This is a genomic window from Cellulomonas olei (genome assembly GCF_039548315.1).
Classification (GTDB): Bacteria; Actinomycetota; Actinomycetes; order Actinomycetales; family Cellulomonadaceae; genus Cellulomonas.
The window spans coordinates 1-53701 of record NZ_JBCLVN010000033.1 but is presented as its reverse complement, the minus strand read 5'-3'; the positions used below and the strand labels follow the sequence as shown (position 1 = coordinate 53701).

The 53701-nt window shown below is 75.8% G+C and carries 48 protein-coding genes and 1 tRNA gene; 26 read left to right on the top strand and 23 right to left on the bottom strand.

The annotated features are described in order from the left end of the window. Positions 1–294 precede the first annotated feature (294 nt). Both msrB and AAHH18_RS11455 read left to right on the top strand, forming a co-directional pair. Complete coding sequence (gene msrB / locus AAHH18_RS11460; RefSeq protein ID WP_343301714.1) at positions 295–711, top strand: peptide-methionine (R)-S-oxide reductase MsrB; 417 nt, start codon at positions 295–297, stop codon at positions 709–711. A 66-nt stretch (positions 712–777) separates the two neighbouring features. After that, positions 778–1731, top strand: a complete 954-nt coding sequence (locus AAHH18_RS11455; RefSeq protein WP_343301713.1) for an NERD domain-containing protein — start codon at positions 778–780, stop codon at positions 1729–1731. Positions 1732–1773: 42 nt separating this feature from the next. On the opposite strand, the gene AAHH18_RS11450 is transcribed toward AAHH18_RS11455, so the two are convergent. From AAHH18_RS11450 to AAHH18_RS11420, 7 genes are all read right to left on the bottom strand, one after another. Beyond that, positions 1774–2238, bottom strand: coding sequence for a MarR family winged helix-turn-helix transcriptional regulator (locus AAHH18_RS11450; protein WP_343301712.1), 465 nt, complete (start codon positions 2236–2238; stop codon positions 1774–1776). A gap of 94 nt (positions 2239–2332) precedes the next feature. Further along, positions 2333–4069: an MFS transporter gene (locus tag AAHH18_RS11445; RefSeq protein WP_343301711.1), complete on the bottom strand. Its 1737-nt coding sequence runs from the start codon at positions 4067–4069 to the stop codon at positions 2333–2335. 123 nt (positions 4070–4192) lie between these two features. After that, entirely contained in the window at positions 4193–4699 is a 507-nt protein-coding gene (locus AAHH18_RS11440) for a MarR family winged helix-turn-helix transcriptional regulator (RefSeq protein ID WP_343301710.1), read from the bottom strand. A 344-nt stretch (positions 4700–5043) separates the two neighbouring features. Next, on the bottom strand, positions 5044–6879 hold the full coding sequence (locus tag AAHH18_RS11435) for a gamma-glutamyltransferase family protein (RefSeq protein ID WP_343301719.1): 1836 nt from the start codon (positions 6877–6879) through the stop codon (positions 5044–5046). A 367-nt stretch (positions 6880–7246) separates the two neighbouring features. After that, a complete protein-coding gene (locus AAHH18_RS11430; RefSeq protein ID WP_283319429.1) occupies positions 7247–7765 on the bottom strand; it encodes a hypothetical protein in 519 nt (172 codons plus the stop codon). A gap of 79 nt (positions 7766–7844) precedes the next feature. Then, a complete protein-coding gene (locus AAHH18_RS11425) occupies positions 7845–9365 on the bottom strand; it encodes an amino acid permease (protein WP_343301709.1) in 1521 nt (506 codons plus the stop codon). Between the two features lie 104 nt (positions 9366–9469). Next, a complete protein-coding gene (locus AAHH18_RS11420; RefSeq protein ID WP_283319431.1) occupies positions 9470–9934 on the bottom strand; it encodes a tRNA (cytidine(34)-2'-O)-methyltransferase in 465 nt (154 codons plus the stop codon). A 77-nt stretch (positions 9935–10011) separates the two neighbouring features. Here AAHH18_RS11420 and mgrA point away from each other — a divergent pair, with 77 nt between their 5' ends. From mgrA to AAHH18_RS11405, 3 genes are read left to right on the top strand one after another with little or no spacing between them, the layout of a single operon-like run. Further along, positions 10012–11052 (top strand): L-glyceraldehyde 3-phosphate reductase, encoded by a 1041-nt coding sequence (gene mgrA, locus AAHH18_RS11415; RefSeq protein WP_343301708.1) that lies wholly within the window; start codon positions 10012–10014, stop codon positions 11050–11052. After that, the gene (locus AAHH18_RS11410; RefSeq protein WP_343301707.1) at positions 11049–11945 is read left to right on the top strand and encodes an alpha/beta fold hydrolase; all 897 of its coding nucleotides are present in this window, start codon (positions 11049–11051) and stop codon (positions 11943–11945) included. Before mgrA ends, AAHH18_RS11410 begins: the two co-directional genes overlap by 4 nt. A 59-nt stretch (positions 11946–12004) precedes the next feature. Then, positions 12005–12481 carry an acetyltransferase gene (locus tag AAHH18_RS11405; RefSeq protein ID WP_343301706.1) on the top strand — a complete coding sequence of 159 codons (477 nt, stop codon included), beginning with the start codon at positions 12005–12007 and terminating at the stop codon, positions 12479–12481. A 117-nt stretch (positions 12482–12598) separates the two neighbouring features. Here the strand turns inward: AAHH18_RS11405 and recQ are convergent, their stop codons facing one another. After that, positions 12599–14737, bottom strand: coding sequence for a DNA helicase RecQ (gene recQ / locus AAHH18_RS11400; RefSeq protein ID WP_459349124.1), 2139 nt, complete (start codon positions 14735–14737; stop codon positions 12599–12601). Positions 14738–14799: 62 nt separating this feature from the next. Between recQ and AAHH18_RS11395 the strand changes: the two genes are divergently transcribed. The 3 genes from AAHH18_RS11395 (at position 14800) to AAHH18_RS11385 (ending at position 17708) form a co-directional block, all read left to right on the top strand. Next, positions 14800–15585, top strand: a complete 786-nt coding sequence (locus tag AAHH18_RS11395) for an IclR family transcriptional regulator (protein WP_343301705.1) — start codon at positions 14800–14802, stop codon at positions 15583–15585. Positions 15586–15865: 280 nt separating this feature from the next. Next, the gene (gene eda / locus AAHH18_RS11390) at positions 15866–16501 is read left to right on the top strand and encodes a bifunctional 4-hydroxy-2-oxoglutarate aldolase/2-dehydro-3-deoxy-phosphogluconate aldolase (RefSeq protein WP_343301704.1); all 636 of its coding nucleotides are present in this window, start codon (positions 15866–15868) and stop codon (positions 16499–16501) included. Between the two features lie 106 nt (positions 16502–16607). Then, positions 16608–17708, top strand: a complete 1101-nt coding sequence (locus AAHH18_RS11385) for a sugar kinase (protein WP_343301703.1) — start codon at positions 16608–16610, stop codon at positions 17706–17708. A gap of 77 nt (positions 17709–17785) precedes the next feature. Here AAHH18_RS11385 and glpK read toward each other — a convergent pair whose 3' ends face one another. The 3 genes from glpK to AAHH18_RS11370 form a co-directional block, all read right to left on the bottom strand. After that, positions 17786–19306 carry a glycerol kinase GlpK gene (gene glpK / locus AAHH18_RS11380; RefSeq protein ID WP_283319438.1) on the bottom strand — a complete coding sequence of 507 codons (1521 nt, stop codon included), beginning with the start codon at positions 19304–19306 and terminating at the stop codon, positions 17786–17788. A gap of 182 nt (positions 19307–19488) precedes the next feature. Continuing rightward, entirely contained in the window at positions 19489–20235 is a 747-nt protein-coding gene (locus AAHH18_RS11375; protein WP_459349123.1) for an MIP/aquaporin family protein, read from the bottom strand. Positions 20236–20335: 100 nt separating this feature from the next. After that, on the bottom strand, positions 20336–22153 hold the full coding sequence (locus AAHH18_RS11370; RefSeq protein ID WP_283319439.1) for a glycerol-3-phosphate dehydrogenase/oxidase: 1818 nt from the start codon (positions 22151–22153) through the stop codon (positions 20336–20338). 169 nt (positions 22154–22322) lie between these two features. On the opposite strand from AAHH18_RS11370, the gene AAHH18_RS11365 reads away from it, so the two are divergent. Next, positions 22323–23273 carry a sugar-binding transcriptional regulator gene (locus AAHH18_RS11365; protein ID WP_283319440.1) on the top strand — a complete coding sequence of 317 codons (951 nt, stop codon included), beginning with the start codon at positions 22323–22325 and terminating at the stop codon, positions 23271–23273. An 85-nt stretch (positions 23274–23358) separates the two neighbouring features. Further along, positions 23359–23916: an amino-acid N-acetyltransferase gene (locus tag AAHH18_RS11360; protein ID WP_283319441.1), complete on the top strand. Its 558-nt coding sequence runs from the start codon at positions 23359–23361 to the stop codon at positions 23914–23916. Here the strand turns inward: AAHH18_RS11360 and AAHH18_RS11355 are convergent. Then, positions 23898–24866, bottom strand: a complete 969-nt coding sequence (locus tag AAHH18_RS11355) for an HhH-GPD family protein (RefSeq protein WP_459349122.1) — start codon at positions 24864–24866, stop codon at positions 23898–23900. The two genes, AAHH18_RS11360 and AAHH18_RS11355, sit on opposite strands and share 19 nt — an antisense overlap. Positions 24867–24983: 117 nt before the next feature. Here AAHH18_RS11355 and AAHH18_RS11350 point away from each other — a divergent pair, with 117 nt between their 5' ends. Further along, positions 24984–25580: a hypothetical protein gene (locus AAHH18_RS11350; protein WP_343301702.1), complete on the top strand. Its 597-nt coding sequence runs from the start codon at positions 24984–24986 to the stop codon at positions 25578–25580. Positions 25581–25589: 9 nt separating this feature from the next. On the opposite strand, the gene disA is transcribed toward AAHH18_RS11350, so the two are convergent. After that, positions 25590–26666, bottom strand: a complete 1077-nt coding sequence (gene disA, locus AAHH18_RS11345) for a DNA integrity scanning diadenylate cyclase DisA (protein ID WP_283319443.1) — start codon at positions 26664–26666, stop codon at positions 25590–25592. A gap of 115 nt (positions 26667–26781) precedes the next feature. On the opposite strand from disA, the gene radA reads away from it, so the two are divergent. Together radA and AAHH18_RS11335 are read left to right on the top strand one after the other, a co-directional pair. Continuing rightward, positions 26782–28224: a DNA repair protein RadA gene (gene radA, locus AAHH18_RS11340; RefSeq protein ID WP_343301701.1), complete on the top strand. Its 1443-nt coding sequence runs from the start codon at positions 26782–26784 to the stop codon at positions 28222–28224. Between the two features lie 124 nt (positions 28225–28348). Further along, on the top strand, positions 28349–29356 hold the full coding sequence (locus AAHH18_RS11335) for a hypothetical protein (RefSeq protein WP_343301700.1): 1008 nt from the start codon (positions 28349–28351) through the stop codon (positions 29354–29356). 19 nt (positions 29357–29375) lie between these two features. Here the strand turns inward: AAHH18_RS11335 and AAHH18_RS11330 are convergent, their stop codons facing one another. The 3 genes from AAHH18_RS11330 to AAHH18_RS11320 form a co-directional block, all read right to left on the bottom strand. Further along, a complete protein-coding gene (locus tag AAHH18_RS11330; RefSeq protein WP_343301699.1) occupies positions 29376–30962 on the bottom strand; it encodes a sensor histidine kinase in 1587 nt (528 codons plus the stop codon). Then, positions 30959–31693 carry a response regulator transcription factor gene (locus AAHH18_RS11325; protein WP_283319448.1) on the bottom strand — a complete coding sequence of 245 codons (735 nt, stop codon included), beginning with the start codon at positions 31691–31693 and terminating at the stop codon, positions 30959–30961. Before AAHH18_RS11325 ends, AAHH18_RS11330 begins: the two co-directional genes overlap by 4 nt. A 73-nt stretch (positions 31694–31766) precedes the next feature. After that, positions 31767–32147 (bottom strand): VOC family protein, encoded by a 381-nt coding sequence (locus AAHH18_RS11320; protein WP_343301698.1) that lies wholly within the window; start codon positions 32145–32147, stop codon positions 31767–31769. 183 nt (positions 32148–32330) lie between these two features. Here AAHH18_RS11320 and AAHH18_RS11315 point away from each other — a divergent pair, with 183 nt between their 5' ends. Continuing rightward, positions 32331–33332 (top strand): phosphatase PAP2 family protein, encoded by a 1002-nt coding sequence (locus AAHH18_RS11315; RefSeq protein ID WP_343301697.1) that lies wholly within the window; start codon positions 32331–32333, stop codon positions 33330–33332. Positions 33333–33489: 157 nt separating this feature from the next. Continuing rightward, the gene (topA, locus tag AAHH18_RS11310; RefSeq protein WP_343301696.1) at positions 33490–36255 is read left to right on the top strand and encodes a type I DNA topoisomerase; all 2766 of its coding nucleotides are present in this window, start codon (positions 33490–33492) and stop codon (positions 36253–36255) included. A 19-nt stretch (positions 36256–36274) separates the two neighbouring features. Here topA and bsh read toward each other — a convergent pair whose 3' ends face one another. The 3 genes from bsh to AAHH18_RS11295 all read right to left on the bottom strand — a co-directional run bounded on the left by bsh (position 36275) and on the right by AAHH18_RS11295 (position 39926). Continuing rightward, on the bottom strand, positions 36275–37222 hold the full coding sequence (gene bsh / locus AAHH18_RS11305) for a choloylglycine hydrolase (RefSeq protein WP_343301695.1): 948 nt from the start codon (positions 37220–37222) through the stop codon (positions 36275–36277). A gap of 116 nt (positions 37223–37338) precedes the next feature. Next, positions 37339–38655, bottom strand: coding sequence for an alpha-amylase family protein (locus AAHH18_RS11300; protein WP_343301694.1), 1317 nt, complete (start codon positions 38653–38655; stop codon positions 37339–37341). Positions 38656–38804: 149 nt separating this feature from the next. After that, positions 38805–39926, bottom strand: coding sequence for a glycerol dehydrogenase (locus AAHH18_RS11295; protein WP_343301716.1), 1122 nt, complete (start codon positions 39924–39926; stop codon positions 38805–38807). A gap of 181 nt (positions 39927–40107) precedes the next feature. Here AAHH18_RS11295 and AAHH18_RS11290 point away from each other — a divergent pair, with 181 nt between their 5' ends. The 11 genes from AAHH18_RS11290 to AAHH18_RS11240 all read left to right on the top strand — a co-directional run bounded on the left by AAHH18_RS11290 (position 40108) and on the right by AAHH18_RS11240 (position 49605). Next, positions 40108–41112 (top strand): Gfo/Idh/MocA family protein, encoded by a 1005-nt coding sequence (locus tag AAHH18_RS11290; protein WP_343301693.1) that lies wholly within the window; start codon positions 40108–40110, stop codon positions 41110–41112. A 151-nt stretch (positions 41113–41263) separates the two neighbouring features. Then, positions 41264–41914 carry a dTMP kinase gene (tmk, locus tag AAHH18_RS11285; protein WP_343301715.1) on the top strand — a complete coding sequence of 217 codons (651 nt, stop codon included), beginning with the start codon at positions 41264–41266 and terminating at the stop codon, positions 41912–41914. Continuing rightward, positions 41911–43047: a DNA polymerase III subunit delta' gene (locus AAHH18_RS11280; protein WP_343301692.1), complete on the top strand. Its 1137-nt coding sequence runs from the start codon at positions 41911–41913 to the stop codon at positions 43045–43047. Before tmk ends, AAHH18_RS11280 begins: the two co-directional genes overlap by 4 nt. Positions 43048–43137: 90 nt before the next feature. Next, entirely contained in the window at positions 43138–44703 is a 1566-nt protein-coding gene (locus AAHH18_RS11275) for an alpha/beta hydrolase (RefSeq protein ID WP_343301691.1), read from the top strand. Positions 44704–44781: 78 nt separating this feature from the next. Then, a tRNA-Thr gene (locus tag AAHH18_RS11270) sits at positions 44782–44854 on the top strand. A gap of 275 nt (positions 44855–45129) precedes the next feature. After that, entirely contained in the window at positions 45130–45489 is a 360-nt protein-coding gene (locus AAHH18_RS11265) for a LapA family protein (protein WP_343301690.1), read from the top strand. Continuing rightward, complete coding sequence (locus tag AAHH18_RS11260) at positions 45486–45920, top strand: hypothetical protein (RefSeq protein WP_343301689.1); 435 nt, start codon at positions 45486–45488, stop codon at positions 45918–45920. The genes AAHH18_RS11265 and AAHH18_RS11260 overlap by 4 nt, the downstream gene beginning before the upstream one ends. Before the next feature lie 306 nt (positions 45921–46226). Further along, positions 46227–46610 (top strand): DUF898 family protein, encoded by a 384-nt coding sequence (locus tag AAHH18_RS11255; protein ID WP_283319454.1) that lies wholly within the window; start codon positions 46227–46229, stop codon positions 46608–46610. Positions 46611–46651: 41 nt separating this feature from the next. After that, complete coding sequence (locus AAHH18_RS11250; RefSeq protein ID WP_343301688.1) at positions 46652–48079, top strand: outer membrane protein assembly factor BamB family protein; 1428 nt, start codon at positions 46652–46654, stop codon at positions 48077–48079. A 143-nt stretch (positions 48080–48222) separates the two neighbouring features. Next, positions 48223–48666: a hypothetical protein gene (locus tag AAHH18_RS11245; protein ID WP_343301687.1), complete on the top strand. Its 444-nt coding sequence runs from the start codon at positions 48223–48225 to the stop codon at positions 48664–48666. A 93-nt stretch (positions 48667–48759) separates the two neighbouring features. Further along, positions 48760–49605: a sulfurtransferase gene (locus AAHH18_RS11240; RefSeq protein ID WP_343301686.1), complete on the top strand. Its 846-nt coding sequence runs from the start codon at positions 48760–48762 to the stop codon at positions 49603–49605. Between the two features lie 10 nt (positions 49606–49615). On the opposite strand, the gene AAHH18_RS11235 is transcribed toward AAHH18_RS11240, so the two are convergent. From AAHH18_RS11235 to nrdI, 4 genes are all read right to left on the bottom strand, one after another. Further along, a complete protein-coding gene (locus AAHH18_RS11235; protein ID WP_343301685.1) occupies positions 49616–50743 on the bottom strand; it encodes a hypothetical protein in 1128 nt (375 codons plus the stop codon). A 126-nt stretch (positions 50744–50869) separates the two neighbouring features. Next, positions 50870–51580, bottom strand: coding sequence for a DUF5701 family protein (locus AAHH18_RS11230; RefSeq protein WP_343301684.1), 711 nt, complete (start codon positions 51578–51580; stop codon positions 50870–50872). A 111-nt stretch (positions 51581–51691) separates the two neighbouring features. Further along, positions 51692–52834, bottom strand: a complete 1143-nt coding sequence (locus tag AAHH18_RS11225; RefSeq protein ID WP_343301683.1) for a DNA polymerase domain-containing protein — start codon at positions 52832–52834, stop codon at positions 51692–51694. A 160-nt stretch (positions 52835–52994) separates the two neighbouring features. After that, positions 52995–53429, bottom strand: a complete 435-nt coding sequence (gene nrdI, locus AAHH18_RS11220) for a class Ib ribonucleoside-diphosphate reductase assembly flavoprotein NrdI (protein WP_283321977.1) — start codon at positions 53427–53429, stop codon at positions 52995–52997. Positions 53430–53701: the final 272 nt, after the last annotated feature.

Here is a 53701-nt window from a genome sequence, read left to right as displayed (position 1 = left end):
GGCGAGGGCTCGGGCGGCGGACGGCGGCGCAGCCGCGGCGGACGCAGCCGCGGGCCCCGCGCCGGGGCGTAGCGGACCCCGGGGCCGTCCGCGCGAGCGGGGCCGCCGGGTGGCGGTTCCGGCCCGTGGCGGTCGGCGTCGTGGGTGACGCCGCCGCCCGGTGGCGGCGACGCCGCGGACGCGTCAGTCTCGTGCGGAGCACCCGGGAACACGGCACCTCGTGACCGTGTTCTGCAGCCGCGGGTGCGCAGCGGCCGACCCGGCAGCGCGGCCCGCGGGCGAGAGGAGGTCCCCATGACGGAGCAGAAGACCTACGAGGTCCAGAAGGACGAGGCGCAGTGGCGCGTCGAGCTCGACCCGGCGGAGTTCCAGGTGCTGCGGCTGGCCGGCACCGAGCGGCCGTGGACGGGTGCGCTGCTCGACGAGGAGCGCCAGGGCGTCTACCGGTGTCGTGCGTGCGGCAACGAGCTGTTCCGGTCGGACACCAAGTTCGACTCGCACTGCGGGTGGCCGAGCTTCTTCTCGCCGCTCGCGGGTGACCGCGTCGAGCTGATCGAGGACCGCAGCCTCGGGATGGTGCGCACCGAGGTGCGCTGCGCCCGCTGCGGGTCGCACCTGGGGCACGTCTTCGACGACGCGCCGCAGACCCCGACGGGCGACCGCTACTGCATGAACTCGGTCAGCCTGACGTTCGAGCCCACGGTCGGCTGACCGCCGTCCGGGGGAGTGCGCCGACCGACGCTTCAGGGCCTGCGCCCGCGTGCCGATACCGGTGACGTGGAGCAGGCCCTGATCGTCCGACGGTGGCGTCGCTACGGCGCCGACCGGTTGTACGTGACGGCCGACACCGGCGCCCCCCTGGGCAGCGTCGACCTCACCACCGGGCAGGTCGAGTCCGCCCGCTCGGCCGGGTCCGCCCTCGGCGGCGCCGGCCTGGACGGCGCCGGCCTGGAGGACGTGGGGCTCGAGGACGTGGTGCGCGGGGCCGCGCAGGCGTACCTGCGTGCCGACCTGCCGGAGCTCGTCGTGCCCGCCTCCGCGGTCCTGCCGTCGCCGCCCGCGCCCCCGGTGGCGCCGCGTCCCCACGGACGTCGCGCCGCGGGCGAGCCGTCCGCCGCGGCGGGCGCGGCGTCCCGCGGGGCGTCCGCGGGGTCCGTGCCGGCTGCCGCGTCCGACACCCCGGCGGGCGGCCGGCACCGCGCCGCCGACCTCGTGCGGCCGCACCCCGCCGGTGACGAGCAGACCGCCGGTGAGCCGCTCGCGGAGCGGCTGGACCGGCTCGTCCTCGCCGGGTGGCACGTGCTGCCGGCGGTCCCCGTGGGGCGCCAGGGCTCCGTGGTCCCGTACCTGCTGGTCGGGCCCGCCGGGGCGTTCGCCGTCGCGGAGCGCCCGGCCGGCGCGCCGGGGGGCGAGCAGCTCGTGCTGGACGGCCGGCACCTGTCGGCCGACGGGCACGGGGTCCCCGACCTGCGCGACATCCGGCTGACGGCGGCGCGCGCGGGCTCGCTGCTGCGCGCGGCCGTGGGGTCGCCCGTGGGCGTGCGCGGCGTGCTCGTGGTGCACGGACCGGTGACGGTGCGGAGCCCTGCGGCCGTCGACGCCCTCGTGGTCGGGCGGGACGAGGTGCCCGACGTGCTCGAGGACCTCCCGGTGCGCTGGACCCGGGGGCGCGTGGACGCGGTCGCGGCCGTCGCCCGGCGCCGCAGCACGTGGGCGCTCACCTGGGCGTGACGCCCCGACCGGCCCGTGGCGCCGGCGCGTCGACGGCGTGCCTCAGGGAGCCGGCGGCGTGCGCGGGGTCGTCGAGAGGTCCTCGTTGAGCCGGTGGAGCTGGTCGGCGAGCTGCCCGCGCTCGGTGGCGGTCCAGCCGTCCAGCACCTGGCCGAGGTAGCGGCGGCGCGCGACCCGTGCCGCGTCGACCCGGCGCGCGCCCTCCGGCGTGACGCGGATCAGCTGACCACGGGAGTCCTCGGGGTCCGGCCGGCGCTCGATCAGACCGAGCTGCTCGATCCTGCCGAGCTGGCGCGACATCGTGCCGCGGCCGACGCCGATGTGCTCCGCGAGCTCGCTCGCGCGCACGTCCGGCTCCCGCTCGATGCGGGCCAGCAGCGGGTAGGCGGACGGCTCGAGGTCCGGGTGCACCTCGCGCGCCAGCCGCTCCGCGGACGCCCGCGCGCGCCGCAGCAGCAGCCCGAGCTCGGCCTCGAGGCGCACGACGGGGTCGGTCGGGGTGTCCACCCCGCCATTGTGGCGGACGGGCGGGCGGGACGACGCGAGGCGCCCGGCCGGGTCGGCCGGGCGCCGTGCGGTGCCGTGCGGTGCGGTGCGGTGGTCAGGCGCGCGGGGCCGTCGCCGTCCCTGCGCCTGCCTGGACGGTGTCGCCCTGCGCGTCCTCCCGCTCGATCTCCTGCTCGGCCTCCGCCTGGCGGCCGACGGCCTGCTGCGCGCCGGGGGTGCCCGCCTCGGCGACCGCCGCCTCACCGGTCTGGTCCTGGTCGAGCAGCTGCTCGACGCCGGAGCGGCGCCCGAGCGGCACCTCCTTGAGGAACAGCACCGCGACCAGGGCCACCAGGCCCAGCGGCGCGGCGATGAGGAACAGGTCCGCGATGCCCTCGCCGTACGCGGACTCGACGACCGTGCGGACCGGGCCGGGCAGGGTCGACACGTCCGGCACCGCGCCGGTGCCACCGCCGAGCGCGCTCACGTCGATCCCGAGGGCAGCGAGCCCGTCGGTGATGAGCGTGACGACCCGGCTGCCGAGCACCGCACCGAGCGCCGAGACGCCGATCGCGCCGCCCAGGCTGCGGAAGAACGCGACGGTCGCGGTGCCGGAGCCGACCTCGGACACGTCGAGCGTGTTCTGCACGGCCAGCACCAGGTTCTGCATCAGCATGCCCAGCCCCGCGCCCATGACGAACATGTACAGCCCGACCAGCACGAAGCTCGTGTCGTAGCGGATCGTGCCCATGAGGGCGAGGCCGACGGTCAGCGTGATCGCGCCGGCGACCATGAAGCCCTTGTAGCGACCGTACTTGGTGATGAGCCGCCCGGTGATGGTCGAGGACGTGAACAGGCCGAGGATCATCGGGACGGTGAGCAGGCCGGACTCCGTCGGCGTCTTGCCGCGCGCGACCTGCATGTACTGGCTGAGGAACACCGAGGTGCCGAACATCGCCACGCCCACCGCGACGGACGCGATGACGGAGAGCACCAGCGTCCGGTTGCGGAACAGGTGCATCGGGATGATCGGGTCGGCGACCTTCGTCTCGACGACGCAGGCCACGGCCAGGACGGCGAGCGAGCCGAGCACCATGACGGCCGTCTGCCAGGACATCCAGTCGTAGCTGTTCCCGGCGAACGTGACCCACAGCAGCAGCGTGGCGATGCCCACGGAGATCAGCGCGGCGCCCCAGTAGTCGATGCGCACGACCTTGCGGGCGAGCTGCGGCAGGTGCAGCGTGCGCTGCAGCACGACGATCGCGGCGATCGCGAACGGCAGGCCGACGAAGAAGTTCCAGCGCCACGAGATCGCGTCGGTGATGACGCCGCCGAGCAGCGGGCCGCCGACCATGCCGACGCCCATGATGCCGCCCATCAGGCCCATGTACCGGCCGCGCTCGCGGGGGCTGAGGATGTCCGCCAGCAGCACGGTGGCCAGCGCCGTGAGGCCGCCGGCGCCGATGCCCTGCAGGGCGCGCATCCCGATGAGGGTGCCGACGTTCTGGGAGAACCCGGCGGCCGCGGAGGACAGCACCGAGATGGCGAGCGCGAGCTGGATCAGCAGCTTGCGGTTGACGAGGTCGGCGAGCTTGCCCCAGATCGGCGTGGTGATCGTCGTGGTCAGCAGGGTCGCGGTGACGACCCACGTGTACGAGGACTGCGAGCCGTGCAGGCTCGTGACGATCTTCGGCAGGCTGCTCGACACGACGCTCGTGGCCAGGATGGACACGAACATGCCGAGCAGGATGCCGGAGAGCGCCTCCATGACCTGCCGGTGGTTCATCGCGGGTGCGGACCCGGCGCTGCTCACGACGGGGGTCGGGCTCTCGGCCCGGGTGGTGCTGGTCATCGGTGCCTTCGCTTTCGCCAGTGGTGCGGTGCCCGGCGTCGTCGGCGGACGGTGTGCGTGGTGGTGCGGAGCGTCCGGGGGGGACGCGGGTTCGGGTGCCCGGCGCGGACGCCGGGGCCGGGATCAGGTGGCCGCGGCGACCGGCTCGACCGCGGGCGCGGTGTCGCCGGTGGTCGAGGGGAGCGGGCCCAGGCCGGCGATCGTGTCCGCGATGCGCTCGATCTGCGCGGTGGCGGACAGCAGGTCGTCGAGCGCCCAGTCGCTGAACACCGCCGCGGCGCGGGCGTCGAGCTCCCGCTTGGTGCGGGCCGTGAACTCCTGTCCGAGCGCCGTGAGCCGGACGGTGCGCACCCGGCGGTCGGTGCCCGGGGTGTCGGGGGTGCTGCGCTCGGCGTAGCCCGCGTCGACGAGCGTCGTGATCTGCCGGCTCGCCACCGAGATGTCGACGTGCAGGTGCTGCGCCACGTCGCCGGTGCCCATCTCGCCGCGCTTGTCGAGCAGCCACAGCAGGCTGAGCGCCGCGCGCGGGCAGTCGAGGTCGCGCGCCAGCTCCGTCGCCGTCTCGCGCTGGACGCGCTGGAGCCGGGCGACGGCGTCGATCAGCGCGCGGTACGCGGGCGTGGCGGGCACGGGGGCTCCTCAAGATCCTTGGTTGCAGCAGGCAACCTATCACAACGGTTGCGTCGGGCAACTTCTTCCCACAGGACGCACCCTCACTCACCCCGCCCCGCTCGCCGCCCCGCCCCGCTCCCACTCACCCCCGCCCCCACCTCCCCCTTCCCCGTCGGAGGCTCCGAACGTGCTCGGAGAGGCCGGCGCGCCATCGTGGTGGTCCGCGGGCACCTCCGATGGCGCGCGGGCACCTCCCTCGCCGTTGGGAGGCTCCGACGGCGATCGGAGCGCGCCTCGGAGGGGCCGACGGGGGAGGCGGGCGTGCGGCCCGGGCGGAGGTGGAGGCGGTGGGGGCGTCGCCGTCAGCGGCCGGCGGCGTACCCCTGCATCCCGCGCGGGTTCGCCGCCGCGTGCAGCAGCCCGTCCGGCCGCACGCCCGCGGCGCTGACCCGTCCCAGCGACCACGGTCCTGCGTCGTGCACGGCGTGGCCCCGGCGGGCGAGCGCCCCCAGCACGTCCGGGCCGAGCCGCGACTCCGCCTCGACCCCGCGCCGGACGCTCGTGCGGGGGTGGAACGACGAGGGCACGTGCGTGGAGTGCCACCCCGGGGCGTCGATCGCCGCCTGCAGGTCGAGCCCGCCCAGCAGGTGGTGCAGCAGGAACGGCAGCGTCCACTGGTCCTGCTGGTCGCCGCCGGGCGTCCCGAACGCGAACCCGCCGCCGTCCCGCAGCACCAGCCCGGGGCTCAGCGTCGTGCGCGGGCGGCGGCCGGGCGCGAGGGACGACGGCAGACCCGGCTCGAGCCAGAACATCTGCGCCCGCGTCGGCAGCCCGAACCCCAGGCCCGGCACGACCGGGCTGCTCTGCAACCAGCCGCCGGACGGCGTCGCGGACACCAGGTTGCCCCAGCGGTCCACGACATCGACGTGGCACGTGTCGCCGCGCGTCACGCCCGCCGGGCTCACGTCCGGTGCGGGTCCGACGTCCAGCGCGGGGCCCACGGCAGCCCCGCCGCCCGGCCCGGGCCCGCGGGTCGGCTCCCCGGTGCCCGCCGCCGCGCCACCGGTCGCGTCCTCGTAGCGTCCCGGCCACACCCCGGCGGCGGGCGTGCCGAACACGCGGGCCAGCCGCGGTTCCCGGCCCTGCGGCGACCCCGGACGCAGGCCGTCCGCCGCGTCGGCGCCGACCAGCCGGGCACGCTCCGCCGCGTAGCCGGCGGACAGCAGCGCGTCGAGCGGCACGTCACCCTCCGCCGGATCGCCGTACCAGGCCTCCCGGTCCGCGAACGCGAGCGTCGTGACCTCCAGGGCCGTGTGCACCAGGTCGGCGGAACCGAGGTCGGCGTCCTCGACGCCGAGCGCCTCGAGCATCCGCAGCTGCTGCAGCAGCACCGGGCCCTGGCCCCACGCGGCCGTCTTGTGCACCTCGACGCCCGCGAACGGCACGGCGACCGTCGGCTCCTCCGTGGCCCGCCAGCCCGCGAGGTCGTCGGCCGTCAGCAGCCCGGCGTGCGCCTCGCCGGACGAGTCCAGCACGGGCTCCCGCACGAACGCCGCCACCGCCTCGGCCACGAACCCCTCGTAGAACGCCCGCCGCGCCGCCTCGATCTGCGCGAGCCGGTCCGCGCCGGCGGCCTCCGCCTCCGCGAGCACCCGCGTGTACGTCGCGGCGAGGTCCGGGTTGCGGAACCGGGCCCCCGGCTCCGGCGGGCGCCCGCCCGGCAGGTACACCGCCGCGGACGTCGGCCAGTGCTCCGCGAACAGCCGCTCCACGGTCCCGATGGTCCGGACGGCCGCGGGCACCAGCGGGTAGCCGTCGCGGGCGTACCCGATCGCCGGGCCGAGCACGTCCGCCAGCGGCAGCGTCCCGTAGCGCGCCAGCAGGTCGAGCCACGCGCCGAACGCCCCCGGGACCACGGCGGCCAGGTGCCCCGTGCCCGGCACGACGTCGAGCCCCAGGTCCGTGTACGCCCCGATCGTCGCGGCCGCCGGGGCCGTGCCCTGCCCGCACACCACGAACGTGTGCCCGTCCGACGCCCGGTGCCCGATGATCGGCGCGTCGCCGCCGGGGCCGTTCAGGTGCGGCTCGACCACCTGCAGCGTGAAGCCCGCCGCCGCGGCCGCGTCGAACGCGTTGCCCCCGGCCTCCAGCACCGCCATCCCGACCGCGCTGGCCAGCCAGTGCGTCGAGGCCACCATGCCGTGCGTGCCGACGAGCTCCGGGCGGGTGGTGAACACGGGCGGCTCCTCGGCGATCGGTCGTACGCCCCGCCACCGTACGCCGCCCGATCCCCCCTCGACTCCGTCGGAGGCTCCGAACGGCGAGGGAGGTGTCCACGTGCCGTCGGAGGTGCCCGGGGACCACCACGACGGCGCGCGGACCTCTCCGTGACCCGTCGGAGCCTCCGACGGATCACTGAGGTGCGGACGGGCATCGGAGACCTGCACGCGCCGTCGGAGGTGTCCGGGGACCACCACGACGGCGCGCGGACCTCTCCGAGCACTGGCGGAGGCTCCGACGGGAGCGTGGATGTGCGGAGCGCGGGCCCGCGGACCCGGGCGCGGGTCAGCCGCCGAGGACGGTGGCGGACCAGGCGCCGGTGCGGTCCGCGACGCCCGGGGTCATCCGGACGCCGACGGCGTCGGGCACCGCCAGAGGCGCGGAGGTCTCGTCCGGGCCGCACGGGACGTCGGGGAACTCCACGCTGCGCTCCGAGCTCGCGCCGTCCTCGTCCGTCATGACGTGGACCGTGAAGTCGAGCGTGCCGTCGCCCAGGCACGCGAGGTGCACCCGCTCGACGCGCACCGGCTGGACGAAGCTCACCGTGACGCCGGCGTCGGCCGGCTGCTCAGCCGGGTCCTGGGGGCTGATGCCGCCGGATCCCGCGCCCAGGACGGCGTCCGGGTCGACGTCGGCCGGCGGGCCGTCGTGCGACGCCAGCCACGCCGAGACCTCCTCCTGGGTCGCGCCGGGCACGGGATCGTCGGTGCACGCGGTCAGGACGAGGCAGGCAGCGGCACCGGCCACGGCTGCGCAGACCCGGATCGGGCCGGAGGTGCGGGCGGGGGCGGTGCTGAGCGGCATCCACCGACCGTAGCGGCCGGAGACCGCCCGGCGGGGCCGTTCCGGAGGTCCGGTCGACCGCCGCGGGAACCGGGCCGGGTCAGTGCCCCGCGGAGGGTGCCGGCACGTCGCCGGTCTCCGGGGTCTCGCCGCGCCCGACGCGGGAGTGGCGGTACGAGTACGCCGCGTACACCACCATGCCGAGCGCCAGCCAGGCGGCGAACCGCAGCCACGTCAGCGTCGTCAGGTTCGTCATGAGCCAGAGGCACGCCACGCCGGAGACGATCGGCAGCACCGGCGACCACGGCACCCGGAACCCGCGCTGCAGGTCCGGGCGGGTGCGCCGCAGGATCGGGATGCCGAAGCTCACCAGCACGAACGCCGAGAGCGTGCCGATGTTGATCATCTCCTCCAGCAGCTCCACGCGGGACAGCCCGGCGATGGCGGCGACCACGATGCCGGTGCCGATCTGCAGCCGGACGGGCGTGCGGTAGCGGGGCGACGTCCGGGAGATGCCGCGGGGGAGCAGGCCGTCGCGGCTCATCGCGAAGACGATCCGGGTGAGGCCGAGCAGCAGCACCATGATCACCGAGGTCAGCCCGACGAGGATCCCGATGGAGATGACCTTGCCCGCCCAGTCGGCGCCGACCAGCACGAAGGCGGTCGTCAGCGAGGGGGAGTCGGAGGCGGCGAGGTCGGTGTACGGGACCATGCCGGTGACGACGATCGTGACCAGCACATACAGCACGGTGACGATCGCGAGGCCGCCGAGCACACCGCGCGGGACGGCTCGCTGCGGGTTCTTCGTCTCCTCGGCGGTGGTCGCGACGACGTCGAACCCGATGAACGCGAAGAACACGAGCGCGGCGCCGGACAGGATGCCGACGACGCCGTACGTCGAGGGCTCGAGGCCGGACAGGAACGCGAACAGCGACTGGTGCAGGCCGGAGCTCGACTCGGCGGGCTGCGACGGCGGCACGAACGGCGTGTAGTTGTCGGCGCGCACGTAGAAGAACCCGGCGACGATGACGAACAGCGTGATGCCGACCTTGATGATCGTGAACACGCTGTTGACCCGGGTGCTGAGCTTCGTCCCGACGGCGAGCAGCGTCGTGAACACGCCCACCACCAGCACCGGCCCCCACTCCAGGGACACCGGCCCGAGGTGCAGCGTCGTCGGCAGGTCCACGCCGAACAGCGCGAACGCGTCCGCCAGGTACACGCCCCAGAACTTCGCGATGACGGCCGCCGCGAGCAGCATCTCGAGGATGAGGTCCCAGCCGATGATCCACGCGACCAGCTCGCCGGCCGTCGCGTAGGAGAACGTGTAGGCGGACCCGGCCACCGGCAGCGTCGAGGCGAACTCGGCGTAGCACATGATCGCCATCGCGCAGACGACGGAGGCGATGAGGAACGAGACGATGACGCTCGGGCCGGCGTAGTTCGCGGCGGCGGTCGCGCCGACGGAGAAGATGCCCGCGCCGACGGCGACGGCCACGCCCAGGACGGCCAGGTCCCAGGCGGTGAGGTCGCGGCGGAGCGAGCGCTCCGGGTCGTCGACCCCGGCGAGCGAGTCCTCGACGGACTTGCGGCGCAGCACGCTGCGGTGGGTGGTGGACACCGGGGAGCTCCCTCGGTCGACGGCTCTGTGCCGCGCGAGCATGGCGGAGCCGACGCGCGGGCGCACGCGGAAGTCCGGCATGTGGGACCGGAGAGCGCGCGGTGTCAGAAACCGCCGGGGAACCCGAGCTGGCGCCACGCCTCGTACAGGGCGGTGGACGCCGCGTTGGTGAGGTTGAGAGAGCGGCGCCCGGGCAGCATCGGGATCCGCAGTCGGTCGGTGACGGCCGGGTGCTCGAGGGCCTCGGGCGGCAGCCCGGTCGGCTCCGGGCCGAACAGCAGGGCGTCTCCGTCCCGGAACGCCACGTCGGTGTACCGGGTGGTGGTGTGCGTGGTGAAGGCGAAGACGCGGCCCGGGGCGACGGCCGCCAGCGCCGCGTCGAGGTCCGGGTGCACCACCACGTGCGCGAGGTCGTGGTAGTCGAGCCCGGCCCGCTTCAGCCGCGGCTCGTCCATCACGAAGCCCAGCGGCTCCACCAGGTGGAGGGTCGCGCCCGTGGCGGCGGCCAGCCGGATGGCGTTGCCGGTGTTGCCGGGGATGCGGGGCTCGAAGAACACGACGTGCAGCACCGGCCGATCCTCTCACCGGCGGGCGCTAGCGTGAGGTGCGGGTCCGCGGACCCGCACGCCACCACGAGAGGACGCCGATGCCCACCCTGCCGCCGTACCGTGCCGCCGACAACCGGTACGAGAGCATCCCGTACCGGCGGACCGGCCGCAGCGGGCTCGACCTGCCCGCGCTGTCCCTCGGCCTGTGGCACAACTTCGGGGACGTCAACCCGCTCGAGACGCAGCGAGCGGTGCTGCGGCGTGCGTTCGACCTCGGCATCACGCACTTCGACCTCGCGAACAACTACGGGCCGCCGTACGGCTCCGCCGAGGCCAACTTCGGCCGGCACCTCGCGCAGGACCTGCGGCCGTACCGCGACGAGCTGGTCATCTCGTCGAAGGCCGGCTACGACATGTGGCCCGGGCCGTACGGCGACGGGGGCTCGCGCAAGTACCTGCTGGCGTCGCTCGACCAGTCGCTGCAGCGCACGGGGCTGGACTACGTCGACATCTTCTACTCCCACCGCCCGGACCCGTCCGTGCCGCTGGAGGAGACGATGGGCGCGCTGCACACCGCCGTGACCAGCGGGCGGGCGCTGTACGCCGGGATCTCCAACTACTCGCCGTCGCGCACCCGGGAGGCCGCGCGGATCCTCGCGGACCTGGGGACGCCGCTGCTCATCCACCAGCCGAGCTACTCGATGTTCAACCGGCACGTCGAGCGGGTCGCCGAGGGCGAGACCGAGACCCTGCTCGACGTGGTCGGGGACCTCGGTGTCGGCATGATCGTGTTCTCCCCGCTGCAGCAGGGGCTGCTCACCGGCCGCTACCTGTCCGGCGAGGTGCCCGCCGGGTCACGCGCCGCGACCAGCCGGTTCCTGTCGGCGGACTCGATCTCCGGCGCCTACCTCGAGCGGGCCCGGGCGCTCGACGAGATCGCCCGCGGGCGGGGCCAGTCGCTCGCGCAGCTCGCCCTCACGTGGGTGCTGCGTGACCCGCGCGTCACGTCCGCGCTGATCGGCGCGTCCTCGGTCGCCCAGCTCGAGGACAACGTGGCCGCGCTCACCGCGCCGCCGCTCACCGACGAGGAGATCGCCGCGATCGAGCCGCACGCCGTGGACGGGACGGCGCGCCGGTGACCGCCGGTGCCGGCCGGGTGCCGGTGGTGCTGCTGCACGGGCTCACCGACTCCTCCGCCTGCTGGCCGACGGTCCGGCACCGGTACGACCGGGACGGCCGCGTGGTCGTCGCGCTGGACGCGCGCGGGCACGGCGGCGTGCCGCTGCCCGACGAGCCGTTCACGATCGCGGCGCTCGCGCAGGACGCGGCCCGGGCGCTGCGCGCGCTCGGCACCGGCCCTGCGCTCGTCGTCGGGCACTCGATGGGGGGCGTCACCGCGGAGGAGCTCGCGCTGACCGCGCCCGAGCTCGTCGCCGCGCTCGTCCTCGAGGACCCGGCGTGGCACGACGGCGGGGTCATCGGGGCTGTCGACGACGCGGACGTGGTGGGGCTCGCCGGCGACGGCGCGGGCACGGCCGGCGCGTCGGGGGCCGCGGGCACGGCCGGCACGCGCGGGACCGCCGCCGACGGGTCGCGCGGCAAGCCGGCGTGGCTCGGCGCGTCGATCGCGGCGCTCGCGGGCCGCACGGTGGAGCAGGTCGCCGCGCGCGGTCGGATCGAGAACCCGACGTGGCCGCCGGAGGAGGTCCGCGGCTGGGCGGAGGCCAAGACGGGCCTCGACCCCCGCCTCGCGGACGTCCCGCACGACTGGGCCGCGCGCGAGTGGGTGGAGGCGCTCGCGGATGTGCGCGTGCCGGTCACGCTGCTCACGGCGGAGCCCGGCCGGGGCGTCGTCAGCCCGCGCCAGGCGGAGCGCGCCGCCGAGGTGCTCGGACGCGCGCCCGAGGGCCTGCTCACGCACGTGCCGGTCCCCGGTGCCGGTCACAGCATCCGCCGGGAGGCCCCGGAGGCCTACCTCGCCGCGCTCGACGCCGCCGTGGCGGCGGCGGACGCCCGGGCGGCGCGGGGCTGAGCGTTCCCCGGCCCGGCGGCCGCGGGTCGCCGGGCCGACCGCGGGGGACCATGGTGCCCGTGACCCCGCGCGTCGACCCGCCCGTCCCCGCCGTGACCGTCCGGCCCTCGAGCGGGGCGCCGGAGCACCCGCAGCTCGTGGCGATCTGGCGCGCGGCGGTCGACGCGACGCACGACTTCCTGTCCGCCGCCGACCGCGACGAGATCGAGGCCGCGCTGCCGACCGCGTACCTGCCGGCCGTCGTCCTGGCGGTCGCGGAGCGCGGCGGCCGGCCCGTGGGGTTCGCCGGCGTGCGCGACGGCAGGCTGGAGATGCTGTTCGTCGCTCCGGAGGCCCACGGCCTCGGGATCGGGTCGGCGCTGCTCGCCCACGCGGTCCGCGAGCACGGCGTGACCGAGGTGGACGTCAACGAGCAGAACGTCGGCGCCGCGGCCTTCTACGCCCGGCGCGGGTTCGAGGTGGTCGGCCGCAGCGCGACCGACGAGGCGGGCCGGCCCTACCCCCTGCTGCACCTGCGGCGACGCGGAGCCCGCTGACCCGCGAGGGGCTGCCCGGGTCGGGGGTGCCACGACCGTGACGCGGCCGCGGCCGCGTCACGGGCCTGGCGGCCCGTGGGCGGCGTGCGGGACGCCCGGTCCGCCGACGCGGACTGCCTAGTCCGCCGAGGCCGCGCCGCCCAGCGGCAGCACCTCGCCGTCGTCCGCGGGCGTCGCCTCGCCGTCCACCGGCTCGCGGGCCGGCGCGTCCTCGCCCCGCAGCGTCGCGAGCACGCCGGGCCCGTACCGCTCGAGCTTCGCGGCCCCGACGCCCGAGATGCCGCCGAGCGCGGTGAGGTCGCCCGGCGCGACGACGGCGATCTCGCGCAGCGTCGCGTCGTGGAACACCACGTACGCGGGGACGCCCTGCTCCTTCGCGGCGGCGGCGCGCCACGCCCGGAGCCGCTCGAACACGGCGGCCGGGCCGGCACCGAGCTCCGCCACGGGGGCGGCGGGTGCGCGACGGCTGCCGCCGGACCGTGCGGAGCGGCCGGCGGGCCGGGCGTCGTGGCGCAGGGGGACGGCGCGGTCGCCGCGCAGCACGGCGGCGCTCTCCTCCGTGAGGCGCAGGGTGCCGTACCCGTCGGCGTCCACCCCGAGCAGCCCCTGCGCGAGCAGCTGCCGCACCACGCCCCGCCACTGCGCGTCGCTCAGGTCCGTCCCGACGCCGAACGTGGACAGCGCGGTGTGCCCGAGCTGCTCGACCCGCGGCGTGCGCTTGCCGAGCAGGATGTCGACCAGGTGGCCCGCGCCGTAGTGCTGGTTGCGCTCGCGCTCCAGGCGGACGACGGTCGACAGCAGCTTCTGCGCGGGCACGGTGCCGTCCCAGGTCTGCGGCGGCGCGAGGCACGTGTCGCAGTTCCCGCACGGCTCGGTCTCCTGGCCGAAGTAGGCGAGGAGCTGCACCCGCCGGCACGTCACCGTCTCGCACAGCGCCAGCATCGCGTCGAGGTGCGCCGAAAGCCGGCGCCGGTGCTGGGCGTCGCCCTCGGAGGTGTCGATCATGCGCCTCTGCTGCACGACGTCCTGCAGGCCGTACGCGAGCCACGCGGTGGACGGGAGGCCGTCGCGGCCGGCGCGGCCGGTCTCCTGGTAGTAGCCCTCGACGGACTTCGGGAGGTCCAGGTGCGCCACGAACCGCACGTCCGGCTTGTCGATGCCCATCCCGAACGCGATGGTCGCCACCATCACGAGGCCGTCCTCGCGGAGGAACCGCGCCTGGTTGCGCGCCCGGACCTGGCGGTCGAGACCCGCGTGGTACGGCAGGGCCGTGACGCCCTGGGCGCTGAGCATCTCCGCGGTCTGCTCCACGGACGACCGCGACAGGCAGTACACGATCCCGGAGTCGCCGGCGTGCTCGGCCCGGATCAGGTCGAGCAGCTGCTGGCGCGGGCTGGCCTTGGGGACGATCCGGTACTGGATGTTGGGCCGGTCGAACGACGCGACGAACTGCCGTGCGCCCGTCAGGTCGAGCCGCTCGGCGATCTCCGTCCGGGTGGCGGCCGTCGCCGTCGCGGTGAGCGCCACCCGCGGGACGGCCGGCCAGCGCTCGTGCAGCACGGACAGCCCGAGGTAGTCGGGCCGGAAGTCGTGGCCCCACTGGGACACGCAGTGCGCCTCGTCGATGGCGAACAGGCTGATCGCGCACCGGTCCAGCAGCGCGAGCGTCTCGGGGACGCGCAGCCGCTCGGGGGCGAGGTAGAGCAGGTCGAGCTCCCCGTCGAGCAGCGCCCGCTCGACCGCGCGGCGCTGCGCCGGGTCCTGCGTGGAGTTGAGGAACCCGGCGCGCACACCGACGGCGGACAGCGCGTCCACCTGGTCCTGCATGAGGGCGATGAGCGGGGAGACGACGACGCCCGTGCCGGACCGCACCAGCGCGGGGACCTGGTAGCACAGCGACTTGCCGCCGCCGGTGGGCATGAGCACGAGCGCGTCGCCGCCGGCGACGACTGTGTCGATGATCTCCGCCTGCTCGCCGCGGAACGCGTCGTAGCCCCAGACCTGCTGCAGCACCTCGAGGGGCGTCCGGCCGGTGGTGCTGTCGTGCGCCGGGTGCGGTACCTCGTGCGGCTCGCCGGGGACACCGAGACGGTCCCCGGGCGCCGGGGCGCGTCCATCCGCCCGCACGTGCTCGCCCTCCCCGGCTCGCCGGTCACGCCCGACGGGCGGCTCGTACGGGGGCTCCTCGGCCGGGTCGTACGGCGGCTCGTCGGGGAGCGGCCACTCGTCGTCCCATGCCTGCGTCACGCCGTCCACCCTAGCCGCGGGCTCCGACGCGACCGGCGTCGTCCACAGGCCCGTCGCCGTAGGGTGGGCGCGTGCGGGAGGAGACGGCCGGCGCGGGCAGCGCGCCGCTGGAGAGCGTCGACCGGGCCCTGCGCACCCTGGACGCCGTCGCCGCCGCGGGCCCCGGGGGCTCGACCCTCGCCGACCTCTCCACGGCCCTGGGGGTGCACAAGACGACGGTGCACCGCTCGCTCGCCGCGCTCCGCCACCGGGACTACGTCGCGCAGGACCCCGCCAGCGGGCGGTACGCGCTCGGGCCGGCCGCGGTCCGGCTCGCCGACCGGTACTTCGCCGAGGACGACCTGCCCGCGCGCCTGCACGGCGCGCTGGTCGCCCTGTGCGCCGCGACCGAGGAGCTCGTGCACCTGGGCGTGCTGAGCGGTGTGCAGGTGGTCTACCTCGACAAGGTCGAGCCGGAGCGCGCGGTGCGGGTGTGGTCCGCCGTCGGCCGCCGCAACTGGGCGGTCACGACAGCGCTCGGGCGGGCGATGCTCGCGTTCCGGGACACGTCGCGGGCCACGCTCGACGGCTACGTCCGGGCGGTCGAGCCCGCCGGCCGCGTGGACGCCGGCCACGTCGCGGAGGAGCTGGACCGGGCCCGGGAGCGCGGCTACGCCGTCGAGCTGCAGGAGAACGAGCCCGGCATCGCGTGCCTCGCCGTGCCGCTCCTGCGCGGGACCCGGCCGGCGGCCGCACTCAGCATCACCGCGCCCGCCGAGCGCATGACCCCGCAGCGGATGACGGAGCTCCACGCGAGCATCCGCGAGGTCGTCCCCCCGCTGCTGCCGGCCGGCCTGGCGCTCCCCGCCCCGCACTGACCCCGCCCGGTCCGCTCGCCCCCTGGTCCCGCCCGGTCCGCGCGTCCCCTGATCCCGCCCGGTCCGCGCGCCCCGCCCGCGCGCCCCCTCCCCCCGCGCGCCCGGTCCGCGCGCCCGTGCCCGACGAGATCGCCGCTGGCGATGCTCCCGGCCCCCGCGTCGCCGCAGGCCCCCTCCTCGCGGCCTCCCGCGCGCCGGGCGTTGTCCGGGCGCGCGCCACGTGGCATCCTTTCGTTCCATGGAGCGCAACTACCGTTGCGCACAGCGAAACGAGGTCCGCGTGAACGACATCCTGTCCCAGCTCGCCGCGCACCGGATCGTGCCGGTCGTCGTGCTCGACGACGCGCGCGACGCGATCCCGCTCGCCGACGCGCTCGTCGGCGGTGGCCTGCCCGTCGCCGAGGTCACGTTCCGCACCGCCGCGGCCGCCGACGCGATCCGGGCGATGGCCGACCGGGGCGACGTGCTGGTCGGCGCGGGGACGGTCGTGACGGTGGCCCAGGTCGACCAGGCCGTCGCGGCCGGCGCGCGCTACCTCGTGTCGCCGGGGACGTCCCGGGCGGTCGTCGAGCGGGCGCAGGAGCACGGCGTCCCGGTGCTGCCGGGCGCCGTCACCGCGTCCGAGGTGCAGGCCGCGCTCGCGCTCGAGCTGGACACCGTGAAGTTCTTCCCGGCCGGGACGTCGGGGGGCAGCGCGGCGATCGCCGCCCTGGCGGCACCGTTCGGCGGCGTCCGGTTCGTGCCGACCGGCGGCGTGGGTCCCGGGAACCTGGACGAGTACCTCGCGCTGCCCTGCGTCGCGGCGGTGGGCGGCTCCTGGATGGTGCCCCGCGACCGCGTGCGGGGCGGCGACCTCGACGGCGTCCGGTCCCTCGTCGCGGACGCCGTCGCGCTCGCCACCCGGCTCCGCCCCTGAGGCGCCGGCGCCGACGGCTCGCCGCGCGGCCCGGCCGACGCCCCGGAGCCCTCGCCCCCCGTACCCCGACCCCCTGCACGTTCGCACGCCCCCGGAGGACCCGACCATGACCCTGCAGATCCGCCCCGCCGCCGACGTCCGCTACGACGCCGTCTCGCTCGGCGAGGTGATGCTGCGCCTCGACCCCGGCGAGGGCCGCATCCGCACGGCCCGGCAGTTCCGCGTGTGGGAGGGCGGCGGGGAGTACAACGTCACCCGCGGCCTGCGCCGTGCGTTCGGCCTGCGCGGCGCGGTCGTCACGGCGCTGGCCGACAACGAGGTCGGGCGCCTGGTGGAGGACTGCATCCTCCAGGGCGGTGTCGACACGTCGTTCATCCGGTGGGTGCCGTACGACGGCATCGGCCGCGACGTGCGCAACGGCCTGAACTTCACCGAGCGGGGCTTCGGCGTCCGCGGCGCGGTGGGGGTGAGCGACCGCGGCCGCACCGCCGCGAGCCTGCTCGCCCCGGGCGACGTCGACTGGGACCACCTGTTCGGCGAGCTCGGCGTCCGCTGGCTGCACACCGGCGGCATCTACGCGGCCCTGTCCGGGACCGCGGCCGAGACCGTGCTGGCTGCGGTGACGGCCGCCAAGCGGCACGGGACGGTCGTCTCGTACGACCTCAACTACCGGCCGAGCCTGTGGCGGGCGGTCGGCGGGCAGGCCCGCGCCCAGGAGGTGAACCGGGAGATCGCCCGGCACGTCGACGTGATGATCGGCAACGAGGAGGACTTCACCGCGGCGCTCGGGTTCGAGGTCGAGGGCGTCGACGAGAACATCTCCGCGATCGACGTCGGCTCGTTCGCGGCGATGATCGAGCGGGTGGCCGCCGAGTTCGGCAACTTCCAGGTCATCGCGACCACGCTGCGCACGGTCCGCACGGCGACGGTCAACGACTGGGGCGCGCTCGCGTGGTCGCCGGAGTCGGGCCTGGTGCAGGCCACGCACCGGCCGGGCCTGGAGATCCTCGACCGGGTGGGCGGCGGCGACTCGTTCGCGTCGGGGCTGATCTACGGCCTGCTGGCGGGCGAGCCGCTGCAGACCGCCGTCGAGTACGGCGCGGCGCACGGCGCGCTGGCCATGACGACCCCCGGCGACACGACGATGGCGTCGAAGGCGGAGGTGCTCAAGCTGGCCGCCGGCGGCGGGGCGCGCGTCGACCGCTGACGCCGCGGCGCGCACGGACCGGCCCCGCCTCCCGCTCGCGCGGGGGACGGGGCCGGTCGTGACGTGCAGGGGCGGCGTCAGCGCACGTCGTCGTCGACCCAGTCGAGGGTCTTCGTGACGGCCTTCTTCCACAGCCGGTACTGCCGGTCGCGCTCGTCGGCCTCGAGGTTCGGGGTCCAGCGGCGGTCCTCGGCCCAGTTGTCGATGACGTCCTGCTCGCCCTCCCAGAACCCGACGGCGATGCCCGCGGCGTACGCGGCGCCGAGCGCCGTGGTCTCCGCGACCTTCGGCCGCACGACGGGCACGTCGAGGATGTCCGCCTGGAACTGCATGAGCAGGTTGTTGGCGGTCATGCCGCCGTCCACCTTGAGCTCGGTGAGCGCGACGCCGGAGTCCGCGTTCATCGCGTCCAGCACCTCGCGGGTCTGGAACGCCGTGGCCTCGAGGGCCGCCCGCGCGATGTGGTTGCGGTTGACGTACCGCGTCAGGCCGACGAGGGCGCCGCGGGCGTCGGAGCGCCAGTACGGGGCGAACAGGCCGGAGAACGCGGGCACGAAGTACGCGCCGCCGTTGTCCTCGACCTTGCTGGCCAGGTACTCGATGTCCGGGGCGTCGGTGAACATGCCGAGGTTGTCGCGCAGCCACTGCACGAGCGAGCCGGTCACCGCGATCGAACCCTCGAGCGCGTAGACCTGCGGCTGGTCGCCGATCTTGTAGGCGACGGTGGTGAGCAGGCCGTTCTTGGACGGGACGGGCTCGGTGCCGGTGTTCAGCAGCATGAAGTTGCCGGTGCCGTACGTGTTCTTGGCGGTGCCGACCTCGAAGCACGCCTGGCCGAACGTCGCCGCCTGCTGGTCGCCGAGGATGCCGGCGATCGGCACGCCCGGCACGAGGCCGCCCTGGCGCCCGTGGCCGTACACCTCGGAGGAGGACCGGATCTCCGGGAGCATGGACAGCGGCACGCCCATCTCGGCCGCGATCTCCTCGTTCCAGGTGAGCGAGTCGACGTTCATGAGCATGGTGCGCGAGGCGTTGGTGACGTCGGTGACGTGGACGCCGCCGTCGACGCCGCCCGTCATGTTCCACAGCACCCACGCGTCGGTGTTGCCGAACGCGAGCTCGCCGCGCTCCGCCTTCTCGCGCGCGCCCTCGACGTTGTCGAGGATCCAGCGGATCTTCGGGCCGGAGAAGTACGTCGCCAGCGGCAGGCCGACGCGGTCCTTGTAGCGGTCGGCGCCGCCGCCCAGGGCCGCCAGGTCGTCGCAGATCTTCTGGGTGCGGGTGTCCTGCCAGACGATCGCGTTGTACACCGGCTGGCCGGTCGTCCGGTCCCAGACCACCGCGGTCTCGCGCTGGTTGGTGATGCCGATCGCGGCGACGTCGGAGTAGGTCTTGTTGGCCCGCGACAGCGCCAGGCCGACGACCTCACGGGTGTTGGTCCAGATCTCGTTCGGGTCGTGCTCCACCCAGCCGGCGCGCGGGAAGATCTGCTGGTGCTCGGTCTGGCCGACGGACACGATCTGCCCGCTGTGGTTGAAGAGGATCGCCCGGGTCGAGGTGGTGCCCTGGTCGATCGCCATGACGAACTGCTCGGACATCTGACTTCCTTCGCGTCGAGTGAGCCCGCCCCGCGGGCGGGTGCGGCGCCGCGGGGGCGACGTCGCCGGGTTCGGGTGGTGCGGTGCGGCGGGGGCCGCAGGTGGTCAGCGGTGCGGCGGGACCGGGTGCCCGCCCCGGCAGGGGCGTGGGACGGGCACCCGGACCCGCGGGGTGCGGACGGTCAGAACACCCAGCCGACGGCCAGCGCGAGCAGACCGCCGAGGATGCCGCCGACCGCGGGGCCGAGCACCGGCACCCAGGAGTAGCCCCAGTCGGAGCTGCCCTTGCCCTTGATGGGCAGCAGCGCGTGGGCGATGCGCGGGCCGAGGTCACGTGCCGGGTTGATGGCGTACCCGGTGGGACCACCGAGGCTGGCACCGATGGCCAGCACGACGAGGGCGACACCGAGCGGGCCGATCTGCGCGGGCGTGTTGCCGGAGATGACGACCCAGAAGACCAGCACGAACGTGCCCACGACCTCGGTGAGGAAGTTCCAGCCGTAGGAGCGCAGCTCGGGGCCGGTGGAGAACACCGCGAGCTTGATGGCCGGGTCGGCGTCCTGGTCGAAGTGCTTCTTGTAGGTCAGGTACGCCAGGGTGGAGCCGACCGCGGCTCCGGCGAACTGCGCCGCGATGTACAGGAAGCCGTTGGCGGCGTTGACGTCGATGCCCGGCGCGAACTCGTCCTTGCCCGCGGCCCAGATGCCCAGGGTCACGGCCGGGTTGAGGTGCGCGCCGGACTTGAACGCCACGTAGACCGCGGTGAAGACCGCGAGGCCCCACCCGAAGTTGATCAGCAGCCAGCCGCCGCCGTTCCCCTTCGTCTTCGGCAGGATCACGTTGGCGACCACGCCTGCACCCAGGAGGAGCAGGGTCGCGGTGCCGAGGAACTCGGAGAGGATGGCTTCTCCGATCGAGATGGACTCCACAGTCGACCTCTTTCATTGACGGACGTCGTTGTCTCGTAGGGCTCCGGCGGACCGGAGTGCGGCCGGGGGACCGCAGGGTTGGTGCCCCCGTGCTACCCGATCATGTCCCTGCCGGGGGGTTGGCGGCAGGGGTCTCGGTGGGCGAACCGGGCTTGTGACCGGCTCCGACGGGGGCGCTGTCGAGCGGGACCAGCGGCGCGAGGTCCTCGGCGGCGTCCCGGGCGGCCTGCGCGGCGGCGTCGTCGGGCTGCTGCGCGGCGGCGTGCTCGGCCTCGGCGCGGGCGCGGTAGGCGGCGATCTCGCGCTCGCGGGTCGCGGCGTCCCAGCCCAGGCGGGGCGCGATGATGTCGGCGATCTCGTCGAGCGCGCCGACGCCCTTGTCCGCCTGCTCGTAGTTGAGCCGGGTGCGGTGCATCAGCACGTCGTCCAGGTGCAGGGCGCCCTCGTGGCTCACCGCGTACGCGACCTCCGCGCCGATGTACGCCGGGGCGTGCTCCAGCGGCCGGCCGAGGGCGGGCTCGGCGTCGACGAGCTCGAGCAGCTCCCCGAGCAGCGAGCCGTAGCGGTGCAGCAGGTGGTCCATGCGGCCGCGGTCCCAGCCGTAGCGGTTGCCGATCTCGCGCGACTGGCGCTGCAGCACCTGCAGGCCCTCGGCGCCGACCAGGGGCACCTTGTGCGTGATCGACGGCAGCGTGGTGGCGCGGGAGCCGATCGCGAAGTCGACGGCGTCCTTCGCCATGACGCGGTAGGTGGTGAGCTTGCCGCCGGCGATCACCGTGAGGCCGGGGGTCGGCGACGCCACGGTGTGCTCGCGCGAGACCTTGGCGGACGACGTGCCCTCCTTGGTGCCCGGCTGCAGCAGCGGCCGCAGGCCCGCCCAGGTGCCGATGACGTCCTCGCGGGTGATCGGGCGCGACAGCACGGTGTTGGCGTGCTCGATCACGTAGTCGATGTCGGTGCTCGTGGCGACGGGGTGCGTGAGCTCCTGCTCCCACGGGGTGTCGGTCGTGCCGATCACCCAGTAGCGGGACCACGGGATGATGAACAGCACCGACTTCTCGGTCTGCAGGATCAGGCCGGTGTTCCCGGCGATGCGGTCGCGGGGCACGACGATGTGGATGCCCTTGGACGCGAGCACCCGCAGGCCGCCCTCGGTGCCGGCGAGCGCCTCGGTCTGCTCGGTCCAGACGCCGGTCGCGTTGATGACGTGGCGGGCGCGGACCGTGAACGTCTGCCCCGACTCGAGGTCGACGAGCTCGGCGCCGGTGACGGCACCGCCGGAGGTCGTGGTGAGCCCGACGACCTGGGTCCGGGACGCGGCGTGCGCGCCGTAGGACACCGCGGTGCGGATGAGGGTGGAGACGAGGCGGGCGTCGTCGACGCTCGCGTCCCAGTAGCGCACGGCGCCGATCGCGGCGTCGTGGCGCAGGTCGGGGAACAGCCGCTCCATGCCCTTGCGGGTCAGGTGGCGGTGGATCGGCATGGCGCGGTGGCGGCCGTTGACGCTGGCGAGGGTGTCGTACAGGGCGACGCCGGCCCCGACGTACGCGCGCTCCCAGACGCGGTTCTCCAGCGGGTAGAGGAAGGACACCGGCTTGACGAGGTGCGGGGCGATGTCCTGGATGAGCAGGTCGCGCTCCGTGAGCGCCTCGCGCACCAGGTGGAAGTCGAGCATCTGCAGGTAGCGCAGACCGCCGTGCACGAGCTTGCTGGACCGGCTCGACGTGCCGGACGCCCAGTCCTGCGCGTCGATGACGGCGGTCGAGAGCCCGCGGGTCACGGCGTCGAGCGCGATGCCCGCGCCGGTGACGCCGCCGCCGATGACGAGGACGTCGAGCTCGGGCCCGCCCTCGGTGGTCGCTCGCAGGGTCGCCAGCGCGTCGTCACGCAGGCGGGGGGTCAGTGCTGCGGTCCTCATGTCCCACTCCATCGCGGTCTTGCTCCGGCCGGGCCCCGTCCCGGGGCGCGGAACGCCCCGCAGACTGGGACTTCGGTCCTGTCTGTCCGCTATCGTCACCATGACGCGAACAGACGCGCAACCGCTGTGCACGAACGTGCACGGATCACTCGGACGAGGAGGTCCGGCGATGCCCGACCGGGAGCAGGACGTGCTGCGGGCGGCGTCGATGTACTACCTCCAGGACGTGAAGATGGAGGTCATCGCGCGGCACCTCGGCACCTCGCGGTCCACGGTGTCCCGGCTGCTCAAGCGTGCGCGGGAGACGGGGCTCGTGGAGATCACGCTGCGGCCCTCCAGCACGCGCGCGCCCAGCCTCGGCCGGTCGATCTCCGCCGCGTTCGGCATCGACACCTACGTCGTGCCCGTGCCGGACTCCGGCGAGCAGCTCGACACGCTCGACCAGGTGGCGCGCGCGACCGCCCGGCTGCTGGCGTCCTGGTTCGACTCCGACATGATCCTCGGCGTCGCCTGGGGCACCACGCTGGCCGCCGTCTCGCGCCGGCTCCAGCCCAAGGCGACCCACGGCAGCGTGGTCGTGCAGCTGAACGGGGCGGCGAACACCCGCACGTCGGGCATCGAGTACGCCAGCGACCTCATCGCCTCGTTCGGCACCGCGTTCGGGGCGACCGTCCACCACTTCCCGGTGCCCGCGTTCTTCGACTACCCCGAGACCAAGCAGGCGATGTGGCGCGAGCGGTCCGTGCGGCGCGTGCTGGACGAGCAGCGCCGCGCGGACATCGCGCTGTTCTCCGTCGGGTCGGTCGCCGGCTCGGTGCCCAGCCACGTGTACTCGGCCGGCTACCTCGACGAGGACGACGTCGCCCTGCTGCACGACCAGGCCGTCGTCGGAGACGTGTGCACGGTGTTCCTGCGCGCCGACGGGTCCTGGAAGGACGTGCCGCTCAACGCCCGGGCGACCGGTCCCTCGCCCGAGCAGCTGCGCCGCATCCCGCGGCGGCTGTGCGCGGTGGCCGGCGACAACAAGGCGGTGCCGCTGCTCGCCGCGCTGCGTGCCGGCACCATGACGGACCTGGTCGTGGACGAGCGGACCGCGGCGCGCCTGCTCGCGATCGCCTGACCCCGCCCGGTGGCGGGCCGGGGGTCCGGCGTCCCGTCCCGGACGGCCGGGCGGCCCGCGCGGCGGGCGACGTAGGTTGGCCCCCGTGACCGCCGAGACGCCCGCCTTCCGGATCCGCCCCGCCCTGCCCGCCGACGTCCGCGGCATCCGCGAGCTCGTCCAGCCGTACGCCGAGGAGCGGATCCTGCTCGCGAAGGAGTGGGTCGGGTACTACGAGGCCGTGCAGGAGTTCCACGTCGCCGAGGCCCCCGACGGCACGCTCATCGGCTGCGGGGCGCTGCACGTCATGTGGCAGGACCTCGCGGAGGTCCGCACGCTCGCCGTGGCGCGGGAGTGGCGCGGCCGGGGCGTCGGGCACGCGCTGCTCGAGGCCCTCACCGAGCGGGCGCGCGACCTGGGGCTCAGCCGGCTGTTCTGCCTGACCTTCGAGGTCGGCTTCTTCGCCGCGCACGGCTGGGGCGAGGTCACCGGCCCCGCCGTGCCGCCCGAGGTGTTCGCCGAGCTGCTGCGCTCCCACGACGACGGCGTCGCCGAGTTCCTCGACCTCGCCCGGGTGAAGCCGAACACGCTCGGCAACACCCGCATGATCGTGCAGCTCGACGCACCCGGCGACGGCCCCGGGGCTCAGACCGGCAGCCGGTAGCGCACGGGGTCGTCCGGCCCGCCGCCCGGGACACGCTCCACCAGGCCGTCGTCCAGCAGCCCCGCCAGGCAGCGCCCGAGCTGCGCGGCGTCGGGCCACGCGGCCGTCACGGCGTGCTCGGGGACGGGCTCGAGGGCGTCGCGCAGCAGCGCCATGATCCGCCCCCGGACCTGGCGATCGGTCCCCGCCCACGCCTGCGTCCGGCGGCGCGCGGCGTGCAGGTCCGCCGGGTAGCCCTCCGCGCGCCACGCGCAGGCGTCACGCACCGGGCAGGCGTCGCACCGCGGCGACCGGGCGGTGCACACCAGCGCGCCCAGCTCCATCGACGCCGCCGCCCAGCGGGCGGCCGCGTCGTCCCGCTCGGGCACGAACCGCTCCGCGAGCAGTCGCTCGCCGGCCGTGATCGCCGGCGCAGGCAGCGCGACGCCCTCCGCGACGCGCGCCAGCACCCGCCGCACGTTCGTGTCGAGCACCACCGACCGCAGCCCGAACGCGAACGCCCGCACCGCGGCCGCCGTGTACGCGCCGATCCCGGGCAGCGCGAGCAGCGCCGCCTCGTCGGAGGGGACCCGCCCGCCGTGCCGCTCGACCAGCGCCCGCGCGCAGTCCTGGAGCCGCAGCGCGCGCCGCGGGTAGCCCAGCCGGTCCCAGGCGCGCAGCACGTCCGCCGGGCTGGCCGCCGCCAGGTCCGCCGGCTCGGGCCACCGCGCCAACCACGCCCGCCACGCCGGCTCCACCCGGACCACCGGCGTCTGCTGGAGCATCACCTCGCTCACCAGCACGCCCCACGGCGTGCGGTCCGGTGCGCGCCAGGGCAGGTCGCGGGCGTGGGCGTCGAACCACGCGACGACGGCGTCGCGGACGGCGCCGGCGTCGGGCGGCGCCGGGGACGGCGCGGCGGCGCCGGCGGGAGCGGCGTCCGCGGGAGCGGCGGGCGAGGGGGACGGCACGGGGACATCCTCACCCGGCGCGGGAGGTCCACGCCCCGACCCGTCGGGCGTGCCGCCCCGGTCCGCGGCGGCGCTCCGGCTACCGTGGCCTCGGCGGGGCGAGCGGGAGGAGCGGACATGGGCGTGCTGCGGCCGTCGGGCTCGCTGCCCGCGCGCGTGTACTGGACGCGCCGGCTCGTCGTGCTCCTCGCCCTGGTGGCCGTCGTCGTGCTCGTCGTGGTCGGCGTGCGGGCGCTCCTCGGCGGCGAGGACGACCCCGCGGCCGCCCCCGACCCCGGGTCCTCGACGGGGACGTCGGACGGGGGCACGGAGCCGAGCGCCCCGGGCACGCCCGTCTGCGAGCCGGCCGACCTGGGCCTGGAGCTGGTGGCCGACGCGACGTCGTACCCCGCCGGCGCGCTGCCCACCTTCACGGTGCGGCTGGTGAACGACGGAGAGGCGGCGTGCCTCGTCGACGCGGGCGAGGCCCAGCGGCAGATCCTCATCACGTCCGGGAGCGACCGGATCTGGGCGAGCACGGACTGCGCCTCCGACGAGGCGCTGCAGCTCCTGCTCGCGCCGGGCGAGCCCGACGAGCGGCAGGTCCAGTGGGACCGCAACCGGTCCGCCGAGGGCTGCGCGGGCGACCAGCCGGCCGCCCAGCCCGGCACCTACCAGGCCGTGCTCACGCTCGCGGGCGTCGGCACCGAGCCGGTGGTGTTCGGCCTGGAGTGAGCGGCCTCGCTAGACGTACCGCTCGAGGATGCTCGACTCCGCGAGCCGCGACAACCCCTCGCGCACGGCGCGCGCCCGCTGCTCGCCGACGCCGTCGACGGCCATGAGGTCGTCGATGTTCGCGGCCAGCAGCTTCTGCAGCCCGCTGAAGTGGCCCACGAGCCGGTCGACGATCGCCGCCGGGAGGCGCGGCACCTTCGACATCAGGCGGTAGCCGCGCGGACCGGTCGCCGCGTCGAGCATCTCGACGCCCGACGGCAGGCCCAGCACCCGGGCGATCAGCGCGAGGTCGAGCAGCTCGGTGGAGTCGAGGGCCGCGAGCGCCGTCTGGATGACCTCGGCGTCCCGCCGGCTGGAGTCCAGGTAGTCGCGGATCACCAGCTCGCTGTCCGAGCCGATGCCGCCGGTCAGCTCGTCGAGCTGGAGCGACAGCAGGCGCCCGTCGGTGCCGAGCTCGACCACGTAGCCGGCGATCTCCTCGGAGATCCGGCGGACCATCTCCTGGCGCTGCACGACCACGCACACGTCGCGGACGGTGACGAGGTCCTCGATCTCGAGGGCGGACAGCGTGCCGCTGACCTCGTCGAGCCGGGACTTGTACCGCTCGAGCGTGGCGAGGGCCTGGTTCGCGCGCGACAGGATCGCGTCCGCGTTCTCCAGGACGTGGCGCTGCTCGCCGACGTACAGCGCGATGATCCGCATGGACGCGGACACCGAGATGACGGGCAGGCCGGTCTGCTTGGCGACCCGCTCGGCCGTGCGGTGGCGCGTGCCGGACTCGGAGGTCGAGATGGTCGGGTCGGGCAGCAGCTGCACGGCGGCCCGCACGATGCGCGCCGTGCCGGGGTCCATGACGATCGCGCCGTCCATCTTGGCGAGCTCGCGCAGCCGGGTGGCGGAGAACTCCACGTCGAGCTCGAACCCGCCGGACGAGATGCTCTCGACCGTCGCGTCGCGGCCGAGCACGATGAGCGCGCCCGTGCGGCCGCGCAGGATCCGCTCCAGGCCGTCGCGCAGCTCCGTGCCGGGGGCGACCGCGGCCAGCGTGTGCCGCAGGAGGTCGTCCGGCGGGGTGGTCGTGGGCACGGCGCGATCCTACGGGGAGGGTGGCCGGTGCGCGGGGACCCGCCCGGCCCGCGGACGTTGCGATGAGGTCACGGCCGGGGCGGGCGTGTCGGTGGCGGCGGCTAGCGTGGCGCGCGTGACCACCACCACCTCCGCCCGGGCCGCGCGCCCCGCGTTCCGCTGCGCGGAGTGCGGCTGGACCACCTCCAAGTGGGTCGGGCGGTGCGGGGAGTGCCAGACGTGGGGCTCGGTCTCCGAGGACACCGGGCCCGGCGGCGCGGCACCGCGGACGGCGGTGCAGGTGCCGGTGCGCGGCGCGGCGCGGCCCATCGCAGAGATCGACGTCGAGGCGAGTCGGTCGCGGCCGACCGGGGTGGGGGAGCTGGACCGGGTGCTGGGCGGGGGTCTCGTCCCGGGCGCGGTGGTCCTGCTCGCGGGCGAGCCGGGCGTCGGCAAGTCGACGCTGCTGCTCGACGTCGCGAGCCGGGTGGCGACCGGCGGCCGGACCGTGCTCTACGTGACGGGGGAGGAGTCGGCCGGCCAGGTGCGGCTGCGCGCGGAGCGGATCGGCGCGCTGGCGAGCACCCTGCTGCTCACGTCCGAGACCGACCTCGGGACGATCCTGGGCCACCTCGCGCAGACCGAGCCGGACCTGCTGGTGCTCGACTCCGTGCAGACGGTCGCGTCGGCCGCCGTGGAGGGCTCGCCCGGCGGGGTGGCGCAGGTGCGGGAGGTGGCCGCCTCGCTCATCGCCGCCGCCAAGGAGCGCGCCCTGCCGGTGGTGCTCGTGGGGCACGTGACGAAGGACGGCGCGGTGGCCGGCCCGCGCACGCTCGAGCACCTCGTCGACGTCGTGTGCCAGTTCGAGGGCGACCGGCACTCCCGCCTGCGGCTGCTGCGCGCCACCAAGAACCGGTTCGGCCCCACGGACGAGGTCGGGTGCTTCGACCTCACCGAGACGGGCATCGTCGGGCTCGCGGACCCGTCGGGGCTGTTCGTCTCCCACGAGCGGCACCACGTCCCGGGCACGTGCGTCACCGTGACCCTGGAGGGGCGGCGCCCGCTCGCCACGGAGGTGCAGGCGCTCGTCGCGCCGAGCATGCTCGCGAACCCCCGCCGCACGACCAGCGGGGTCGACGGCTCGCGGCTCGCGATGGTGCTGGCGGTGCTCCAGCGCCGGGCGGGCCTGCGCGTCGCCGACCAGGACGTGTACGTGTCGACCGTGGGAGGGGCGCGCGTCGTCGAGCCGTCGGCCGACCTGGCGCTCGCGCTCGCGACCGTCAGCAGCCGGGAGAACGTGGCGCTGCCGCCGCGGTTCGTCGCGATCGGCGAGGTCGGCCTGGCGGGGGAGATCCGCGCGGTGACGGGCACGGCCCGCCGGCTGGCCGAGGCCGCCCGGCTGGGGTTCACGCACGCGGTGGTGCCCGCCGGGTCGGTGGAGCCCGCGCAGGTGCCCGACGGCATGCGCGTCGCGCAGGCGGCCGACCTGGCGGAGGCGGTGCGGCTCACGCGACCGGACGCGGTGCGGGGACGCGGGAGCCGGACGGACGCGGGCGCCGCCCCGGACGCGGAGGGCTGACCGCCCCGTGACGCACGGACGAGGGGTCCGACACCGTCGCCTCGCCGGACAGTAGGCTGCCGCGGAACCTCCGGACGGCCGCCGCGGCGGCGTCCGGGACGAGCGGAGCGGCAGGAGCACGGGCATGAGCGACACCGACGGCCGGGAGCCGCACGCGGGCGACGCGTCGCGGGCGGGCGACGGCGGGGTCCGGTGGCCCTCCCTGTCGGACGGCGGCTCCGCGCAGGAGGGTGGCTCCCCGACGGCGCGGCGCTCCCGCAGGGCGGCGCACGCCGGCGACGGCGACCCCGCCCCGACCCCGGCGGCCCCGGCGGGCGCCGACCCGCGCCCGGCCAGCGGCGCGCACGCCGCGGTGCCGGCCGCGACGCCCCCGGCGTCCGGGACTGGCTCCGCGTCCCCGGCCGGCGCGGGCCGGCCGTCCGGTACCCCGGAGGCCCCCGCCGGCGACGGGGCGGACGACACCCCGGCCCGGTCCGGGCGACGTCGGGCCCTGGTGATCGGCGCCGTCGTCGCGGGCGTCGTGCTCGTCGGCGGCGGGATCGCCGCGGCCCTGCTGCTGGGCGGCGGCGACGACGAGCCCGCGGCCGGACCCGCGCCCGTCGTCACGCTGCCGTCGCCGACCACCACGCAGACGCCGGTCGCCCGCGAGGCCGACACCCCGTTCGCCGCCGCGCTGCCCACCACGCTGCTGCAGTACGCGCTCACGGAGTCCGCCCCGGACGACGAGTGGCTCGGTGCCGACGCCCTCGAGGCGTGGTCGGAGACGTACTCCGACGGCGGGTCCGGGACGGTCACCGTGCGGGCGGGCCAGTGGGAGACGGCCGAGGAGGCCGCCGCCGTGCTGGCCGGCCTCCGGGACGCCCTCCCGGCCGGCGCCGACGACGCGTCCGGCGACGACGCGACGGCCACCGCCCCGGCGACGGACGCCCCGTCGGCCGGTGCGACCGGCGACGGTCCCGCCGTGCTCCTGGCGGACGACGTCGTCGTCGACGGGGAGCCGGTGGGCGAGGTCACGGTCGTCGACGCCGGCGACGGCACCGGCGTGGCGGTGTGGAGCAACGGGACGGCGGTGTTCCGGCTCACCGGACCTGCCGCCGACATCCGCAACCTGTACGCGGCCTACCCGCTCTGACCGCGCGCCGCCGCCCGGGTCACGGGGTGGCGGGGCCGCTCCGCGCGCCGGGGCCGGGCAACCGCACCGTGAAGGTCGTCCGCCCGGGAGTTCCGTCGACCTCGATGGCTCCGCCGTGCGCCGCGACGACGGCGTGCACGATCGCGAGGCCCAGGCCCGTGGAGCCGGCGGCACGGTTCCGTGACGCGTCCCCGCGGGCGAACCGCTCGAACAACCGGGAGCGCAGCGGCTCGGCGATGCCGGGACCGTCGTCGGCCACGCGCAGCAGGACGTCGTCGCCGTCCGCCGTCACGGACACGACGACGGTGGTGCCGGCGGGTGTGTGCACCCGGGCGTTCGAGAGCAGGTTGACCAGGACCTGACGCAGCCGGTGCTCGTCGCCGAGCACCACGGCGCCGGGCTGGTCCGCCTCGTCGTCCCGGGGGTCGTCGGCGCCGCCCAGGTCGAGCAGCCACACGTGGTCGGGGCCCGCGACGTGCGCGTCGGCGACGGCGTCCACGGCGAGCGCCGCGAGGTCGACCTCCCCGACGTCCAGGTCGCGGCCGGCGTCGAGCCGCGCGAGCAGCAGCATGTCCTCGACCAGGCCGGTCATGCGCCGCGCCTCGGACTCGACGCGGTGCATCGCCCGCACGGCGTCGTCCGGCAGGTCGTCCGGCAGGCGCCGCACGAGCTCGGCGTAGCCCCGGATGGAGGCCAGCGGGGTGCGCAGCTCGTGGCTGGCGTCGGCGACGAACCGGCGGACCTGCGTCTCGGACTCGTGCCGTGCGGCGAGCGCCGACTCCACGTGGCCGAGCATCCGGTTGAGCGCGGCGCCGACCTGGCCGACCTCGGTGGCCGGGTCGGTGTCGCGCTCGGGCACGCGCTCGCGGATGTCGACCTCGCCGCGCGACAGCGGCATCTCGGACACCCGCGCGGCGGTCGCGGCCACCCGGTCCAGGGGCCGCAGCTCCCGGCGCACCAGCACCGTGGCGGACGCGGCGGCGAGCAGCAGCGCGACGGCGGCGACGGCCAGCTCGACGACGACGTAGCGGTCCACGGTGGCGGTCACGGACTCCAGCGGCAGGGCGGTGACCGAGGTGTCGCCGCCCTCCGTGACCACCGCGACGACGCGGTACTCCCCGAGGTCGGGCAGCACGACGGTGTCCACGGTGCCGTCGGGCGTGAGGTCCAGGAGGGCGTCGGTCTGCGCGTCCGTCAGCGGGCGGATCGTCCCGGAGTCGTCCAGGTAGCCCGCCTGGAGGGCGGAGGCGTCGGCGCGCTGGAACAGGACCACGGTGCCGACGTCCTGCCCGGGCAGGCCGAACGCCGGGGGCACGTCGTCGTCCTCCCCCTCGGGCAGGGGTGTGGGGCGCGTGGCGTCGTCCGAGGGCGTGGTCCCGCCGTCCCCGAGGTCGTCCGCGCGGTCGCCCCCGAGCCGGCCCGGTGCGGCGGCGGCGCGGCTGCTCGCGGACTCGAGCCGGTCGTCGATCTGCTGGACCAGGGTCGAGCGCAGCGCGAGGGTGGACACGAGGCCCATGACCGCGGCGACCACCGCGAGCAGCGCGACGACGACCACCACGAGCCGCCGGCGGAGCGTCCACCGGGACCGCGCCGGCGCGGCCGTCACGGGGCGGGCTTGAGCACGTACCCGACGCCCCGGAGCGTGTGGAGCATCGGCTCGCGCCCCTTGTCGATCTTGCGGCGCAGGTAGGACACGTAGAGCTCGACGATGTTGGCCTGGCCGCCGAAGTCGTACTGCCACACGCGGTCGAGGATCTGCGCCTTCGACAGCACGCGCCGCGGGTTGCGCATGAAGTAGCGCAGCAGCTCGAACTCCGTCGCGGTGAGCCGGATGTCGTCGCCGCCGCGGGACACCTCGTGCGAGTCCTCGTCCATGCGCAGGTCGCCGACGACCAGAACGGCCTCCTCGCGGTCGGCCACGGCCCCGGCCCGGCGCAGCAGCGCGCGCAGCCGGGCGACGACCTCCTCGAGGCTGAACGGCTTCGTGACGTAGTCGTCGCCGCCGGCGGTGAGCCCGGCGATGCGGTCCTCGACGGCGTCCTTCGCGGTGAGGAACAGCACGGGGACCGTGGGGTGGGTCGCGCGGATGCGGCGCAGCACCTCCAGGCCGGACAGGTCGGGCAGCATGACGTCGAGCAGGATGACGTCGGGGTCGAACGTCTTGGCCTGCTTGACGGCGCCGTGGCCGGTCAGGGCGTGCTCGACGGACCAGCCCTCGTAGCGCAGCGCCGTCGCGAGGAGCTCCGCCAGGGTGGGCTCGTCGTCGACGACGAGGGCGCGGACCGGCTGGCCGTCCGCTCGGGTGAGGGCGTCGCGCTGCAGGGTCGAGGTCGTCATGCGGCCGAGCATGGTGCCGCCACCTGGGCCCCACCTGCCGCGCGCCTGTGAGCTACCTGAGCATCGGCGGAGGTCAGTCCTCCTCGATCACCGACAGCACGTTGCCGGACGGGTCGGTGAACCAGGCGATGAGCGGACCGCCGCCGCGGAACACGCCGTCCTCGTCGGTCTGCACGGGGGTGCCCTCGTAGCGCTCGAACTGCACGCCACGCCCTCGCAGCTCGGCCACCGCCGCCGGCACGTCCGGCACCGGGAAGTTGAGCACCGTGTACCCGGCCGGCGCGTGCGCATCGCCCTTCGGGTACAGCAGCACGTCGCGGCCGCCGGCCAGGTGCAGCCACAGCATCCCGTCCCGCTCCTGCGCGTCGAGGCCGAGCACGTCCGCGTAGAACGCCCGGGCGGCGGGCACGTCCGCCACCGAGTACCCGCTGAAGCCCTTGCTGAGGTCGAGCACGGCAGCCTCCTCGTCGTCGTGCGTCCCGGTCCCAGCGTGGACCCTGCGGGCGCCCCCGGGAAGCCCCCGCGCCCGCGCCCTGCGACGGCGCCCCGTCGGCGACCCCGGCGGGGCTGGTGGAGGAATCGTGCGCGTGCACGACCCGCGCGGCGCGGCGTGGGTGCCCTCCCCTACCGTGGACGGGTGTCCCGCCCCGCCACCGCCGTGCCGCCCGCACGCCCCGAGCCCGAGCCGCTCGCGCCCGTCCGCGGCGCCCGGGGCCCGGCCGTGGGCCGCGCCCTGCTCGCGCTGCTCGTGGCGCTGGTCGCGAGCGCGGGCATCGGCGTCACCTGGGCCGTCTTCGTGGGGACGGAGCACGGCCAGGCGGTGGACCAGGCGTCGCTCGACGGCGCGCACATCGGGCAGAACCGGCTCTGGGAGGTCGCGGGGCCGGTGCTCGACGTCGTGTCGGTGGGCTTCATCGCCGCCGCCGTCCTCGGGTGCGCCGCGATCGCGGTCGTGCGGCGGCGCTGGGGCCTCGCCGTGGTGGCGGCGGTCGTGCTCGGCGGCGCCAACCTGACGACGCGGGTGCTCAAGGTCCTGGTGCTCGACCGCCCCGAGCTCGGGCACGGACCGGAGTTCAACACGCTGCCGAGCGGCCACACCACCGCCGCCGCCTCCGTGGCCGCCGCCCTGCTGCTGGTGGTGCCGCCCCGCGTCCGGCCCTGGGTGGCGGTGCTCGGCGCCGGCTACGCGGGTGCGACCGGGGTGAGCACCCTCGTGGGGCAGTGGCACCGGCCGTCGGACGTCGTCGCCGGGCTGCTCGTCGTGCTCGCGTGGGGCGCCGTGGGGTGCGCGCTGCTCGCGCTCGGCGGGGAGCCCGCGGGGGAGCGGACCCCGCCGACCGCGGCCGTGCGCACCGTGACGGCCGGGACGCGGGGACCCGTCGCGGCGGACCGCGCGGCCACCTCGGTCGCGCTCGCGCTGCTCGGTGCCGTCGCCGTCGTCGCGGGGGCCCTCGCCGTGGTGGCGCTGCGCCGCACGTGGCTGTCCGCCGACCCGGTGGGCGGCCGCGCGGAGCTGCTGACGTCCTACGGCGGCGGCGCCCTGGGGATCGTCGCGGTCGCGGCCGCGTCGTCCGCCGTGCTGCTCGTGCTGCGCCGGGCGGCGACCGCGGGATCGGCCGGTGCAGGACGGACGTCGTAGAGTTCCCCCGCACGGGGGGTGGCATCCTGTCGTCGCCCGACCGGACCGGACCTGAGCACCGGAGCCGGCCGCCGCAGCGGGGGCACGGTGGGGCACGGTCGCCCCGGGAGCCCGGCACCGCGCCGGGCACCGGGCAGTTCTGAGGAAGCAGGAGCGCATGTCGTCACGTCGCAAGCTGGTCATCGTGGAGTCGCCCGCCAAGGCGCGCACGATCGCCGGGTACCTCGGCGACGAGTACGAGGTCGAGGCGAGCGTCGGGCACATCCGTGACCTGCCGCAGCCGAGCGAGCTGCCCGCGGACATGAAGAAGGGGCCCTTCGGGAAGTTCGCCGTCGACGTCGACAACGGCTTCGAGCCCTACTACGTGGTCGACTCCGACAAGAAGAAGAAGGTCGCCGAGCTCAAGCGCCTGCTCAAGGAGTCCGACGAGCTCTACCTCGCCACCGACGAGGACCGCGAGGGCGAGGCCATCGCGTGGCACCTGCTGCAGGAGCTCAAGCCCAAGGTCCCGGTCAAGCGCATGGTGTTCCACGAGATCACCCGGGAGGCCATCGCCCGCGCGCTGGAGAACACCCGCGAGCTCGACGACCGGCTGGTGGACGCCCAGGAGACCCGGCGCATCCTCGACCGGCTGTACGGGTACGAGGTCAGCCCGGTCCTGTGGCGCAAGGTCCGCCAGGGCCTGTCGGCCGGTCGCGTGCAGTCGGTCGCGACACGCCTGGTGGTCGAGCGGGAGCGCGAGCGCATGGCGTTCGTCGCGGCGGACTACTGGGACCTGACGGCGACGTTCGCGGTGCAGGACGCCGCGGAGCCGACGTTCGACGCCCGGCTGGTGCAGCTCGGCGAGCGGCGTGTGGCGACGGGCCGCGACTTCGGCGACGACGGCGTGCTGCGGGGCAGCGGTGCGAGCCGTCCCGTGCACCTCGACGAGACCGCGGCGCGGGCGTGGGTGACGGCCCTCGACGGCGCGGCGTTCGGCGTGCGGTCGCTCGAGACCAAGCCGTACACCCGCCGCCCGGCGGCGCCGTTCACGACGTCGACGCTGCAGCAGGAGGCCAGCCGCAAGCTGCGCATGGCCTCCCGGCAGACGATGCGCACCGCGCAGTCGCTGTACGAGAACGGCTACATCACCTACATGCGGACCGACTCGCCGACGCTGAGCACGCAGGCCGTGGACGCCGCGCGGCGCCAGGCGGCCGAGCTGTACGGCGCCGACCACGTGCCCGACAAGCCGCGCGTGTACGCCTCGAAGGCGAAGGGCGCGCAGGAGGCGCACGAGGCGATCCGTCCCGCCGGCGACGACTTCCGCACGCCCGCCCAGGTGGCCGGGGAGCTGTCCGGCGACCAGTTCCGCCTGTACGAGCTCATCTGGAAGCGCACCGTGGCGTCGCAGATGGCGGACGCGCGCGGCTCGACGGCCTCGGTGCGGATCGCCGCGACCGTCCCCGCGCCCGCGGCCTCCGGGGGGCCCGACGCGGGCGCGCCGACCGACGCCGTGTTCGCGGCCTCCGGCACCGTCATCACGTTCCGCGGGTTCCTCGCGGCGTACGAGGAGGGCCGGGACGTCGAGCGGTACGCGGCGGACGCCGAGGGCGGCGAGAAGGGCGGCGCCCGGGAGACCCGGCTGCCGCAGATGGCCGAGGGCGACCCGGTCACCGCCTCCGACCTCACCGCCGACGGCCACCGCACCTCGCCGCCGCCGCGCTACACCGAGGCGAGCCTGGTCAAGGCCCTGGAGGAGCGCGGCATCGGCCGGCCCTCCACGTACGCGGCGACGATCTCCGTCATCCAGGACCGCGGCTACGTGACGTCCCGCGGCCAGGCGCTCGTGCCGAGCTGGCTGGCGTTCGCCGTCACGCGGCTGCTCGAGGAGAACTTCGACCGGCTCGTCGACTACGACTTCACCGCCTCGATGGAGGAGGACCTCGACGCCATCGCGGCGGGGCAGAAGGACCGCGTCGACTGGCTGACGCGGTTCTACTTCGGCTCGGCCGCGGCCGAGGGCCCGGACGGGGACGGCCTGCGCGAGCTCGTCGCCAACCTCGGGGAGATCGACGCCCGCGAGGTGAACTCGATCGACATCGGCGAGGGCATCACGCTGCGCGTGGGTCGCTACGGCCCGTACATCGAGGACTCCGCCGGCGAGCCCGGCCCGGACGGCACCCCGCGGCGCGCGTCGGTGCCGGACGACCTGGCGCCGGACGAGCTGACCGTCGAGAAGGCCCGCGAGCTGCTCGAGACCCAGCCGGAGGGCGACCTGGTGCTGGGCGCCGACCCGGCGACGGGGCACACGGTCGTGGCGAGGAACGGCCGCTACGGCCCGTACGTGACGGAGCTGCTGCCCGAGCCGGAGCTCGACCCCGGGCTGTCCGCGGCCGCGCGCAAGAAGGCGCTCGCGGCGCTGCCGAAGCCGCGCACGGGCTCGCTGCTGAAGTCGCAGTCGCTGCAGACGATCACGCTCGACGAGGCGCTGCAGCTGCTGAGCCTGCCGCGCGTCGTGGGCACCGACCCGGAGACCGGGCTGGAGATCACCGCGCAGAACGGCCGGTACGGGCCGTACCTCAAGCGCGGCACCGACTCCCGCACGCTGCCGTCCGAGGAGGCGATCTTCACCACCACGCTCGACGAGGCGCTGGCGATCTACGCGCAGCCCAAGCGCGGGCGCGGCGCGACGGCCACCCCGCCGCTGCGGGAGCTGGGCGACGACCCGACCTCGGGCAAGCCGATCGTGGTGAAGGACGGCCGGTTCGGGGCGTACGTCACCGACGGCGAGACGAACCGCACGCTGCCGCGGGACGTGACGCCGGAGTCGATCACGCCCGAGCAGGCGGTCGAGCTGCTCGCCGAGAAGCGCGCGCAGGCGCCGAAGAAGAAGCCGGCCCGCAAGGCGGCCCCGCGCGCGAAGGCGGCGTCGAAGAAGTAGCCGGGCGGTCCCGTGGGCGCTACGCGGTGACCAGCTCCGTCCCGGTGGTGTCGTGGTCGGCCATCCGCACGCTGCGGATGGCCGGCTCGTCGTAGGTGTTCCAGTAGTAGGTGCCGGTGCGCGCCGAGAACAGCCCGGTGTAGATCGTCTTCTCGAACTCCCCGCTGTCCATCGCGGCGGCACCGTCCACCATCGCGACCTGCTGGAGCGTGTGGAACGCGCGGCTGACGTTGGCCTCCTCGCCGTCCTGCTCGGGGTAGTGCGCGTGGACGTAGGCCGCCCGCACGAACCGGGACGTCGAGGAGTAGTCGCCCGGGATGCCCCGCATGTGCGACCCGGAGCCGAACGGCACGAGGTGCGCGCGGCGGAGCACCAGCTCCCCGGGGAACTCCGGCGACGCGTTGAGGTAGTTGCGCAGGTTCTCGTGGTGCCACCCGAACCCGGGCTGGTTGGTCAGCACGTCGACGTCGTCCTCGTGCACGTGCAGGCCGTCGGCGGTCTGCTCCACGACGACGGCGCGGTCCGCGTCGCCGATGATCCAGTGCAGCATCGAGCTCGGGAACCGCTCGCTGACGGGCCGGTCCACGATCACGACGTCCTGGAGCGCCGCGGCGACCTCGTCCACCGTGGCGAACTGCGAGGCCACCCAGAGCGGGAGCTCGAACGCGGCGACGTTCGTCGCGCCGTCCACCGGGCCCGGTGCGTACGAGGCGTACCCCGGGAAGTTCAGGCCGGCCACCGCGAGGCCGGCGTCGTTGCCGCAGTCGAAGTAGAGCGGCACGCCCGCCTCCACGATGCCCGTGCCGATGACCGCGTGGCGGATCTCGGGCACCGCGCCGAAGGGCGAGCGGGGCGCGTACCCCGTCGGGGTCAGGACGACCCCCTCGCCGTAGCCGCTGGTCCAGTCGAGGTTGCGGGCGAGGTAGAGGTGACCGTCGCCGTCCGTGAACCTGATCCCTGTGCACATCTCGTGGCCCCCTGTCCGGTGCGCCCGGCCGCCGGGTGCCGCGTCGTCGGTGGCGCGGCGCGGCCGGGTTCGCCTCCCCAGCATGTGCCTCCCGGCACCGGTCCGCGCGGGGGGGGCTACGCCTCCCAGACCGCCCAGCCGCGGCCGGCGACGCCACCCGCGCCGGGTGCGCCCCCGGACGCGACGGGCCGCGCGCCGGCGGGCGGCGCGAACGGCCACTCCTCGTCGTCGAGGTTCAGGGCGACGAGCAGGGCCGCGGACCCGTCGGCGGCGCGCGACTCGTACGCCAGCCGGGTGCCGGTGACCTCGAGGACGCGCGTGCGGGCGGTGTAGAGCCACGGGTGCCGGCGCCGCAGGCCGATCAGCGCGGCGTGCCGGTCGTGCGCGGGCCGGCCGTCGGGCGCGTCGTCCGGGGCCGCGAGGTCCTCCGGCGTGGCCGGGTACGGCGGGCGGACCGCGTCGTCGCCGCCGGCGCGGTCCTCCTTCACGCCGCGGTACGCCTGCTCGTCGCCGTAGTAGACCGCCGGGGTGCCGCCGACGGTCATGAGCACCACGAGCGCGTGGCCCGCGAGCGTCGCGTCGCCGACCCGGCTGGCGATGCGCGTGACGTCGTGGTTGCCGACGAACGTGTACGGCACGAACGCGTCGAGGAACGCGTCGTGCCGGCCGAGCGTCCACGCGAGCTCGTGCCAGTTGCGGTCGACGACGGAGGACCAGATCGCCTTCCACAGCTCGTACTGCGTCACCGAGTCGACCCCGGACTCCGCGACGAACCCGGGGTAGTCGCCGTGGATGACCTCGCCCATCAGGTACGCGTCCGGGTGGGCGGCCCGCACCCGGTCCGTGACCTGCCGCCAGAAGGCCGTCGGCACCGCGTAGGCCGCGTCGAGGCGCCAGCCGTCCGCCCCGGCGTCCAGCCAGTGGGTCATGACGTCGGCGACCAGGTCGACGACGCGGGGCGAGTCGTGGTTCAGCGTGACGAGGGAGCGGTGGCCCTCGAAGCAGTCCCAGTCCGGCTCGCCGTCGGCCCAGCGGATGCGGAACAGCTCCGCCTCCGGGGACCCGGGGCCGCCCGCCAGCGCGGCGCGGAACAGCGGGTGCTGGTCGCCGACGTGGTTGAAGACGCCGTCCAGCAGCACGCGCACGCCGCGGTCGTGCGCCGCCGCGAGCAGGTGGTCGAGGTCGGCCCGGTCGCCGAGCCGGGGGTCGACGCGCAGGTGGTCGACGGTGTCGTAGCCGTGCGTGGCGGAGGCGAACACGGGGCCCAGCGCGAGGCCGTTCAGCCCCAGGTCGACCAGGTAGTCCAGCCAGCGCTCGACGTGCGCGAGGCGGTGCGTGACCGGCGTGGCGGTGTCCGCCGCCGGCTCGGCGCCCGTGAAGCCCAGCGGGTAGACGTGCCACCACAGGGCGTGCTCCACCCACGCGGGCGCCATCGTGCCTCCTTCGTCCGTCCCCGTGCAGACTCGCAGGCCCGCGGCCCGGTGTCACCTCGGCGGCCGGGGCGCCGGGACGGGCGGCCGCGCGGGCGCCCTCGCCCCGGGCGGGTCCGGCGGGGGCACCGCGGGCCCGCCCGGCGCGGCCCTCAGTGCGCCCGGTGCGGCACCGGCTCGGGCAGCCCGGCGTCGGCCCGCACACCGCGCGAGAAGCCCTCGATCGAGCGCAGCGCGTCCACCAGGTCCGGCACCCGCACCGTGAACGGCATGGCGTGGATCGTCTCGCCCTCGGCGGTGGCGGCCTGCGCCACGCGCGTGAGGTCGTCGACGTCGTCGGGGGACAGCCCCACCTCGGTGAGGGTGTTCGGCAGGCCGACGCGCGTCGTGAACTCGACGAAGTCCCGGATCTCCTGGACCGGCGCCCCCTCGAGCACGAGCTGCGTCACCGAGCCGATGTTGACCTTCTGCCCGTGCGTGAGGCCGTGCGTCTGCGGCGCGGCGGTGAGGCCGTTGTGGATCGCGTGCGCCGCGGCGAGGCCGCCCGACTCGAACCCGAGCCCCGACAGCAGCGTGTTCGCCTCGACGACCTTCTCGACCGACGGCGTCACGAGGTGGTCCCGCACGGCGGCGACCGCCGGCAGCGCGTGCTCCCAGAGGATGTCCCACGACAGGCGGGCCAGCGCCGTGCCGGTCGCCGTCGGCAGCCCGCCGGCCATCGTCGTGGCGTCGGTGCGCGCGACGGCGCGCGCCTCGATCCACGTGGCGAGCGCGTCGCCGACGCCCGCGACGAGGAAGCGCGCCGGGGCGTTGGCCACGAGCTGCGTGTCGACCAGCACCAGGTCGGGGTTGCGCGGGAAGAACCGGTACTCCTCGAACGCGCCGCCCTCGTCGTAGATGACCGACAGCGCGGAGCAGGGCGCGTCCGTCGAGGCGAGGGTCGGCACGGACACCCACCGGATGCCGGTGAGGAAGCCCGCCGCCTTCACCGCGTCGAGCGTCGAGCCGCCGCCGACGCCCACCACCACGTCGGCGCCCGTCTCCCGGATGCGGGCCGCGATGCCGTCGACGGCCGCCGCGGTCGCGTACACCCCGAAGCCGTCGCGCGTCAGCGGCAGCCCCGCCGCCTCGAGCGACCGCGAGACGGCCTCGCCGACGAACGACCACACGATGTCGTCGGCGACGACGAGCGGCGTGCGGCCGATGGGCTCGACCAGCTCCCCGAGGCGCTCGATCGCGCCGCGCCCCTGCGCGTAGCGGCCGGGGCTGATCATCGTGCGGACGGGCAGGTGGTCCAGGGTTGCGGACACGGCTCCTCCTCGGGTCGTGCGCCGGCGGGAGGGCCGTCGTGCCGGCCCGGGGGCTCCACCGACACGTCCACCGTACGGACGCGGCCCGGCGGCGGCACGGGGACGTCGGTCCCGACCTGGGAGGCCGGACGCTACTGTCGCGGGCATGACACTCGTCGAAGACCCGCGCACCGCGCCGCCGATCCGATGGGGGATCCTCGGCGCCGGCAACATCGCCGGAGCGTTCGCCGCCGCCGTCCGCTCCGCCACCCGGGCCCAGCTCGTGGCCGTCGGCTCCCGGGACCGCGTGAAGGCCGAGCGGTTCGCCACGCAGCACGGCATCCCGACGACGCACGTCGGCTACCGGGACCTGGTCGAGGACCCGCAGGTGGACGCCGTGTACGTCGCCACCCCGCACTCCGAGCACCGCGAGCACGCGCTGCTGGCGATCGCCGCAGGCAAGCACGTGCTGGTCGAGAAGGCGTTCACCCGCAACGCCGCCGAGGCCGAGGAGGTGCTGGCGGCCGCGCGCGCCGCGGGCGTGTTCGTCATGGAGGCGATGTGGACGCGGTTCCTGCCGCACGTCGCCGCGCTGCACCAGGTGATCGACTCCGGCGAGATCGGCGAGGTCGTGACGCTGCAGGCCGACCACGGCCAGTACTTCGCGTTCGACCCGGCGAGCCGGCTGTACGACCCGGCGCTCGCGGGCGGGGCGCTGCTGGACCTCGGCGTCTACCCGGTGTCGTTCGCGCACGACCTGCTGGGCGTCCCGGACTCCGTGCGGGCGGTGGGCACGCTCACCGCGACCGGCGTCGACGGCCAGATCGGCATGGTCCTGCAGTACGGGGAGCGCACGCAGGCGGTGCTGCACACCACGCTGTGGGCGAAGACGCCGACCACGGCCGCGATCACCGGCACGGAGGGCAGCATCGTCGTCGAGGGCTCGTTCTACGCGCCGACGTCGTTCCGGGTGCAGCGCCGCGACGGGCGGACCTGGCAGTTCAGCCAGCCGACGCCGCACGGGCTGCAGTTCGAGGCCGCCGAGGTGGCGCGCCGCGTCGCGGAGGGCGCCACGGAGAGCCCGCGCATGTCGTGGGCGGGCACGCTGGCCGTCCTGCGCACCATGGACGAGGTGCGCGCGCAGGTCGGGGTGGCCTACCCCGGCGAGTGAGGCGCCGCAGCCGCCGCCGGCGGGTCGGGCGGTGTGGGCGCGGGTGGATACCCTGGCGCCCGTGACGCTGCCCGAGCCGCCCGCGGCCCCCGCTGCCCCGTCGTCGAGCCCCGGCCCCGGGCAGGCGCCCGCCGGGCCCGTCGACGGCGTCGTGCCCGGCGGGCTCTTCGTGTCGTTCGAGGGCGGCGACGGCGTCGGCAAGTCCACGCAGTCCCGGCTGCTCGGCGAGTGGCTCGAGGGCCTGGGGCTCACCGTCGTGCTGACCCGGGAACCGGGCGGCACGGAGCTGGGCCGGGTGCTGCGCCGCGAGGTGCTGCACGGCGGGCACGTCGACCCGCGCACCGAGGCGCTGCTGTACGCGGCCGACCGCGCCCAGCACGTCGCCTCGCTGGTCCGGCCCGCGCTCGAGGCCGGGCAGGTCGTGGTGACCGACCGCTACCTCGACTCGTCCGTGGCGTACCAGGGCACCGGGCGGGACCTCGGCGCGGACGAGGTGGAGCGGCTCTCGCTCTGGGCGACGGGCGGCCTGCTGCCCCGGCTGACCGTGCTGCTCGACCTCGACCCCGCGGCGGGTCTGCGCCGGCTGCACGCGCGGCCCGACCGGCCGGACCGGCTGGAGAGCGCGGGGGACGACTTCCACCGCCGCACCCGCGAGGCGTTCCTGGCGCGGGCGGCGGCCGACCCCGGCCGCTGGCTCGTGCTGGACGCGGACCGGCCGGTCGAGGCGATCGCGGCGGACGTCCGCACCCGGGTCGCGGCGCTGCTCGGCGTACCGGCCCCCGCGGCCGAGGTGGCGCCGTGACGACCGTGTGGGACGACGTCGTCGGGCAGGAGCCGGCCGTCCGCGTGCTGCGGGAGGCCGCCGAGGACCCCACCCGCATGACGCACGCGTGGCTGCTCACCGGGCCGCCGGGGTCGGGGCGCTCCAACGCGGCGCGCGCCTTCGCGGCGGCGCTGCAGGACCCCTCGGGGGACCCGCGCAGCCCCGGGTGCGCGACGGTGCTGGCCGGGACTCACCCGGACGTCACGTTCGTCGCCACGGAGGGCGTGGTCATCCGCGCGGACACCGTGCGCCCCCTGGTCGAGCTCGCCCAGCGGGCCCCGTCGCAGGGCCGCTGGCGGGTGATCGTCGTCGAGGACGCCGACCGGCTCAACGAGACCTCCGGCAACGTGCTGCTCAAGGCCATCGAGGAGCCGCCGCCGCGCACCGTGTGGCTGCTGTGCGCCCCGAGCCCGCAGGACGTGCTGGTGACGCTGCGCTCCCGCAGCCGGTCCGTCGCGCTGCGCGTGCCCCCGGTGGAGGACGTCGCCGACCTGCTGGTCCGGCGCGACGGCATCGACCCCGCGACCGCGCTGGTCGCCGCCCGGGCCGCCCAGTCGCACGTCGGGGTGGCCCGGCGGCTCGCCCGCGACCCGGAGGCCCGGGCGCGGCGCTCGGCGGTGCTGCGCATCGCCCCGCGGGTCCGGGGCGTGGGGGACGCCGTGCTGGCCGCCGGCGAGCTGGTCGAGACGGCGCAGGCCGACGCGAAGGCCGCCACGGAGGAGCGCGACGCCCGCGAGCGCCAGGAGCTGCTGCGGTCCCTGGGCGCGGAGGGGCTCACCGCGATCCCCCCGGCGCTGCGGGGGCAGGTGCGGCAGCTCGAGGAGGAGCAGAAGCGCCGCGCGACGCGGGCGCAGCGCGACGTGCTGGACCGCGCGATGGTGGACCTGCTGTCGTTCTACCGCGACGTGCTGGTGATCCAGCTCGGCGCGGACGTGCACCTGGTCAACGCCGAGCACGAGGACGCCGCCCGGGCCCTGGCCGCGTCCTCGACGCCGGAGCAGACGGTGCGGCGCATGGACGCCGTCTCCGAGGCGCGCACCCGGCTCGAGGGGAACGTGGCACCGCTGCTCGCGGTCGAGGCGATGATGATCGCCCTGCGTCCGCAGGCCTGACGCCGGGCGGGGGCGCGGGCGCGCAACCCGCGCGTGACCGGCCTGGGGACGACGCGCCTGCGGGCGCCGGGCGGCCGTTACGGTTGTCCGGTGACACCCGCCTCGCCGCTCCCCAGCCCCTCCGCGCCCGCTCGCCGGGCCGCCCGCCGCGGCGGTCGCGTGGCCGCGCTCGCCGCCGTCGCCGCCCTGGTGCTCGCCGGGTGCGTCGGGCCCAAGGAGCAGACCGAGGTCACCGAGCAGCCGACGCCGACGGCCGCGGACGTGCGCGGGCTCGACGCGATCTACGACCAGGACCTCGACTGGCAGCCCTGCGGGGACCTGGAGTGCGCGACGCTCGTCGTGCCGCTCGACTACGGCGAGCCCGACGGCGACACCATCGAGGTCGCCGTGAACCGGCACCGGGCGACCGGCGACCGGATCGGCTCGCTGCTCATCAACCCCGGCGGCCCGGGCGCCTCCGGCCTCGACGCCCTCTCCGGCATCGCGCTGCCGCGGTTCGGGGAGGAGGTGGTCGCGCGCTACGACCTCGTGGGGTTCGACCCCCGCGGCGTCGGGTCCTCCACCCCGGTGACGTGCGTCGACGGTCCCGCCATGGACGCGCTCGTCTCCACCGACTTCGACCTCGCGACGGACGCGGGGGTCGCGCAGGCCGAGGCCGCGTACGGCGACTTCGGGGCGGCCTGCCTGGAGAACACCGGGCCCGTGCTCGGGCACGTCGACACCGTCAGCGCCGCGAAGGACATGGACGTGCTGCGCGCGGTCCTCGGCGACGAGACCCTCGCGTACGTCGGCTACTCGTACGGCACGCAGCTCGGCGCCACGTACGCGGCGCTGTTCCCCGAGCACGTCGGCCGCCTCGTCCTCGACGGCGCGCTCGACCCGACGCTGCCCGCCGAGGAGATCTCGAAGGGCCAGGCCGTCGGGTTCGAGAACGCCCTGCGCGCCTACGTCGCCGACTGCCAGGCCGGCGCCGACTGCCCGCTGACCGGCTCCGTCGACGACGGCCTCGCGCAGGTCCGGGCCCTGCTGGACCGCGCGCGGACGTCGCCGCTGCCCACCGGCACGGACCGGCCGCTGACCGGCACGCTGGCGTTCAGCGGGATCGCGCTGCCGCTGTACGACGAGGGCTCCTGGAGCTACCTCACGATGGGCCTCGACGCGGCGCTCACCGAGGGCGACGGGTCCGTGCTGCTGCAGCTCGCCGACCTGTACTACGACCGCAACCCCGACGGCACCTACGCGACGAACTCCACCGCCGCGTTCTGGTCCATCGGGTGCGCCGACGACCGCAGCACCACGGACGTGGCGCAGATGCGGGCGCAGGCCGCCGACATCGAGGCCGCGGCGCCCACCGTCGGCTACTTCTTCGGCTACGGCGGCATCGTCTGCGCGCAGTGGCCCGTCCCCGAGGCCGGGGGGCTCGACGACTACTCGGCGGCGGGCGCCGCGCCGATCGTCGTCATCGGCACCACGAACGACCCCGCGACGCCGTACGCCTGGGCCGAGAGCCTCGCGCAGACGCTCGACTCCGCCACCCTCCTGACGTACGAGGGGGAGGGGCACACGGCGTACGGGCGCTCGAACTCCTGCATCGCCGACGCGGTCGACGCCTACCTGGTCGACGGCACCGTCCCCGCGGAGGGCACCCGCTGCTGACCCCCGGCGCCGCCGCTTTGGAGGACGCGCCGTGCGCCGGGTACAGTGTCGGTGCTCGTCCGCCGGAAGTGCGGGCGCGCCGCCTTAGCTCAGTCGGCAGAGCGTCTCACTCGTAATGAGAAGGTCAAGGGTTCGATTCCCTTAGGCGGCTCAGGCCCAGAACAGCCCGGGATCCTCGTGATCGCGGGCTGTTCTGCTGTATCGGGCGACGCGGCCTCCGGCAGGCCCGCGTCGGTCGACGGGTGGGACCACGTGATCCGGCGCCGGCGCCCCACCGCTCGACGGCGACGGTGCGGTCCGGCGCCTCCCTCCGGGGTGCCTGCCGGCCGGTCAGGGCCTGGCGGGCCGGGGCGTAGACTCGGGACCAGCCCGGTGTCGAGGACCTCCCAGCGAGGCGACGACCCGGATCCAGCATCGGAGGGCGTCATGCCCGTCCAGCCCGCTTCCCACTCCGCCCCCACCCGCGACCGTGAGCCCGTCGACCCCGCGCAGCGCGCCCCCGGTGCCACCGCACGCACCCGGGCCTCCGGCACCCGCACCAGCGCCGCGTGGTTCGGCATCTGCCTCGGCGTCCTCGTGCTGGTCGCGCTCGTGGTGTTCATGCTGCAGAACACCGGGCCGGTCGAGGTCTCGTTCCTCGGCCTGAACGGCACCGCGCCGCTCGCGCTGACCCTGCTCATCGCGGGACTCGGGGTGGGGATCGTGGTCCTCGTCGTCGCCTCCTTGCGCATCGGCCAGCTCCGCCGTCGAGCAGCCGGCGGGCACCCGACCGGAGCGCGGCGGTGACCGCCCACGGCGAGCTCGCCACCGGCGGGGCGCTCCGCCTCACCTCGATCCTCACCAGCGGGCTGCCCGCGCTGCTCGGCACGGGCCAGGCACCGACGCGGTACACGGTCCCGGTCGTGTTCTCCCGCCAGGTCTCGGTGCCGGAGAAGACCGCCATCGAGGGACCGGAGACCGTGCGGCGGCTCGCCGGGCGCGGTTACCCGCAGGTGACGCTGCAGGTCTCGGACCGGCGCCTGCTCGTCGGCCACACCAGCCTCGAGGAGCTCGAGGAGGGCCTCGCGCACGAGCTCACGCTCCTGCTCGCCGACATCGGGCAGGCGGTCTCACGAGAGCGCGACGAGCGTGCCGCGGCCGCAGCCGTCCGCCAGTCCGCCGAGTCCGACCGCGCCGTCGACGTGCAACGGGCGGTCGACCGCATCGTCTTCGCGTGAGGGAGCAGCCGGCGTCCCGGAGGGGATGACCCGGCGTTCGCCGCAGGGGCCGGCGGGCGGGCGAGACGGCGCGCCACCCTCCGGGAGGCGGACGGGGACGGGCCCCTCGTGGTCGCCGGTCGGGCAGCGCACGCGGTGGGGCTGATCGCGGCGCGAGCCGGCGACGGTGCGGAGCACGAGGTCGCCGCCGTTGCCGACGGTGAGGTGGACGCGCCCGAACGGGCGAATCTCGGCCGGTGCGCGCAGGTCCCATGCCGTGCGAGCCGATACGACGTCGGACGTTCCACCACGACGACGAGGAGACCCATGTCCCGCACCGGCCGCTTCACCTTCGACGGGGGTGCCGCGACCTACGTCGGCACCGCGATCCTCGGGGTGCTCATCACGACGCTCACGCTGGGGATCTGCTACCCGTTCCAGGTGGTGCTCATGCAGCGGTGGCGGGCCAAGCACGCGCGCATCGACGGTCAGCAGCTCGTCTTCACGGGGAGCGCGACGGGACTGTTCGGCCTGTGGATCGCCTGGTTCCTGCTGAGCGTCGTCACCCTCGGCATCTACCTGCTGTGGGTGGGGCCACGCATCGAGGCGTGGAAGTGGGAGCACACCGACTTCGCGACGCCGGTCCAGCCGCTCGTCCCGTACGGCCAGGTGCCGCCGGGGCAGAACGTGACGGTGAACGTCGCGCGCTGAAAGTCGACGCGCGGCGTCGTCCGGGCCCGTAGGTTGTCGCCGTGGCGGGCGGCATGGAGGACGTGGAGCTGGTCGAGCTCCCGGGACCCGGCGCGTCCCCCGGCCCCGCCGACGCGGGGGTGCAGGACGCGGTCGACCGGCGCCGGGCGGGGTTGGCGCGGGTGCTGCGTCGCTGGTGGCCGGTGCCGGTGGTCACGATCTGCGCGCTCGTGGGGTGGCAGCTCGTGACGGACGCGCGCGAACGTGACCGCATGGAGCGGGCCCGCGGTGTCGAGGGGGTCCTGGCGGAGGCGGTCGTGCCGCCGCTGGACGCGGCGCCGTGGGGCGACGACGACACGGTGCAGGTGCTCTACGGCGGCGCGGCGGTGGCCGGCGGGCTGCTGGTCGGTCCGGTGTACCTCGGCGACGGCTCGGTCCCCGTGGTCGCCGCGGACCACGCCACGGGTGCGGAGCGGTGGCGCACGCAGGTCGCGCGCACGCCGGAGGGGTCCCTGGTGGGTGCCGGTGTCTCCTGCCAGCAGCCGGTGACGGACGACCCGCCGACGGTCTGGTGCACGGTCGGGGAGCCGGTGTCGCTGGCGGACGGCACGACGGGGACGCGGGCGCGGGCCGTCGAGCTCGACCTCGCGGACGGTGCGGTCCTCTCCGACCGGGAGCTGGGCACCGGCGGCGCGACGGCTGCCGTCGGTGACCTCGTCGTCCTCGCGTCGGGCGGGCCCGAGTCGGTGCGGGTGACGGGCGTCGACCGGCGGTCGGGTGCCACCCGGTGGGACGTGACGCTGCCGGAACGCGCGCAGGAGGGCAGCGCGCCGGCGGTGTGGGCGGCCGGCGGCCACGTGATGGTGTGGGGCTCGCGCGACGTGTGGGCGCTCGACCCCGCCGACGGTCGCGTCCAGGTCCACGACGCCGGCGTGGAGCCCGGCACCGGCGGGCGGCTCGTCGCGACCGACCACCAGGGGGTCAGCCGGCTGCTGGACGCCGACGGGAACCCGACCGGGGTCTCGGCGCCGGGAGCGCCCCTGAGCCTGCTGCCCGACGACGACAGCGCGGCGGGCCTCGTGCTGCTCGGCGACGGCGCGCCCGTGCGGACCGTCCGCGCCGTCGACCCGGACACCGGGGACGTCGTGTGGGAGCGCGAGGTCGACCGTGGGAGCACCGTGAACCTGATGCTGCTCGACGGCGTGCTGTACGGCAGCGGGACGGAGTCCGTCTGGGCCGTGGACGCCGTGACCGGTGAGGCGCGGTGGACGACCGGGGCGGGGGAGAGCCCGGCGTGGCAGGTGCTGACCGACGGGCGGGTGCTGCTGCGCACCGAGCAGGGTGCGGACGGCCCCGAGCTCGCGGCGTACGCCCTGCGCGACGGCGACGAGGTGTGGCGGACCGTGCTCCCCCCGACCGTCCAGACCGTGTGGCAGACGCAGGGGCTGCTGGTCGGGGACGGGTCCGCGGGCCTCGTCGCCCTGCACTGACGGCGGGCACGCCGTCCGGCCCGGTGCGCGCAGCCCGCGCGCCGGTGCCCGTCTCGTCATAGCGTCGGCGGTGGTGCTCGCGGAGCACCACCGCCCGCTCGACCGTCGCGGGACCGGCCCGGCCCGCCCACCCTGGAGGCCGCATGGACGTGCGCGACCTGCCGCTGCGCCTCGGCGCCGGCGCCTACATCCTCAGCTCGGGAGTCGACAAGCTGTCGGCCGACGAGGAGACCGCCGCGGGGTACCACGGCATGGCCGCCGGGGCGTACCCGTTCCTGGCCGACGTCGACCCGGTGACGTTCACGAAGGCGCTCGCGGCCACGGAGATCGCGCTCGGTGCCGGTCTGCTGCTCCCGGTGGCCCCGCGGAAGCTGCTCGCCGCCGGGTTCACGGCGTTCTCGGCCGGCCTCGTCGGCATGTACTGGCGGACGCCGTCGCTGCGCCGGGGACCGCGCGACCCGCGGCCGAGCCCCGACGGCGTCGGCGTCGCCAAGGACGTCATCCTGCTCGGCACGTCGGCGTCGTACCTGCTGCACGCGCTGACCCGGCGGTCGGGGCACCGGAGGCAGCGGGTGCGCCGGGGCTGACGGCGCGGCGCGCCGCCTCCGGGCGGCGACGTGGTGTTCGCGCTGCGCTGACCCCCTTGCCGGGATGCCCGTCGTCGCACGTACCGTGACGCCATGCCCGACGTGATCGTGTCCGCCGCCGACCTCGCCCGTGAGCTCGGCGGACCGCGCCCGCCCCACCTGCTCGACGTCCGCTGGACGCTCGGCGGCCCGCCCGGGATCGTGGCGTTCCGCGAGGGCCACCTGCCTGGCGCCTCGTACGTGGACCTGGACACCGAGCTCGCCGCCGCCCCGAGCGCCGCGGCCGGCCGGCACCCGCTGCCCGACGTCGCCGACCTGCAGGCCGCGGCCCGGCGGTGGGGTCTGCGGGCGGGTGAGCCCGTGGTCGTCTACGACGACTCCGGTGCGATGTCGGCGGCCCGGGCCTGGTGGCTGCTGCGCTGGGCCGGGGTGGCGGACGTGCGGATCCTCGACGGCGGACTGGCCGCGTGGACCGCGGCGGGCGGGGCGGTCGAGACCGGGGAGCGCGACGTGGAGCCCGGCGACGTCGAGCTCTCCGCGGGGCACCTGCCGACGCTCGACGCCGACGGCGCGGCGCAGTGGGCCGACGAGGGCGTGCTGCTGGACGCGCGTGCCGCCGAGCGGTACCGCGGCGAGGTCGAGCCGGTCGACCCGCGCGCGGGTCACATCCCCGGGGCCGTGAGCGCGCCGACCTCCGAGAACCTCGGCACCGACGGGCGGTTCCTACCCGCGGACGACCTGACGGCACGGTTCGCCGCGCTCGGCGTGCCCGCGGGCGACGTGGCGGTCTACTGCGGTTCCGGCGTGACGGCCGCGCACCAGGCGGCGGCCCTCGTCATGGCCGGGCGGACGCCCGTGCTGTACCCGGGGTCGTGGTCGCAGTGGTCCGCGGACCCGGAGCGCCCCGTCGCGACCGGCGAGGACGCCGCTGCCCGCTGACGCCCGGCGGTCACGGTCCCGCGGTCACGACCTCGCGCTCCGCGCGCCGCACCACGTACCGGTCGCTGAGCACCACGACCAGCGTGATGACGTACGCGAAGAACAGCACGTCCGCGGCGGACAGGATGCCGCGCCGCCCGCCGACCAGGGCCGTCAGCAGCACCAGGGCGACGGCGTTCACGACGAACGAGACCACCGCCGTCGTCACGGGCCCCCGACCGTGGCCGCCCGTGCGGGCCACGAGGGCGGCGTTCGCCAGCACGACGAGCGCCACGACGACGACCACCTGCGCCGGGCGCGGCTCCGGCCCCGGGTAGACCTCCACGAGGATCACGGTCAGCAGGGCCGTCAGCACGACCTTCTCGACGAGCGGCCACCCCCGGTCCGTGCGGACGCGGGCGGGGCTCCCGGCGGGCACCCAGCCGATCGCCGCGCTCACGGCGTCCGCGTCGAACCGCCACGGCCAGTCCGGGCGCGGCAACCGGGGCCACGCCCACCTCGCCACCAGGACGAGGACCACGGCCAGGGCGACCAGGACCGCCGCGACCCACGGCCGGTTCCGGAACCCCGCGGCCCAGCCGTCCGCCGGGTCGACCCCGAGGACCACCCGCGCGAACTCGTCCGTGGCGTCCAGCTGCGCGACGTGGATCCACCACTCCTGCGGCAGCTTGACGACGACCCAGATCACCGCCGCGGTCACCACCAGCGCCCGCCGGCTGATCCGCAGCGGGTTCCAGCGGGTCCGCACGGCCTCGACGGCGATCACGACGTACTCGAACGTGTTCGGGAAGACCAGGAGCAGCCAGCGCGCCCCGGTGAGCTCGAACGCCAGCACCCCCACGAGCCGGTAGTACCAGAGGGCCGCGACCAGGGCGACGGAGAACCGGTCCGGCCAGTTCCGCCGCACCGCCAGGTACGTGATCGCCAGGTAGTAGACGTCCAGGGCCTTGTCGAACGACTGGTACCAGTCGACCCCGACGTCCGTCAGCGCGGACAGGATGCCGCCGTCCACGCCGTCGACAATGAGCGACGCCAGCAGCGCCGGCAGCGGGAAGCGGGGGATGAGCAGCGGGACCGCGAGGCGCAGCACCAGGACGACGGCGATCACGCTGCCGTCGGTGAGCGAGTCGGCCGACATGCCCGCAACCTAGTGCCGCGACGCACCCAGGCGGCAGGGGCGCCGCGCCGGGGCGTGGCAGCCCGGGTCTCGGGCGAGCGGGGAGCGGCGAGCGGCGGGCCCGGGCGGTGCGGCCGCCGCGGCACGTCAGCCCGCGGGCACCCGCGCTCCCGCGGACGCCGCCCCGAGCCACGTGTGCGGGTTGCGGTCCCAGCACCAGCCCAGCTTCGGCGCGCGGGCGCTGATCCACACCGCCGGCACCCGCTGGTTCCGCGCGCGCGACCCCAGGAGCGAGAAGCACCGGTTCGGTCGCAGCATGTCGGGGCGCAGCGCCACGAGGGCCAGGCCCTCCGCGATGGTCAGCGGCACGCGGCCGCGCCGCCGCACCGTCACGAGCGCCTGCTCCGGCGGCACACCGCAGAACTCCGACCCCGTGTCGACGTCCGTCAGCAGGTACGGCGCGGCGGGTGCGACCGCGTCCGGCAGCGGCAGGTAGGTCGCCAGCTCGTCGTCGTCGATGACGCTCACCCCGGGCCGCGGTCCGCGGCGGGTCGCGGCGACGGCGGCGTTCGCCCGCGTCGTGCCGCCGTCCAGCACCAGGACGAACGGGACGTGGTCCTGCGGCGGCACCGCGCTCGCCGGCAGGTCGTCGACGACCCGGCGCAGCGGCTCGACCGCCGTGGCGAGGTCGGCAGCCGTCCACCCGTGCAGCGTCGCGAGACCCAGGTCGACCGCGGCCCGGACCTGCCGGTCCAGCTCGGAGCGGGCGGAGGCGTCGGGGTCGAACGGGTCCGCCCGGCGGTCGGCGGCGGCGACGGTCGGCCAGGCGGGATCGGCGGGGACGACAGGGACGGGCACGGGCGCTCCGTTCGACGGGCGGTCGGGAGCGGGTCAACGTCCGCCGCGGTCGGCGAGTTCCCTCGCGCCGGTGGTGGCGCCGGTGCCGGGTGCTCGGCCCCGGGCCCGGGTTCAGCCGTCCGCGCCGTCCGCGGCGGGCGCGTCGTCGGAGCCGGCGGCCTCCCGGGGCCGGTCGCGGTCCCTGCTCGGCTGCACCCGCTTCGGCTCGCCCGGCATCTTCGGGTACTCCGGCGGGTACGGCAGGTCGCCCAGGTCGTGGTCCCGCTCGTCGCGCGCCGCCAGCTCCAGCAGCCCCTCGAGGGACCCGGCCGGGACGTCCTCCGTGCCGGGCGCCGGAGACGTCCGGGCGACGAGCGGTGCGAACAGGTCGCCGACCTCCGCGAACCGGGCCGGCATCGTCGTCACGTCGAAGTCGTCGGGGTGCACGTCCGGCACCTCCTCCCAGCGCAGCGGCGCCGAGACCGTCGCCCGGCGGTTCGGGCGCACCGAGTACGCCGAGGCGATCGTGCGGTCCCGGGCCATCTGGTTGTAGTCGACGAAGATCGCCTCGCCGCGCTCCTCCTTCCACCACCGCGTGGTGACCTGGCCCGGCAGCCGCCGCTCCAGCTCCCGGCCCAGCGCGATGACGGCGCGGCGGCACTGCGTGAACGACCAGCGGGGCTCGATCGGCACGAAGATGTGGATGCCCCGCCCCCCGGACGTCTTCGGGAAGCCGGTCAGGCCGTGCTCGGCCAGCACCTCCCGCACGTGCGGCGCGACGCGGGCCGCGTCGTCGAACGAGGTGCCGGGCTGGGGGTCCAGGTCGATGCGCAGCTGGTCGGGCGCCTCGACGTCGGCCCGCGTCACCGGCCACGGGTGGAACGTCAGCGTGCCGAGGTTCGCCGCCCACGCGACGACCGCGAGCTCCGTCGGCGTCACCTCGTCGGCCGTCCGCCCGGACGGGAACGTGATCGTCGTCGACTCGACGTAGTCCGGCGCGCCCTGGGGGACGCGCTTCTGGAAGAACGCGTCGCCCCTGTTGTCCGCCCGGGTCGACAGCCGGGCGCCCTCGAACCACCCGCGCGGCCAGCGCTCGAGCGTCGTCGGGCGGTCGAGCAGCGCACCGAGGATGCCGTCGCCGACCGACACGAAGTACCGCACGACGTCCATCTTGGTCAGGCCGCGGTCGGGGAAGTACACCTTGTCCGGGTTCGAGACCCGCACGGTGCGCCCGCGCACCTCGATCTCCTCGGCCGGCACCTTCGAGGGGCTCATCCGCTCACGGTAGGGGCCGCCCCTGACACGCGCACCCCTGACGTGACCCGGCGTGAGCGCGCGGGTGCGGGGCGGGGTGCGGGGCGGTGCGCGGGTGGGGCCTGCGGTCGGCGGGCGGGCGGCCCGGCGGGCAGCGCCGCGACGGGTGCGGGGGAGGTCGTCAGGCGGCCGGCTCGTCGCCGCCGCGGGCGAGCGCCGCGTCCAGGTCCGCGAGGATCCGCCGGCACTCCTCGACGTCCCAGGGCGTGCCCGCGATCTCGAACTCGAACAGCACCGGCCGCCCGGACCTCGCGGCGATCTGGCGTGCGGCCATCTGGTAGTGCCGGCCGAAGTTCCGGTTGCCGGAGCCGATCACGCCGACCATCCGCCGCCGGTTCACCGGCGAGCGCAGGAACCGGCGCACCGCCTCGGGGATCGTGTCGTTCCGGTCGTTGCCCGTCTTGTACGACGGAGTCAGCAGCACCCATGGGCCGTCGGCCTCGCCCAGCCGGTGCTCGCGCTCCGACAGGTCGAACACCGGCCGTCCGAGCCGCTCCGCGAAGGACCGCACCAGCCCCGACTTGCTGGAGTAGAAGTACACCGGGGTCTGCCGCACGCTCACCCTCCCGACCCTCCCGCGCCCACCCCCGCCAGCCCGGAGGACCAAGGTCCCGCACCCCGCACCCGGCACCCGGCACCCCGCACCCGGCACCCCGCACCCGGCGCCCCGCACCCGAACCCGCACCCCGCCCGCTGCGGCCCCTCCCCGTCCGCCATCGCCACCCCACCTCTCCCCGTTCGGAGGCTCCGACCGTGATCGGAGGGAGGCGCGCGGGATCGGAGGTGTCCGGGGAGCCCTCCGATCCCGCGCCGGACTCTCCGTGGCCC

What these genes read in the sequence shown, in the direction of transcription:
- mgrA (WP_343301708.1), top strand. Translation starts at nt 10,012, where the DNA reads ATGCCCACCCTGCCGCCGTACCGTGCCGCCGACAACCGGTACGAGAGC.
- AAHH18_RS11240 (WP_343301686.1), top strand. Translation starts at nt 48,760, where the DNA reads ATGCCCGACGTGATCGTGTCCGCCGCCGACCTCGCCCGTGAGCTCGGC.
- AAHH18_RS11445 (WP_343301711.1), bottom strand. Translation starts at nt 4,069, where the DNA reads ATGACCAGCACCACCCGGGCCGAGAGCCCGACCCCCGTCGTGAGCAGC.
- AAHH18_RS11435 (WP_343301719.1), bottom strand. Translation starts at nt 6,879, where the DNA reads ATGGTGGCCTCGACGCACTGGCTGGCCAGCGCGGTCGGGATGGCGGTG.
- topA (WP_343301696.1), top strand. Translation starts at nt 33,490, where the DNA reads ATGTCGTCACGTCGCAAGCTGGTCATCGTGGAGTCGCCCGCCAAGGCG.
- AAHH18_RS11370 (WP_283319439.1), bottom strand. Translation starts at nt 22,153, where the DNA reads ATGAGGACCGCAGCACTGACCCCCCGCCTGCGTGACGACGCGCTGGCG.
- AAHH18_RS11325 (WP_283319448.1), bottom strand. Translation starts at nt 31,693, where the DNA reads ATGACGACCTCGACCCTGCAGCGCGACGCCCTCACCCGAGCGGACGGC.
- glpK (WP_283319438.1), bottom strand. Translation starts at nt 19,306, where the DNA reads ATGTCCGAGCAGTTCGTCATGGCGATCGACCAGGGCACCACCTCGACC.
- bsh (WP_343301695.1), bottom strand. Translation starts at nt 37,222, where the DNA reads ATGTGCACAGGGATCAGGTTCACGGACGGCGACGGTCACCTCTACCTC.
- AAHH18_RS11335 (WP_343301700.1), top strand. Translation starts at nt 28,349, where the DNA reads ATGAGCGACACCGACGGCCGGGAGCCGCACGCGGGCGACGCGTCGCGG.
- AAHH18_RS11365 (WP_283319440.1), top strand. Translation starts at nt 22,323, where the DNA reads ATGCCCGACCGGGAGCAGGACGTGCTGCGGGCGGCGTCGATGTACTAC.
- AAHH18_RS11265 (WP_343301690.1), top strand. Translation starts at nt 45,130, where the DNA reads ATGCCCGTCCAGCCCGCTTCCCACTCCGCCCCCACCCGCGACCGTGAG.
- AAHH18_RS11295 (WP_343301716.1), bottom strand. Translation starts at nt 39,926, where the DNA reads ATGATCAGCCCCGGCCGCTACGCGCAGGGGCGCGGCGCGATCGAGCGC.
- AAHH18_RS11350 (WP_343301702.1), top strand. Translation starts at nt 24,984, where the DNA reads ATGGGCGTGCTGCGGCCGTCGGGCTCGCTGCCCGCGCGCGTGTACTGG.
- AAHH18_RS11235 (WP_343301685.1), bottom strand. Translation starts at nt 50,743, where the DNA reads ATGTCGGCCGACTCGCTCACCGACGGCAGCGTGATCGCCGTCGTCCTG.
- AAHH18_RS11290 (WP_343301693.1), top strand. Translation starts at nt 40,108, where the DNA reads ATGACACTCGTCGAAGACCCGCGCACCGCGCCGCCGATCCGATGGGGG.
- AAHH18_RS11255 (WP_283319454.1), top strand. Translation starts at nt 46,227, where the DNA reads ATGTCCCGCACCGGCCGCTTCACCTTCGACGGGGGTGCCGCGACCTAC.
- AAHH18_RS11245 (WP_343301687.1), top strand. Translation starts at nt 48,223, where the DNA reads ATGGACGTGCGCGACCTGCCGCTGCGCCTCGGCGCCGGCGCCTACATC.
- AAHH18_RS11385 (WP_343301703.1), top strand. Translation starts at nt 16,608, where the DNA reads ATGACCCTGCAGATCCGCCCCGCCGCCGACGTCCGCTACGACGCCGTC.
- AAHH18_RS11225 (WP_343301683.1), bottom strand. Translation starts at nt 52,834, where the DNA reads ATGAGCCCCTCGAAGGTGCCGGCCGAGGAGATCGAGGTGCGCGGGCGC.
- AAHH18_RS11300 (WP_343301694.1), bottom strand. Translation starts at nt 38,655, where the DNA reads ATGGCGCCCGCGTGGGTGGAGCACGCCCTGTGGTGGCACGTCTACCCG.
- msrB (WP_343301714.1), top strand. Translation starts at nt 295, where the DNA reads ATGACGGAGCAGAAGACCTACGAGGTCCAGAAGGACGAGGCGCAGTGG.
- AAHH18_RS11430 (WP_283319429.1), bottom strand. Translation starts at nt 7,765, where the DNA reads ATGCCGCTCAGCACCGCCCCCGCCCGCACCTCCGGCCCGATCCGGGTC.